A 57671-nucleotide genomic window follows, 5' to 3' on the forward strand; every position below is an offset into this window, starting at 1 on the left:
TTCTTTTGCTATATTTCGCTAAAAGACAGCTTTTAGCGAAATATCATCATGTCTATCATCAAAAAAAAACTTTAAAACTTTTATATAAAAAAAGGAATAGATGCTGACTATTCCTTTTCGTAATTATGTTCTACTGATTGAAATTAAGTGTATTCTACAAAATTAATGATATACTGCGCTGTAAGCTCAGGATATTGATGCTGTGGTCCGTGTCCAGTCGCGGCATACACAATCATTTGGGCATTTGTCATTTGGTTGATATACGGATACCAGTTCTCTACCGCAAAACTGATGTCGTGATCTCCAGATATAATTAAAATTGGTGTTTTTATCTTTTTAAGCTGTTCTCTGAAATTAAGTGCGTCTTCTCTAAAAGTATCTCCTCCGCCAAAATACAATTGAAAAACATCCATTGTAGAAGGGATCTTTCCGCCATCAATTTTTTTATGAATTCGATCATGAGAAGCTTTTGCTGCTAATCGGCTAGATTCTGATTTTGGTTCGAAAAACAAAACAATTTCATCCTCAAAATCGTTTACTGGTTTTAGCGCCGCATCAAAAAATGCCTGTTCTATAGGAATCTCATTTTTCCCCGGCGGATTTGTTCCGACTAAAACAGCGTGTGTCACCAGATTAGGATATAGTAAAGTTGCTGTCTGTGCTACCAAACCGCCATAAGACCATCCTAAAACAATAACTGAATCTAGTTTTAAGAAATCAGCTAGATCTTTGACATCTTTGGCTACAACAGTAATATCAGGAGCCAGACTTCCTGTAGAAGAACCAATTCCAGAATAATCAAATACGATAACGTTGAATTTTTCTGCCATTTTTGCCACAAACAGCGGATCCCACGTATCTAACGTTCCTCTAAAACGGTTTACAAAAATTATTGCCTTTCCTTTTCCATACGAGCGATAAGCAATGGTACGATCGCCTAATTCTGCGAAACTTGTTTCTGTGTCATAAATTTTTTCCATAATTATAATTTAAAGATTGAAACCCATATTGTTTTTTGAGGGAGACAAAGATTAAACCAAAACGCAGAGCCTTTAAAATAAAGGATTTACTAGATTTTTTTTTGCTTGAACTTATGATATTTCAAGAATCAAAACTTGTTTTTAACGATATATAATAATTCTGCCACTAGCTGTTCTAACAATGCTTTTATAATCAATACTTTATAAAAAAGGCATTTCTTTTGTTTTCAAACTGTATTACTTTCTGAAAACTAACCTAATAGCTTCGATATGATGTATTTATCTAATAAAAAAACCATTATGTTTATTACTGGAGCATTTGTAAGCCATATTTGTTGGAAAGAATGGATCGTTTTTTTTGAAAGTAAAGGGTATAAAACTGTAGCACCGCCTTGGCCACACAAAAATGAACTGCCTGCTGCCTTAAGACAAACGCATCCTAATTCAAAAATTGCTTTAAACAGTTTGAATATTGTATTGGATTACTATATCGAAATTATGGACAAACTTCCTGAAAAGCCTATTCTAATAGGCCATTCTTACGGAGGCCTTTTAGCTCAATTACTGATTCAGAAGGAATTGGGTTCTGCTGGAATCTGTATCAACTCAATTCCTCCTTACAATGCATTTCATTTTAATTTTTCTTTCTATAAAACCATTTGGGGCCTATCAGGCATTTTCAGTTCGGCAGCCAAAACTTACTTATTGCCTTTTAAAAAATGGCAACACTATTTTAGCAGCCAAATGACTTTTGAAGAACAAAAAGAAACCTACGAAACATTTTTAATTCCGGAATCAAAATTAATAATGCGTGATATTTTTACGAAAACAGGAAAAATCGATTTTAAAAAGAAACACGAACCTCTTCTATTTATATCCGGTTCAGAAGATGTCTTTACGCCTGCTTCTCTGAATTATGCTAACTTTATAAAATACAAAAATCTGCACTCTATAACTTGTTATAAAGAATTTCGAAATTCAAATCATCTGAGCATAAATCAGGAAAATTGGGAGAATATTGCTGAGTTTATAGCAAATTGGCTGATGAAAGTTACTTAAACATTACTAATCATTTTAAACACATAGAAATATAGTTTAGTCAAACTTAAAAAGGCGTTTCACTAATTGAAAGAATAGGACAAACTATATGAAAGAAATATTTTTCTCTTTGCCATGTTTTACACATAGAACATAAAATCTATGTTTCAATATGTTTATTTTTTTTTAAGATATGAATTAAATAATCCCTTTCTTAATCTCCAGCTTTTTAATTTTAGAATTCAATGTTGACGGATGAATATCCAGAATTTCGGCCGCACCGCCAGATCCAGAAATTTTTCCGTTGCATTTTTTAAGGATGTAAAGAATGTAATCTCTTTCGTTTTCTAATATTGTTTTGATCGAAAATGATTCAGCTGGTTGTTCAGGATGCATTTTGGCAGACATCGAAAGTTCTATTTCCTTAATTGTGTTTCCTTCTGTCAATAAAATTGCGCGTTGGATGACATGTTCAAGTTCACGAATATTTCCCGGCCAATTGTAATTCATAATCTGCTGCAAAGCAAAATCAGACAGCGCTGGTGCTTTTCTGCCCATTTTATCACTGTAAATGGCTATAAAATGATTGGCTAAATCTGGAATATCTTCTTTTCTCTTTTTTAATGGAGGAACCATAATTGGGAAAACATGCAGACGATAATACAAATCCATTCTAAATCTTCCCGCTGCCACTTCTTCTTCGAGATTTTTGTTGGTTGCTGCAATAATCCTAACATCAATTTTCATAGGAGAAGTACCGCCAACGCGCTCAATTTCTCTTTCCTGCAAAACACGCAGCAATTTGACCTGAAGTTCTAGAGACATCTCTCCTACTTCGTCTAGAAAAATAGTTCCACCGTCAGCCAATTCAAATTTACCGATACGTTTATCTAAAGCCCCTGTAAAAGCACCTTTTTCGTGACCAAAAAGCAGTGATTCGGCAAGATTTTCAGGAATTGCTCCACAGTTGATAATAACCAGAGGCTTATCTTTTCTGGGAGATAAAGCATGAATGCTTTGCGCAATTTTTTCCTTTCCTGTTCCGCTTTCGCCAAGAACCAGTACCGAAGTGTCGGAAGGGGCTACTTTTCGAATATAATTAAAAACAGAATTCATTTGCGAGCTATTGCCAATAATCCCTTCAAAACCTTCTTGGGTGCTTACTGGTTTAGCGTTTTTGGCTTCAGCTTTTTTGGGAGCCACACTAAATTCTTCTTTCGAATAGATTTTTGCTATAAACTGCCCGAATATAGGTTCTAGTGAAGTCAAAATTCGCAGATGTTCCTGGGAATACACATTCAGGTTACGGCTGTAAAAAGTAAAATGATAGCTCTGGATTGCAGCAATCGAAAGCGGAAAAACTAAATATGATTTTATTCCGAAATTGTGCGAGATCAAAGCTTTTATTGGCGCTTCCTGAAGGTTGTTTATCAGTGCTTCTTCGCTATAAATGATCGGTTCTCGATCTATTTTTGATTTCTTGTACGTTTCATTTATTTCTCTCTCAGACAATTCTGTTATTTGAACAAGTTTCTGCAGGTTAATAATCTGATACTGATCGATATTTCTGCGGACAATTCCGAGATTATCGTAATGTGTACTGGCCACAAAACCAGTCTCTAAATAATCGAAAGGAATAAAAGTCTGAACTGCTTTTGCAAAAGCCAACAAAGCCTCTTCTTTCTTTACATTTGAATTTATGATCTCTGAAATTGCTTTTTGAAGCTGAAATTGTTGTCTCAACTGGCTTTCTAAACTATATTGCTGACGATAAAAAGCTATTTCGAGAGTCGTGAGAACATCTTGATCTCTAAATGGTTTTACAATAAATCCGTATGGTTGTGTAGTTTTTGCTTCGTCTAAAATACTCTTACTGGAATTGGCCGAAATAAAAATAAAACCAATATGCTTTTCTTTAAGAATATGTGCTAACTCTATGCCGTCACGCTTGCCTTTGAGCATAATGTCCAAAAAAACAAGATCTGGTTTTTCAATCTCAATCTGTTCCAAAGCCTGCTCTACCGATCTTGCAATTCCTGTAACTTCATAATTAGCTTTTTCAAGAATAAGCTGTAAATCGTGCGCTTCAATAAACTGATCTTCAACAATTAAAATTCGCTTTTTTAATGCTGAAACCGCAGCTTCATTTCCGTTGTCGGCAGACTTTTTCATAAGTGGGTAAATTTTGTCCTACATAACACTTAATTCATTGATACAAAAATAGTTAATTATCACAATTAAAATTAAGCGTTTTCAAATTTAGTTAAATAAAAATCACATTTTACCATAATTTTCCCGTTATTTTGCAAGCCAAACTCAATTGTTTCTCTTTATATTTGTTAATCAAAAACTTACTAAATCTAATCCCTTTCAAATTCATGAAGCTGCTGTATACTTTTTGTCTTCTATTCTTGATTGCAATTAATTCTGAAGCGCAAAATCACCCTGCTACAGCGGGCTATGATTTAAAAAAGAAACGTTTGCTTATACAAACCTGTTCTTCTTATCTGTATAATTCAAATCAAGGATCAATAGATCTAGACAGTGCAGTAGTTTTAACCTGTAAAGCCTATAAATTGCCTGTTTCTTTAGCCTATGACGAAGGTTTTTATGATGGTTCTTATTTGATTGGAAAAGATTTAATTGAAAAAGGCAATATCGATGCTGCTAAAAAACTTTTTCAAAAATCAAAAGGTGTAAACAAAGTAAAACTAGCGTTGCAATTGGGAATTTTTTATCTGTTTAAACCCTTTACCAAACCAGATGATATCAAAAATGCGCATCATTTTATAACAGAAGCAGTCAAAATCAGCAATCAGCTAAAAATTCAAAAATGGCAGCATGAGAGTTTGATGCTTCTGGGAAAGTTTTATTTCCAGATCAACAATTATCCTGAAAGCAAAAAATGCTTTTCGCAAGTAGTAAACGAATGCCGAAAACAAAACGACAAAGCTGCTCTAGCAGACGCTTTATTCTATCAGGCAACAAACCAATATGATTTAGATCCCGAAAAAGAAAAAATCCTGAAAGAAGCAGAAGCTTTATACAAAAACCTAGGCTTTGAAGAAAAAAGAATAATCACAAAAGCAAGAATATGTACCATCTATTTCTGGCACGGAAAAATAAACGATGCCAAGAAAATCTTATATCAAAATGCTGCCGATATGCGAAAAATTGGCTTCAGGCAACAGCAATACATTGAAACTACAATTGCTTATATAGAAGGCGTACAATTCAATATTAAAAGCGCTCTTTATTATGCTTTAAAGAGTGTAAAAAGCATGGAGTCTACAAAAGATTACACTTTTGCTGATATTTTCTATATGCGCTTAGGATTGGTGTATTTGCAAATGGGACACACAGATGAAGCCATAAAAATGTCTGAAAAAAGTATTAGATACGGACAAAACATTTTTAGTAGCGGCAGTTGGTACAAAAGTTTTATGACAGCAACTGCATCTTTATCCATGAAAGGAAAAAACAAAGAAGCCATAGAATACATGAATTCTATTACGAGCCACTATCCTCCTCCAAATAAGTTTGACAATATGCTTATGAATTATGGTTACGCCAACTGTTACTGGCGAATCAAAAATTATGGCACAGCCGAAAAGTATTTTATAAAAGCTGGAGAAGCTGCTGATGGTTTAGACTCTCCACAAACTTACAGAGATGTCTGCAACACGTATTCGTCTATTGCTTTATTTTATGCGAATCGAAAAAACCTTCATAAAACAAAATTGTATATCGATAAGATTGATGCTGTATCAAAAAAATATAGCCAGAACTATAATTCTGAAGCGTTGCAAATGTCATTATACAAATTAGATTCGTTAAATGGCAATTTTAAATCGGCATTAGAGCATCATAAATTGTATAAAAAAATGAGCGATTCCGTTTTAGATTATGCTAAAAACAAGCAGATTGAAGAACTTAGATTCCAATACGAAACAGAAAATAAAGAACAGAAAATCAAATCATTAAATCAAGAAACTAGTTTACAGGAAACAGCCTTAAAAAAATCAAAATTATTAAATACAGTTTCTATATCGAGTTTGGTTTTATTGGTTCTTATTATTACCTTATTGTACAACAGATATCGTCTGAAACAGAAAAACAATGCCGAACTTGAATTGAAAGAAAAAGAAATCAATCAGAAGAATATTAATCTAAGACATTTACTGGATGAGAAAGAATGGCTTTTAAAAGAAATCCACCATCGTGTAAAAAACAATCTTCAAACTGTAATAAGTCTGCTCAATTCTCAATCTGCTTATCTGGAAAATGATATGGCGCTGTCGGCAATTAAAAACAGCCAGCACCGTATTCATTCTATGTCGCTCATTCATCAGAAATTATATAGTTCCGAGAATATTTCGACTATCAATATGCCGAATTATATCAAAGAATTGGTCGAATATTTAAGAGAATCTTTTTCGCTTGGACAAAGAATCCGTTTTGAATTAAAAATTGATCCCTTGGAATTGGATGTAGCACAGGCCGTACCAGTTGGACTTATTCTTAACGAATCGATTACAAACTCTATAAAATATGCTTTTCCAGACAACAGAACTGGAATGATTTACGTCACTTTACAGGCTACATCTGAAAACAAATATCTGCTTACCATTGCAGATAACGGTGTTGGTTTTGATGCTAATATCAGCAATAAGAAAATCAATTCATTTGGATTAAGCTTGATAAAAGGTTTAAGCGACGATTTGGATGCCACTTTTTCTATGGAAAACAATAATGGAACGATTCTTAAAATTGAATTTTCAAAAGAATTTCCAATCAATGAAAAAAGAAGGTAAGCTGAATTATTTATAGCGAAATCTCACGAATCTAAATCTGTTTAGCGATATATAGCACTTTATAAATCAACAAGTTGCTACAAAACCCTTACTATTAAAGGAATAACTTGACATGGCATATAAATTGGTTCTCTACGAGGGTTAACCTTTAAAACCATTTATTATGAAAAATATAATGTTATTATCAGTCATTTTCGTCCTGAATTTTAGAGGCGATGCTTGAACAAGAAAAAACTGGATTGATTATAATTGATGTGCAAGGAAAACTTGCCCGAATTGTACATAACAGCGAAAAACTTGCTGTAAATCTGGCAAAACTAATTCGAGGCTGTCAAATACTTTCAATTCCGATAATATGGGCAGAACAAAATCCGAAAGGACTTGGCTCTACAATTCCCGAATTGGAAAAGCTATTAATTCATCAGAAACCCATTGAGAAATATTCATTCAACGCTCTGGATAATGAAGTTTTTAAACAGACGGTTATCGATTCGGGAAGAAAACAATGGCTAATCTGTGGTATAGAATCTCATATCTGCGTTTACCAAACAGCGACGGGATTATTATCTAATAGTTTTGAAGTCGAAATTGTAGCTGATTGCATTTCTTCACGCTCAGCTGAGAGCATTGAAATTGCTTTACAAAAACTGCAGCAAAAAGGAGCTTCTGTAACCAATATTGAAATGTGTCTCTATGAATTGGTAAAAGACTCCAGACGAGATATCTTCAAAGAAATTCTAACATTAATCAAATAAAATCATGTCAAAATCAAAAACAATTGTACTTATACACGGAAATTTTGTCAATGACAAAACTTGGGCCGATTGGAAAAAGCACTATGAACAAAAAGGATATACGGTTTACACTCCTGCAAACCCTGGACACGATGGAAATCCTGCTGATTTAAGAACAAAAGTTCATCCAGATCTGACTAAAACTGGGTTTATTGACATCGTCAACAACATCAGCAGATTAATAGATACTTTACCTGAAAAGCCTTTGGTTATTGGACATTCAATGGCTGGTATGGCAACTTTAAAATTGGTAGAATTGGGCAAAGCCGCTGCGGGAGTAAGTATTGACGGAGCACCACCAAAAAATGTGTTTCCGCCATTTCAAACTTTAAAGACTGTAATTCCTGCTTTTGGCTTTTTTTCTTCTTCTAAATATTTTATGGGAAGCCGAAAATGGTACGATTATGCCTTTTTTAACACCATACCTGAAGCACAAAAAAGTATTGCTTTTGAGAAATTTGCTGTGCCAGAAAGTTATAAAGTAAGCCGAGAATTGGTTTTGAATTCTTTCTCCAATATCAATTTTAAAAAACCGCATGAACCTATTCTCTTTGTTGGCGGCGGAAGTGATCATATTTTTCCACCTAACTTAACGGAAACAATTGCCAGTAGATATAAAGAAAATGCAGGACGAGTGGACCTTAAAATATTTGATGGCAAAAGCCATTTTATCTGTGGAGAACCTGGCTGGGAAAGTGTAGCCGATTATATTTTAAATTGGTACGAAAACCTATAAAAAAATTGTAATTGAAATAAAAGCCCTGTAGCAAAATATGGTACAGGGCTTTTTTAAAATCAAAAAAAAATTTATTCCGTAGGAATATTGATTACTGTTATTTCAGTCAACAACATCTGCTAAATTCTAATTCGTTTATATTGTATTTATTATTAATTTAGAACTTGCTATAAATCAGTTAATTTACTTCTAAATTACAACAAAAAGCGATATGCAGATTTTACCGTCCGCCAGTTTAGCGCCGTTTATAAAAAATTATACTATTGTTACAATCGAAAAAGATCTCGACAACGAAGTTTTTTATCCAAGCGGATATGTCGATTTGATTATAAATATTTCTGGAGGATTTGCAGCTACTATTATTAACGGAAAACAAAAAGATACTCCTGCAATAGAATTATTGGGACATCTTACGCTTCCAACACGTCTTTCTGTAGCAAAAGGAACATCCGTACTAATAGCAAGAATTTATCCGCATGCCAGCGCACTGTTTTTTTCAGATCCTCTATCAGAATTTACCAATTATGCCACCGATATGTATGATGTTGCTTTGGGAGAAAACAGGGATTTGTATGACCAGATTATGGAAAAGGACGATTTATTGTCTAAAATCAGCGCTTTAGAAACGTATTTTCTGCAAAAATTAAAGAAAAATGAAACTCGTCTAAAAAAGGTTTCAATAGTTCAGAATCTGAGTCAGGAGCTTTTTCGACATCATCAGCAATTGGACTTACCTTTCCTTGCCCGAAATTCAGGTTTATCAGAAAGGTATATCCAAAAACTGTATCTGTCTAATATTGGCATAAGCCCTGCGGCTTTTACCTCTGTAGTCCGATTTAATAAAAGTCTGGATTTAGTACTCAACACGACAGAATCGTTGACTACTATAGCTTACGATAATGGCTATTATGACCAAGCTCATTTTATTAAAGAATTTAAGAAGTTTACTGGCATTACGCCATCTGCATCCAGAAATTCGCTACTTAAAAACGATACCAATTTACAGCATGCAGTTAACATTGGTTTTTAGCCTTGTTTTGCAGGATGATTGCTGCTAAACATATCACGATGCATTTTCCAGCCATCTTTGGTTTTCTTCCAGATCACGATTACTTTTCCGTCATCTAGTTTTTTGCCATTCATATCAGTCATTTCATAAAAACTTTCTTCAGTAACGGCTGTTTTTGCGTCTCCATACAGATGCTGGATTGTGAATAAAACATGCACTTGAGGTCCGCCTCTAAAAAAAGAATCAATTTGTTTTGCTCCGCATTTTGGCTCTCCATTTGGCGGAAATAGGCAAGCATTATCCGTATATCTTGCAACAATAGAACCATCGTTCTTGTTGGTAAAGTCGGAGAACGTTTTGTTACTGGCTTCAATAATTTTTTTTACCTCTTTTAAAGCAGGATCTGTGTTTTGGGCATTACACCAAAAAGTAAGCATCATGAATGTGCTTAAAATGATTTTTGTTTTCATGGTTTATATATTTTTTTACAAAGAAAATTATTCTGCTAGCCCAAAAATTGTAAAATAACGAACAACTTTATCATAATTGAAAACAATGCAAAAACCCCGCATCAAAGTTTGATACGGGGCTTTTTTGATGAAATTTATTAAAATTCAGATTTATTTCACATCAAACCATAATTTGGTTGTCAATAAATCTTTTCCTTGATCTGCAACAGCAGCTTGATAACTTGCTCCATTAAGAGATTGTTCTGTACCCGGATAGAAAAGACGTGAAGGAATTTTTCCGTCTAAAACAGTTGCTGGACCAGCAGTTAAGACAGGATAATCCAATCTTCTCCATTCTGTAAATGCATCAAGACCTTGTCCGAAGAAAGCAATCCATTTTTGTGTACCGATTGATTTAGCATAGTTTGAAGCATCATATTTCACGCTTGCCTGATTCAAATACGTTGAAATAGTTGTAGCATTTGTAATTCCAAATTGATTGAAAGACGCTGTAATAGCATTTTTATAATATTGCTCTGCATCTCCAGAAATATATCCTCTTGCCGCAGCTTCTGCCAAGTTAAACAAAGTTTCAGAGTAAGAAGCAATTACAGCAGGCGAAGCCGATGTAAGGAAATAAGTTCCTGGTTTTGATGTTTTTGCAAAACCTTGGCTATTGGCATCACTATTTGATAATCCGTTAGCACCACCAACATATTTTCCTACGCTTGCATCTGATGGCAATTGTGCAAATACTGGCAAACGCGGATCAGATAATGCATACAATTGATCAACCATAGTTTTTGAAATACGGAAATCGTCTCTCGTTTCAAACCAAGCCGAAGCCGGATTCTGCTGTGGCGAACTAGTGTAAGTGAACTTAAATGTTTCACTTTCGCTGCCGATTAGTCCTGCAGCATCGCTTGTTGCCTCAATTGCAGCTTGTTTCGCCAGAACAGGTTCTCTGTATGAAATTCTTAAAGCAATTCTCAAACGAAGCGAATTCACAAATTTTTTCCATTTTGCTATATCGCCTTTATAAACCAAATCTCCTGTTACAGAACCGTTTGCTGAGTTTAATAAAGATTGTGCTTGTCTCAAATCTTCAAGCAATCCTGTATAAACTTCTTTTTGAGTATTATACGCTGGCGTTACTTTTTGACCTGCTTCTTTGTATGGAATGCTTCCGTAAGCATCTGTCAGCAATAAAAATGTCCATGAACGTAGCGATAAGGCAATTCCCTTATAGTTAGAATTCGCCTGTGCATCTGGAAACTTTATAATTGTGTTCAAATCTGTAATTAGAGTTGAATATCCTTTATCCCACAATGAAGTGAAAGAAGTGTTCGAAACATCGTAACGGTCTGGCTCAGTATATTGAATTTTAGCCCAATGCTGTACAAAAAGTAATGTTGAGTTAAAGTTATTTGCATCTCCCCAATACAAATCTGCACCTTGTTTTAAAGTACCAGTCAAAAGGTACGGCGCAAGTGGCGTTTCAGTTGCATTTGGGTTTTTATTTATATCGTCAAGAGTATCACTGCAAGAGCTCAGTGTCAATGCAAACAGTATTGTATATGATAGTTTTTTTAGCATGATTCCGAGTTTTTAAAATTTAACATTAAGGTTAAGACTGAAGTTTCTAGTTGTTGGCAACGCTAAACTTTCCAATCCTTGTGCATTTCCTGTATTGAAAGCTGTTTCAGGGTCAATATTTGGCGCATCTTTATAGATAAAGAATAAGTTACGTCCAGCTGCAGTAATGCTTGCTCCTTCTAATCCTAACTTTTTAACCAATTTTTTATCAACATTATAAGTTAGTTTTATCTCTCTCATTTTTACAAAAGTTGAGCTGTAGATATAAGCCTCGCTAATATTGTATGATGCTTTATAATATTCTTGTGCACTAATCACTTTATTATTTGGCGTTCCGTCTGCAAATACACCGCCGAAAATCATTCCGTCATCATAAACCGTTACACCGCTTGGAGCAGCTCCTCCGCTTACAAGAGTCTTCGGGTTCGCTGTATTATTTCCTGGGTAATAGTAGCTTAATCCGCCGTTTTCAGCGCCACGTCCTGGAAGAGTCTGTGCTAAAACTCCTGTATAGTTTCCTGTTCTGTTAGTTCCAGAGAAAAGTTCACCGCCAACGCTAGCATCAACAAGGAAAGAAAGCTCAAGATTTTTGTAAGTCAAAGTATTCGTAAGACCTGCTAAATAATCTGGCGTATAATGTCCTAGAACCTTTTTTGTCGGATCTGCTTTTGGAAGACCGTTTGCTCCTACTACAATATTGCCGCTTGCATCACGCTGATAAGCTGTTCCGTAAAGTGCTCCGTAAGCTTGCCCAACAGACGCCAATACATCGACACCTCCAGAAGAACCAATTGTATAGTTTTTAATATCTCCAGCGTAATCTAGAATTTCTACTTTACTCTTATTTTTTGAATAATTTACAGCCACATTCCATTTGAAGTTTTCAGTTTGAACTGGATTCCCGTCCAATTGCACCTCAATACCTTGGTTGTTGATTTTACCCGCATTGATTAACTGCGAAGTATAACCGCTTGATGCCGTAGTTTTAATTTCTAAAATTTGGTCGAAACTATTTGTATTATAGTACGCTACATCAAAATGAAGTCTGTTTTTCCAGAAAGAAGCTTCAAGACCTACCTCTGTAGAACGAGTTGTTTCTGGTTTTAGGTTTTCATTTAATTTCTTTTGAGAAGAAGTCTGAATTGGGTTTCCGTCAAATGCTGTTTGGAAATTGTAAACCGTAGACAATTGGTACGGATCTGCATCGTTACCTACTTCAGACCATCCACCTCTAACTTTTAAGAAATCAAGTGTACTGCTCTTAATGTTTAATGCATCTGTTAAAACTACACTTCCGTTAAAAGAAGGATAGAAATAAGAACGGTTGCTGCTTGGCAATGTAGAAGACCAGTCATTACGCGCTGTTACGTTTAAGAAAGCATAGTTTCTAAATCCTACTTGAGCAGATGCGTAAGCACTATACACTCTTAATCTTGACAATGAATTTGATGAAGTTAACGGATCTCTAGAGTTAGTTAAAGTATATAAATCTGGAACCGCTAAACGTGGCGCTTTCTGATAATTGTTGGCATCGCTATGGTTACGAATATTGAAACCTGCAAGCGCATCTAAACTGAAATCATCATTTAGCTGTTTTGTATATTGAAATATACCCTCAGTATTTTGTTCATTTACTGTGTATGCGTCTTCAGCATACGATCCGAAAGGAGTTCCGTTTGTACCATACTTAATAGTATATTTTCTGCGGTCATTATAATAATCAACACCTGTACGGAATCTGAAGTTAAGTCCTTCAGCCAATTTCGCGTCTAAATGCACATCTCCAATTATACGGTTACGCTGTTGGCTTGTTGTATTGTAATAGGCGTTCCAATATGGGTTACTGTAGTAGCTATTGTTCCAGTTCGTATTCCAGTCTTTATCCAATTCATTAATGTCGACCTGACGTCCGAACCAAAGAAACTGAAGCATTACACCCGCAGCACGCCCTCCTGATGGACCTCCTGGCAATTGTGGAGCATTTGTAACAATATAATTTGCATTAACACCAACTTTTACATTTTCAGAAATCTGATAATTAGTATTAATTGTAAAGTTTGTTTTGTTTATTTCACTATTAGGCACAGTTCCAAGCTGTTTCTGATTGTTTACACCTAAACGAAAATCTCCTTTATCATTAGCTTTTGCAATAGAAACACTATTGTCGTAAGTAAGTCCAGTATTAAAGAAATCTTTTACATTGTTTGGATGAGCTACAAAAGGAACGGCTTCACCTTTAGAATAAAACTGAGGTATTAAACGACCGTCCATTCTTGGTCCCCAGCTTTCATCAACTCCATCATTAACTCCTCCTCCTTTTCCGTCTACGTAGCTAAATCTTCCGTTAGAACCTTGACCAAAAGTATTTTGGAAAGAAGGCAAAGTAGCTACTTGAGAAACAGTTATACCTGTATTAAAAGTAACTCCATATCCTGATTTTTGTCCCTTTCCAGATTTTGTAGTAATAAGTACCACACCATGCGCAGCACGCGATCCGTAAAGTGCGGCAGCATTTGGCCCTTTTAAAACAGTCAAAGTTTCAATATCCTGCGGATTTAAATCGGCAATTGCATTTCTGAAATCACGAGTTGCTCCTCCAAAGTTCAATTGTGAGTTATCTACAGGAACTCCATCTACTACAAAAAGCGGCTGGTTGTTTCCTGCAATAGAAGTTTCCCCACGGATAATAATACGTGAAGATCCCATATCTCCTTGTGAATTTGTAATACGAACACCCGCTAATTTACCCGAAAGACCATTCAAAAAGTTCGTTTCTTTCGTAGTAGCCAATTCTTTTCCTTTTAGTGCCTGAGTCGTATATCCTAGAGATTTCTTTTCTTTTGAAATTCCAAGTGCCGTAACCACAACTTCAGACAATGCATTCTGTTCTTCAGTAAGACTGATAGTGATAGCGTTTTTGTTTACTACAACTTCTTCTTTTTTATATCCTAAATAACTAATTAAAAGTGTGTAAGGGAATTTTTGTCCGGTTTGAAAGAAAAATTTTCCATCTGTATCCGTAACAACACCGTGTGTAGTACCTTTAATGGTTACCGAAGCTCCGATAATTGGCTCTTTTGTAATGGCATCAACTACGGTTCCTTCCAGTTTAGACTGAATTAACGGCTTAGTATCTTGAGCTTTAACTCCTATGGAAATCAACAAAATACATAGCCAAGCATATCTTTTTAATTTTATTTTCATTACTTTGTTTTAGTTTAATAAATAAGGCGAGCCTCGAACAGTTTTAGACTATTCATGCTTTCCTTTTAGAGATGACAATTTCTTTAAACTCTGACCATTTCTGCTGCAACAGAAATGGTTTTCTTTTTTATCTGCAGCACATTCGTTTTTTCATTTTTACTTTTTTTTAGATTATTATTTTATTTGGCCTATACAATTTTACCCCTGTTTCAGGATAGTGTTATTAAAAATTTACAAATGAATTTAAAAGAGGAATTTTAACCGTAGTGATGCATAAGGTGCAAATGTGTTATGCTTTTATATTTCTGAAAATGAAATGATAAGGCTTAAATCTCTGTATTTCTAATTAAATTTTAAACTCTACTAATTTGATAGAACAAAAGTATGTTAAAAATTTTAGTTCCCAAATTTTAATTAAACTTTTTGCAAAAAAAATGTTAATCCCTGTAAACAAAAGGCCTTAAGCATCTAAAAATAAAACAGTTATAAAAAATGCGCGTTTTTACAGTTTTATAAGAATTGTACTAATCTTGAAACTCAAAAAATGCTTTTAATAGCATTTTAGCAAAGTTTCGTGCAAAAAAAAAGCTCCAAGATCATAAGACCTTGGAGCTTCTATTTTAAGTATTGAAATATTATAACTCGTTAAACTCGTGCAACGATTTCAATGTAGTTTCATAAAATAAGATGGCCGCGATAAGATTTCCTTTATCAGAATAAGGCATCATTTTTCTTTGGAAATCTACTGTAGTATCTAAGAAAACAGTGGTGCCTTCTGCCTGTCCATCTAAGATTTTTTTATTCTCACTTGTATCTGGAATACCTAAATCTGCCATTGTTACACCAGGTTTAGTAACCAAAGCAATATAAGGAAGTGTTTTTACTAGAACTTTAATACGTTCAATGTACAATTCTAAAAGTTCTCCTTTTTGCATACCACTTAGTTCTTTTTGGTCATGGTATTTACGGATTAATGCAGTTGTACTAATGATACTTCTTGGAGCATTTTTTGCCTGTGCAGAAACGGCAGCAGTCGTCAAGAAGAAAAGGACACATAATAAAATAATCTTGCTCTTCATTTTCTTAATAGATTTGGTTCTTGAATAAAAGCAAAAATATATAAATTATGTTAAAATGCAACTTTTATACTTTCTTTTTCACAATAAAATTATAATTGTAACGTTGCGATAAGGAAAATATTACAGCAAAACAGGAATTTTGGCTATTTCAGCACATTTTTCCCAAAGTTAATTGTATTGCTTTTATGATTTAATTATTCTAAAACGGCTCGGATATTTAATCCATAAACTTTTTTTGTTTCCGTAATAATCCATAAATTCTCCGCAGACAAAAACAGCATGCACTTTTGACCAAGCCACAACGCCGCAATATTCAGTTCCCGATTCTTTTTTCAATTTCTGAATTTGTTTGCCTAATGTGAATCCAAGGTACTTATAAATAGTCGGAGTATAGACTGTACCGTCTTCTAGATCTTCCAACGCTTTGTCAAAAGTGGCTTCCTTGTCAATAATCTGTTTGTATTTTGCCATTACAGCATAAGTCAATTCTGCATAATTGGTAATTTTCTCACTATCGCAGTTGTCCTTAATATAGACAAAACCTGCAGATTCTTTAGCTTTGCTTATTTCTGTAGTGTTCAGGTTGAATGAGGCATTGTTCTTTAAAGTAATTTTATATAAATCGTCGGTCAGCTTTTCGGTTACAAAAAGATTATCTAATCCGTAAACATTTAAAGAAGCTTTAATAAAAGCTATAGATGAACAATTGGTGCGTTCACCTTGCTTAAAACTTTCGAATATTTTATCAGAACTCAATTGAGCGAATGCATTTGAACAGATAAACATTAAAAGTAAAAAAACTGAAGTAACCGATTTCATGCCTTGTATTATATATTGTTTCCCAATTATTATTGAGAGATTGTATTAGATTTTTACAAATCTATAAAAATCATGTCATATTTTTCACTTCTTCACTTTTATCTCTTAAAAAAAGTCTTTTTAAACAGGAAAATGGATTTGTGATGAAAAGAAGAATAAAAAAACGTCCCAAAAAAACTTCAGGACGCATTAGCATTATTTTTTATCTTCATTATTCAATTTATCATCGAGTTCAGGTTCTTCTCCTTTGAACTTTTTAGTGTCAACATCATAATTTTCATCATTTGTCAACACTTCATCATGTTCTTTATATTGATGTTTCCTTGTATCATTTCGATGATCTCCCCCGCCCTGTTGTTTAGGGTTTGGGTTTTTCTGGGTTTGATTATTCTTTTCCATAATTTCTTCTTTTTTAAAATGATTATTAAAATTAAGTCAAATGCAATGGTCTGGCTTATATAATCATTTTTAAAAATTATAAAATGAAACGGCTTTAGTCAATTCACTTTATTTCGATAAATCCGTTAAATATCGCAGTTTCATTTTGCCATATTTTGAAAAACATCAATAAAACTGCATTATAAACAAGTGGCATATTATTAGGATACAAGAACTTAACTTAAAAACTTTCAAATTATGGGCTTGTATCAACTTCAAAAAACCGCACTTGTCATTATTGATCCATTTAATGATTTCCTTTCTGAAGGAGGAAAATTATTTCCTGTAACAAAAGAAACTGTTGAAGGAAATAAAGTAGTCAGCAACATCAAAAAACTATTGACTGCTGCAAGAGCAAAGAAAATTCAGGTAATTTACGCACCGCATCGCAATACCCAGATAAGAGATTATTTGAACTGGAAATTTATGGCGCCTTCGCACCTAGGAAGCAAAAGCATTACTTTGTTTGAAAAAGGTTCTTGGGGAGCCCAATTTCATCCCGATCTCATTATGCAGGAAGGCGACCTTATTGCGCAAAATCATTGGACTGCCAGCGGTTTCGCCAACACCGACTTAGATTTTCTTTTACGTCAACATGATATTGACCAAATTGTTCTTGCCGGCATGAGAGCCAATACCTGTATCGATTCAACTGCGAGATTTGGTGTCGAACTAGGCTATCATGTCACTTTAATCAAAGATGGAATTGGTGCTTTTAATTGGGAAGAAATTAAAGCAACGGTCGAAACTAATTTTCCGAATTACGGGCATGCACTTCTCTCTACTGAAGAATTCATAAATAACATCAACTCCTGAGTTATGGAATCTTTTACAGAAAGCACGACAACAGCTATAATTAATGCTCCTTTGGAAAAAATTGATTTGACAGAATGGCTTTTTACTTTAAAAGATAAAGAGTATCAAGAATGTTCTGAATCGCATATTGCGGCAGGAAACTCAATAGCAGAAGATGGACGTAGAATATCTATTAATGTAGAACAGATTGCAGGAAATCTATTAATTCAGCATTATGTTGAAGATATTTCAGAAAGAAATCATTGCGCTGTAAATTCAGCTTCAGATTCTTTGTCTCCTCTTGGGCGCACTACTTTGATAATTAAATGGGAATTGAAGGTTAAAAAGCTATCCGATTCTTCTTGTGAATTTTCCAATCATGTCGTGATTTCGCTTACCGAACATTTCCTTCAATTGCTCAATGAAGCTGGCGTTTCAGATTTAGAACCCATTCGTATTAATATGAAAGATAATTTGGAAACACATAATAAGGAAGAGACACCATTGTTTGCGGCAAACATTCAGAAAAAAGCTTTGTCTGGCATTTGGAATTAGATTAGCTAATCTAAAAAATACTGATTATCAAAGATTTGACAATTCTTAAACTTCAATATTGAAAATCAGTAGTTTAAACGTAACTTTGCGGCCTCAATAAGTTACAATAGAATATGTGGACTATATGCCATGAATGCCAAGGACAGGGCAAAATAAATCGCGGACTCAGTAAAAAAGCGCAACGTCGTTATCAGACGGAATTGGCAGCATATGAAAGTTCGCAGACTAAAGTCGCTCCGATACGTCCAAAAGCTCATCTGCATTTGTGCACAAATTGTTCAGGATCAGGATTAGTTCAATCTGAAAAGTATCTTGAACCTGATCTCACTAAACCGCATGTTGCCATTATTGGTGCGGGTATAGGCGGAGTTGCCTTAGCAGTCGCCTGTTTACATCGCGGAATTCCTTTTACAATTTATGAAAGAGACGGAGACTTTGATGCCAGATCTCAGGGCTACGGACTTACTTTACAGCAAGCCAGTAAAGCCATGAAAGGTTTGGGAATTATTTCTCTAAACGGTGTAATTTCGACAAAACATATCGTACACAATACCGATGGAAAAATATTGGGCGAATGGGGAACCAGAAAATGGCTGGAAACCGCCATTAAGTCACCTGCAAAACGCACCAACATACATATCGCAAGACAATCGCTTCGATTAGCTCTTTTGGAACAGCTTGGAGGAAACAATACTGTACAATGGGGACATCAATTAGTAAATCTTACAGCATCTGAAGAAAGTGTAGAATTAAACTTTCAGGCAAACGGAGAAATAATAACAGCAAAAGCCGATCTTGTTGTAGGTGCAGATGGCATTAGAAGCGCTATTAGAAGATTTATAATTGGCGAAGAAGCAACACCGCTTCGTTATTTGGATTGTATTGTAATTTTAGGGATTTGTCCTTTAAGTGATCTAGAAGGACTTTCTAGTGATTTGCTAGATAGTGAAACAATATTCCAGACTGCCAATGGAAATGAACGAATTTATGTAATGCCTTATACGGCCGATTCTGTCATGTGGCAACTAAGTTTTCCTATGTCTGAGGAAGAAGCCAAAGAATTAAGTGCCAAAGGACCGCAAGCCTTAAAAGAAGAAGCCTGCCGAAGAACGCAATGGCACGCTCCTATTCCTCAGATTTTGAAAGCCACGCAAGAAAATCTAATTTCTGGATATCCTGTTTATGACCGTGAATTATTAAGTGCATCATTATTAGAAAAAAATCAGAATATCACACTAATTGGCGATGCAGCGCATCCAATGAGTCCGTTTAAAGGACAAGGTGCCAATCAAGCTTTGCTAGATGCTTTAAAATTGGCCAGAAAAATTTCAAAAGGCTGTAATGCAAAGTCAAAATGGAAAGAAAGGGGATTGAGAGAATGCGTATTAAACGAATTTGAAGCTGAAATGCTCGAGCGAAGTGCCGCAAAAGTTAAAGGCTCTGCCGATGCTGCGCAGTTCTTGCATTCTGAAATTATACTTCAAGAAGGCGATGAACCTAGGGGAAGGTGCCATAAGAGGGAGAAAGATTCAGAGAAAAAAGATTCAGAGAAAAAAGATTAAAGATTAAAATTCAAAAAGCTAAACAAAATTTGTTTAGCTTTTTTTATAGTATTAATTCTCAACCCTATACATGTAAATTAAACAATAATTTAATATTATTTTATAACTGAATTACTTCTCATCTTTTTAATTTTATGATCTCATTTACAAACAATATAAAAAAATCACTTCATGAAAAATTTACAAATAAATTTCAGTCCAAACAATGAAACCTGTACAGACCGAACTTTGGTTTGTAAAGGTGACAATAACGAATTAATATTTCGTAAAACTTATGTAGGCGATTGGGGAGATTGGGACGAAAAACCAGAAGATGCTCTACAAAACAAGCCTCTTTATCTGGATCAAAATACAAGTTTTACAAGTACAGTTTAAGCGCAAACTGTTATAAATTTATTTAAGCAATACAATTATGCAATGATTATCCTAAAACACTAATTGTATTGCTTAAATTTTCTTTGTTTATAAAATCCAGAATAAATTCTTTTACTTCGTTGCTTGCTTCTGTTTTGGTTGCAAACGAATTAATATAAAATTCATCATCCTTATCACTAATATGAATAATTTCTGTGTAGCCTTTTGTAATTAAACTGCCTTTTAGTTTGATTACGTTTACCTGCTGCTTCCCATCAAGTTCTTTGCGAACCTGTAATTTTATAGCTCTTTCCATATTCAAATAATTTTAAATAATTAACTATCATTCAGTTACTAAATTTAAAACATTTAATCTATCGAAATCAGATTTTAACACTATACGCAACGTATTATTTATCAACATATTATAAACATTTCTTCTTTTTTTATAATAGAAATGCCAAATACCAGCAAAATCAAGTCTTTCGAGGTTAATTTCCTGTAAATTCTTTGTCGCTAAGAGTTTTCATAAACGCAATAAGGTTTTCTTTTTCGGGTTCTGTCAGCGGAATTTTATTTCCGTTATTTTTAAAAATAGGATCCAAATTTTCTGCTTCCAAAACACCAGTGTCAAAATAATCCAAAACAGATCTTAATGTAGCAAATTGACCAAAACTTCCATAAGGCGCTGTATATTCAACGTTACGCAGACTTGGAACTCTAAAACTCATAAAATCAGATGGGATTCCGGTAACTCTTCCTCTTCCTGCTTCATTAGAATCTGTATTTACTGGAAAACCAATATTTCTAAAACTTTGATCTGTAAACAGTTCTGTGCTATGACAGTTGGCACATTTCTGCTGAAATGTTGCGTAGCCTGCCGCTTCGCTTTCTGTAAACGATTGTCCTTCTTTTCGTTTTACTTTATCATATTTGCTGTTAGCAGAAATTAAAGTATATTCAAACTGAGCAATACTCTTGTAAATTCTGTCAGCAGTAATTTCCTGATCTCCAAATGCTTTTTCAAATAAATCTTTATAAGAAGCATCATCTTTAATTTTTCCGATTACTTCCAAAATAGAAGAATCCATTTCTTCATGCGTAATAATTGGCACTAAAGGCTGCGTTTCCAACTGGAGTCTGCTTCCATCCCAATTAAAGAACTTGAGAAACATCAAATTCTGAAGAGGTGGAGCATTTCTAAGACCAACTCTTCCTTCAATGCCAATTGCTCGCGCATTATGATCTGCAAAAGCATTCGCTTGAATATGACAGCTTGCACACGAAATTGTATTGTCTGCGCTAAATCTTTTGTCAGAGAAAAGTTTTTCACCCAATTCAACTCCATATTTTGTAGGCTTGTTCAAACTTACGTAACTGTTTACTTCTGGAAAATCAGTCGGAATAGGCAATGCAAGTTCAGGATTATCAAAATAAGTTTCATCAGAATCACTACTGCTACAAGAAGCGAAAAAGATTGCGATTATGATAAAGCCAAATATTTTTTTCATTTTAATGAATTTTAAAATAGAGCCGTCCTCTAATTTTCAGACGGCTCCAAAATATATTTAGTTTTCTACACTAGTAACAGAAAACATTCCTGAGATATCATTTGTTCCATTTCCTCCCAAATTATCCACAAATTTTACCATCTGCGCTGCAGTATGAATATTCGGAGTTGCATTATCGGTCATTGTTGTTCCAGTCGATAATGTAATCGTGTTGATTTTTCCGCTCAATAACTTATCAAAATCCGCTTTAATTTTGATTTTTGGAGCTTTGCTTCCTACCACTGCGTTTGCTGTAAGGCTTAATGTAATATCTCTGTAAGCATTTACACCTTGAGTATAAGCGCCTTCTTTTCCTGCTACAGTACTTCCAGTATGAATAGACATAACTTTATTATCAGTATCATAAAAACCTTCTACTTTCGTAAAACGGTATCCTGTACCCCATTCCCACATCATTTGAGTATCATTGGCTCCTGCTGCTGCATAAAATTTAGGAAATCTAGTCTGATCTAGAGTATTCTGCTCTGTTTTAATACCCAAACCAAATTTAATCTGTTTGTATGTTGCTGATGGCACATTGCTCAAAACATAGCTCAATGATTCTGTTTTTGCCTGATCGATTACAGTTGCGCCTTTATCTAAATCATTTACATTGTAAGGCACTTCACTCCCATCATCTTTTATAAGACGAATATTGCTGATTACGTATTTTAACTCAGAAAAATGGTGAATTTGCCCTGCTGCAGAAGTATTTGTTGTTGCTGAAGCTGAAGTTGCATCACCTAAAACAATTGTCTTTTCTTTGAAAGTATTATTGAATTCCAGGGTTAAGTTGTTTGCTGCAGGTGTATCGTCATCGCTTGAACATGATACAAATGCTAAAGTAGCCGCTGATAATAAAAGGTATTTTTTTAAAGTTTCCATTATATGATTTTAATTTTTGTATTGCATTCTATTTTTATTAATTGACAAGGACAATTATAAAATAGGCGGCGGTACAAAAATTTCAAGACAAGGTTCTGGCTGACCAGATTCTTTATATAAATTTACTTTTTTAGAATGAATTGCTTTTGGAACAGAAACCGCAAATTCGATAGTAGCAATCAAAGCAATATCAATCTTTTTGCTGATGCTTCTCAATTCTAAATCTGTATTTTTTTCCGTTTCCTGAAGCTCTTTTTTCAAATGGCATTTACCATGGCATTGCAATTCTGGCTTTGCTTTGTTAACGCAAAATTCTTTCTCTATCGCTTTTTGGTTCAGTTTAAAGTGCACAATGATAAGCGCCTGCTGGAAAGAAACCAGCAGGAACAGAATCGTCATAGTGATACTAAAAACCTTTTTCATTTTACTTGTATAATAATTCTAACACATAGAAACATAGTTTTTAGAAATTTGTAAAAGGTGTTTCACTTTTAATAAAACTCATAGAACTATGTGTTAGAAACTAGTTTCTTTCTTTTTCTTTTCAAGATCACAGAAAAATCTATGTTCCTATGTGTTTAAATTTAATCTTGATGTTTTTCTAATTAGAAATTCAATTTTAAAGACGTGAAAATATTACGCCCCATTCTCGGGATATTTCCCCAGTCAGCATACGTACTGTAATATTCATTTAATACATTCTCTGCACCAATCTGAATTGTGCTTCTCACTTTATTGATTGCAAAAGAATAATCGGCAGAGATGTTCCAAATGGCATAAGCCGCAGTCAAATCTTCTCCGTATTCCGGACTGTAATTAATCTGTTCGAAATCGCCATTTACAGAAGTCTGGATTCCGAAATTTTTGTACATATAGTGCAATGAAGTCAAATAGCTTAACGGACGTATAAATGGCAGATTTCCTCCTTTATTGTCCATTCCGCGAGCATAAGTCAACGTTCCTTTCCAATGCAGATGCTTTAAAATATCGTAGCTTACATTCGCAGACATATTCAAAAGTGTTGCATAATCTAAAGAAGTATAGCCTTTTACCCCAACCGACTGATAATTCATTGGACTTCCTAAACTCAAGATTTTACCAATAATATAATTGTCAATGTAGAAATAGTTGATTTTTCCCTGAATACTTAATCTTTCGTTTGCAAAACCTGCGCTTGCATTTCCTTCATACGAAATTTCATTTTTCAGATTGGGATCTCCGATATAATCGTAGCGGTCAAAACTATTATAAATGTAATATCCGTAACCTTCAGAAACAGAAGGCGCTCTATGACCATAACCCGTTCCAACAGAAAAATTAAACTGATCTATATTTAACTGGTAACTGGCATTTAAACTTGGCAGAAATCTCGTTTTTTCCTGAGGCGCGCCTGGATGAAAAATCCAGTTGAACTCTATATATTTAGAATAATTGTAGTTCACCCCAAAAGAACCGCCAAGATTCACAGTGCTTCTTTCCGAAAGCTCCCAAGAATTATTCATAGAAAGTCCAGCAAAACGTGTTGTTACCCAAGGCCAGCTATAGGCAAACATGGTTCTTTCGCTTCGATCCTGCGGATACATACGCATTTCTGCAATAGACAAATTATCGTAGGCATTCAACTGAATTTCAGATGAATAGTTATTTCTTTTCAAATTGGCTTTAGAAACTAATCCGTACGTTGTGCTCCAACCCGGCATATCCATATGAACCAAATTCTCAGGACGTGTAGTATCATCCATATAATGTTCGATTGCATTAAAATATACTTTCGTATCCACTACTCTAACCAAACCTTCTTCAAACAATTGTTTGTAAGACGCCGAAGTAATGAGTGCGCGAGAAAGCCACAAATCCATTGGCAAAGCAGGATAACCTACGTCTTTTGCCACATCAAAAATCGCGTCTAATCGTAATGATGATAAATCGCTGGTTTTATAAGCGAATCCTAATGAAGTATTGAATTTATTGTATTGCGAATGCTTTACTTCATTGTTGTTTCCGTCATGATAATTATCGGCCGTTCGGTAGGAAATGCTTCCGTCAGCCACAAATTTAGTTCCCGAATAAGAGATATTTCCTAAATTGAAAAACTGCTTATTATTAAACTCAAATCCTGTCTGATACGTTCCATTCCATTTCTTTTGAAGTCCAAACGGCGTGCTTTTTCTTTTTAAATCGATGCTTCCTGCAATTGTTGATCCATGCAGGCTTCCCTCCTGTCCCGATTTAATATCGATTGCCGCAAGATTATTGCTTTCTACATAAGACGTAATCGGATCCATTTTATCGGTACAAGCGCCAAACACATGCATTCCGTCAATGGTAACCGTAGAACGTTCGGTGCTCATATTGTTCAACAAAGGTTCCCATGCGTAAGCTCCACGCTTTATAAAACTGATATTCTCTGACGATGACAAAAATTCATCAACAGAAACCGCCATTTTCATCTCGGTTTCAATTTTCTTTTTTGCGGCGTTTTTTACTGTTACTTCTTCTAAGTTTTTGATGCTGTCGTGATGTGCATGCTGGTTTTGAGCCGTTACAGACATTCCCAAAAAAAGTAGCATTATAATATATTTCATGTTATTAGAATAAAGTATCAATATATAGTTCGCTTTTCACGCCTTCAACCCCCGGCGTATGATCGGTCGGAACTACAGTTCCTTTTACTATTAATCCGTTTTGGTTCATCATAATTAGATTCAATGTCCAGTTTCCTGTCATCGTATAATTAACCACACCGTGATACAAACCATCATTTCCTTGCGTTAAATCTTTATTATTTGGCGAAGAATGATTGCCCATTGAAGGTTCAGGCATTCTAGGATCTAACTTTAAAGTATAGCCCACAACTTCTGTATATGAAAACTGTGTTGGATCAGGGAAAGTTCCCGCAGGCGTGGTTGGTTTGTTGTATTTATAAACCCCTGCCACAAGTGGATTTTCTGAAACCGTAGGTTTTTGAGGCGAAATCAATGCTATAACATATTGTTCTCCATCATTTCCTGCAAAAGCCGTCATGTTTAGATTTTTATTGGGTTGCTGTGCTACCGAAATATCTTTATTAATCTCATATTTTTGGTTATCAGCCGTAAAACTGATGTACAATTTCCAACTTGCCGTCGTTGAGCTTTCGCCAGTAAAAACAGAATAACCGATGTAGTATTTGTTAGTAAGATCGTATGCTAGATTATATTCATGCGGACATGAACTTTTGCTTCCGTCAGCATTGCTCAAAATAGGCAGAAAAGTTACAGCAGAAGAAGTCAGCTCCTGATTGTTTTGAGTGTTCACAATTTTCAAGTGAAGCTCATTATATCCTTTATAAAATATTCCGTTTAAGGCATCTATGGTTATCTTATAGTTCCCGTTAATAAACGAAGCTGCTTCTTTAAATTCGTAGCTTTCAGGAACTTCAGAACCAGTTTCAGCTTCGTAATCTGTTTTATCGATTGTACAGGAAGTAACCGCAAACAATAGTGCGATTATCCAAAAATTAAAAGATTTCATTTGATGATGTTATAAAAAAAGTTCAATATTTAGCACTTGGCCATAAATTTTTGAATACCAAAAAAGCGCCAAAGTGCTGTGAGCAAACCAAAATATTGGCAGTGTAAATGAAAAATGGAAGAGTCTTCCTTTCAATTACAAAAGAAGATCAAAATCAGTTTTAGAAAAATAAATTGAGTAATTTTATCTCAACTAGAATTATAAACACTAGTAAATCGAGCAAAACAAAACTATTCGAAAATTCAAATTTCAGAATTGGAATTTGGAATTTCACAAATTGAATTTTTTTATAAAAACAACAGGATTTTAATCTCTATACTGTATAGAGAGGAGGATGAAAAGTAAGATTAGAAGCCCCGATAGGTTTCTTTTCAAATAAAATTGAAGTATTCTCTTTTGATTCGATAACTGGAATTGTACTAAAATTAATTTCAGCAGTATTTTGAACGTATACAAGCTCTAATTTATCTTTTAGGCTATCCTGCATTTTTCGTTCGTTATCAGAATATTTTTTAATGCTTTTTTGAAGTTCGCAACGACCATTACAGCTATTAAAAGCTTGTTTGCGTTGCACACAGATGGTTTTTGCAATTTCTTTTTGATTGATTTTAAAAGAAGCATAAACGAACAAGCTGCCAAAAGATGGCGACAGTATTAAAATAGAAAGCGCTATGATGATTACTCTTTTCAATGCTTGTTCAATAGTTGCTGGCAAAAGTACATACTATTTTGTATTTATTTTAAAGATTTCTTCATTTTTTATTGGATAATAACTAATCAATTGCATTTGCAAAAAGCGAACTCCTCATCAATTAACGAAATATCGCAAATAAAAAACTTTCTCTTTTCGATAAAGCCTTTAAAATAAAGCCATTGTAAATAAGGCACGTTAATTGGCTACTGTCTGGCATAATTTCCAAATATAAAATGAATAATATGAAAATTAAGCAAACATCCTTCTTTCAGCATGCCCCACCACGTATTCAACACAAAAATTTTCACTTCTTAATCTAGATTAACCGATAGGCCTTTCAATCTGCAATACATTTGCAGTGTAATCATAACAAAACAAAATACAATACCACTTATAAGTTCAAAATTTAAACCTATAAATCAATTTAAATTAAAAATATAAACAAATATTAATCTTAAAATCAAAAACCATGAGCACATTTACAGTAAAAGACGGAACAGAAATTTATTACAAAGATTGGGGAACAGGACAGCCAATTGTTTTTCATCACGGATGGCCTTTATCAAGCGATGATTGGGACGCACAGATGATGTTTTTTCTTCAAAAAGGATACAGAGTTATTGCACACGATCGCCGCGGTCATGGACGTTCAAGCCAGACTTCTATAGGAAATAACATGGAAACTTACGCATCAGACATTGCTCAATTAGTTGAGGCTCTTGACTTAAAAGATGCAATTCACGTTGGTCACTCAACAGGAGGCGGTGAAGTAATTCGTTATGCTGCAAAATACGGAAAAGGGCGTATCTCAAAAGCAGTAATCATTAGCGCTGTACCGCCAATTATGGTTCAAAGCGAATCGAACCCTGAAGGTGTGCCTTTGTCTGTTTTTGATGAAATCAGAAAAGGAACGGGTTTTACCAGATCACAATATTTTTATGATTTCCCTATTCCTTTTTACGGATGGAATCGCGAAGGTCAAACCGTTCAAGAAGGAATTAAGCAAAATTGGTGGCGTCAAGGAATGATGGGCTCTGTATTATCTCATTATGAAGGAATTAAAGCTTTCTCTGAAACTGATTTTACAGAAGATCTTAAAAGTTTGGATATTCCGGTTCTTGTGTTGCACGGAGAAGATGACCAGATCGTTCCTTATCATCAAGCGCCAAAATCAGCAAAACTGCTAAAAAACGGAAAATTGATTTCTTACCCAGGATTTCCTCACGGTATGCCAACCACAGAAGCAGAAACGATCAATAATGATATTCTAGCTTTCATAAAATAACTCTTAAAACCTAACTGTCTGCAAAGAAGTTTTGCAGACAGTTTAAATCTCTCCAAGCTATGAGTTCATTACAACAACCTTATTTTGAAACCGTTACCGAAGCTTTACAATGGCTAAATGTACAAGGTTTTACAGAAAACTTCAATCTTGATGTAGATTGCATCAGATGCAATACAAACACGCTTAGAATGTCTCCAGAAGAGTTCAAAATCGAATATTTATTTCGCTTCGAAGGTGATACTGATCCCGGTGATGAAGATATTGTATACGGCATAATCTCTGACATTTACAATGTAAAAGGTGTTTTAACCAGCGCTTTTGGAATTTATGCAGATTCAGTTTCTGCTGAAATGATTAAAAAACTTTCTACACATTAATATCAAAATAACAGCATATCGTAAGAATAACGATATATCGCTAGTTCTCTCGGAAATTAAATACTCTATTTACTAATTATAAAATCTAAAAAATAAACATCATGAAACCATCATCTAACTTATTGACACCAGACAATCACGCCTTAGTATTAATCGATTTTGAAGGACAAATGGCTTTTGCAACAAGCAATCTTCCTGTACACGAATTGCGTACAAATGTGGCAATCGTTTCTGGAGCATCAAAAATCTTTAATGTGTCAACAGTGGTAACTACAGTTGCAGAAGAAAGCTTCTCGGGTCCTGTTTTCCCTGAAGTTGAAGAATTTTATCCAATCTCTACTTCTGGATATATTGATAGAACAACAATGAATACTTGGGAAGACGAAAATGCCTATAAAGCTATTGTAGCAAAAAATAAAAAGAAAATAGTTCTTGCTGGATTATGGACAAGCGTTTGTATTGTTGGGCCTGCATTGTCGGCTATTGAAGAGGGATACGAGGTTTACATTATTACAGATGCTTGTGGTGACGTAAGCAAAGAAGCTCATGAGCGTGCCGTACAGAGAATGGTACAAGCTGGTGCAATTCCTATAACTTCTATCCAATATTTATTAGAACTTCAAAGAGACTGGGCGCGAGAAGCTACTTATGGTCCTGTAACTTCTTTAATGAAAAAATATGGCGGTTCTTATGGAATAGGCATTCAATATGCACATACTATGTTGAAACACTAATCTAAAGAGTTCATTTAAACCTATATACCTATCCGAGGCTCTACTCTAAATAATTTAATTATGAAAGCAGATTTAATTTTATTCAACGGAAAAATTCATAGTTTCAATCCAGAAACTCCAAATATAACAGCAGTCGCGATTAAAAACGGAAAATTTATTGGCGTTGGAAATGACAGCGATATCATGCAGTTTGCTTCTGAAGAAACCAAAATAATCGACCTTCAGAATAAGAGAGCTGTTCCAGGAATCAACGATTCGCACATTCACCTTATTCGTGGCGGATTAAACTATAATTTAGAATTACGCTGGGATGGAGTTCCGTCTCTAGCCGATGCGCTTCGAATGCTAAAAGAGCAAGTTGATCGCACTCCAAATCCGCAATGGGTACGTGTAGTGGGCGGTTGGTCTGAATTTCAATTTGCTGAACGCAGAATGCCAACTTTAGAAGAAATCAACGCTATTGCGCCAGATACTCCTGTTTTTATTCTGCATTTGTACGATAGAGCGATTATGAACAGAGCGGCACTGAGAGCTGTTGGATATAACAAAAATACGCCTGCGCCTCCAGGCGGACATATTGAGCGTGACTCAAACGGAGAGCCAACAGGACTTATTATTGCAACGCCAAATGCGATGATTTTGTATTCAACTTTGGCTAAAGGCCCTACTCTTTCTTATGAGCATCAGCTTAACTCGACACGTCATTTTATGAAAGAATTAAATCGTTTCGGAATCACCAGTGTGATCGATGCTGGCGGCGGATTTCAGAATTTTCCAGACGATTATAAAGTGGTGAATGAATTGAATGAAAAGAACCAATTGACAGTGCGAATTGCCTACAATCTTTTCACACAAAAGCCAAAACACGAATTTGAAGATTTTTCAGATTGGATTGATACCGTAAAATTATATCAGGGAAATGATATGTACCGCCACAATGGCGCTGGTGAAATGTTGGTTTTTTCTGCTGCTGATTTTGAAGATTTTCTACAGCCAAGACCTGATCTTCCAGAAAACATGGAAGCCGAATTAGAAAAAGTGGTTCGTCTTCTGGTAGAAAACCGCTGGCCGTTTAGACTGCATGCGACTTACAACGAAAGCATTACCAGATTCTTAAATGTATTTGAAAAAATCAACCAAGATATTCCTTTCAACGGACTTCCGTGGATTTTTGACCACGCAGAAACTATTGATGAAAGAAACATCGAACGTGTAAAAGCTTTAGGAGGCGGAATTGCTGTTCAAAGCAGAATGGCTTATCAAGGAGAATATTTCACAGATCGTTACGGAACTAAAGCTGCAGAAAACACACCTCCAATCAAAAAAATGATCGAAATGGAAGTTCCTGTTGGCGCAGGTTCGGACGCCACAAGAGTAAGCAGTTACAATCCGTGGGTTTCCATGTATTGGATGACGGTTGGAAAAACTGTTGGTGGCTTGCAATTGTACAATGAAACCAGATTGAACAGACAAACGGCTTTGGAATTGTACACCAGAGGAAGCGCTTGGTTCTCGCAAGAACAAACAAAAAAAGGAGATATTAAAGTTGGAATGTTTGCCGATTTAGTGGTTTTAGACCGAGATTATTTTACAATTGACGACGAAGACATTAAAAAAATCGAAGCTGACTTGACCATTGTAGACGGAAAAATTGTGTATGCAAACGGAGATTTTTCTTCTTTCTCCCCTCCTCACATTCCGATTCTGCCAGATTGGTCACCAACAAATATTTATAACGGATATCCTGTAAGGAGCGGTTTGCAAAGTGCAATTGAAAAAAATGCAAAAGCCGATGCAAAACCAAAACTAACTTCGCAGATTCATAGCTGCAGCGGAAGTTGCGATGTTCATTTACACAATCACAACGCTGCCCGATTGAGCAATGTTCCTGTTAATAATTATAATGCATTCTGGGGAGCTTTGGGCTGTTCTTGTTTTGCTTTTTAAATCTCAAAAAATGATTGATATTATAAAACAAATCCTGTATTCCGATTTAGGGACATCATTCAACAATGCAGCTCTTTTAGCTTTTAGAGTTCTGCTTGCCATTGAATTATTCAGAGTACACGGAATGAAAAAATTTAGAGTCGAAAACGGACAAAAAGAACATGTTCCAAATCCGCTGCATCTGCCAGAAAAACTAAACGGTTTGGTAGCAACATTTTCAGATACTGTCATCCCGTTTTTCATCATTCTAGGGTTTGGAACAAGGCTCGCGGTCTTACCTACAATTGGTGTCACTGCAATTGGCTATTTTGTGGTTCACCGAAACGATTCGCTAGAAGTGCGCGATGTGCCTTTTATGTACACTTTATCTTTATTACTGCTTCTTGCCCTTGGCGCAGGAACGTATTCACTAGATTACTATTTAGTAACATTATTAAACAATTGATTTAAGCACAAATATTTTAACACATAGAAACATAGATTTTTTGGGAGCAAATAAAAGGCGTTTCTCTTTGCATTAATACACATAGCATATTTTATTCTCTCGCAGATTAAACAGATTGGGCAGATATTTTCCATTACAAACTTTGTCAAAGTTTAAAACTTTGACAAAGTTCTCACAAAGCGTTAATAAATCTATGTGTTAGAAACTAGTTTCTTTCCTCTCCTTTTCAAAACAAAGAGAAAAACTATGTTTCTATGTGTTTATTGATTTAGATTCCTCCACAACTCAAAACTCATAACTCATAATTAATAACTTATTAAAACCCAATTCAAAATGAAAGCAAACATCGGAATCAAACAAGAAAACATTTCAAAAATCGTAGAGATTTTAACTAAAGTTCTTGCAGACGAATTTATACTTTACACCAAAACAAAAAGAGCACATTGGAACGTTGAAGGTCCAGATTTTTACAACAAGCACATTTTCTTCGAACAGCAATATGATGCCATCGATGAAATTGTGGATACTGTTGCAGAAAGAATTCGTTCTTTAGGCCATTACACTCCAGCTACTTTAAAAGATTTCTTAGCGTTAACACATCTTAGCGAAGAATTACAAGAGAAAAATGACAGTAATGGTTTTATTAAAGAATTGCTTCTCGATCATGAAAGCATCATTATATATCTGCGAGAAAACATCAATCTTATTGCGAATGATCTCCAAGATGCAGGGACAAGCGATTTTATTACAGGTCTTGTAGAAAATCACGAAAAAATGGCGTGGATGCTTCGCGCACATTTAAACTAAAAAGAATTATGGAAATAAAACAAAACAATATTTGGTACGTAACCCTGCTTCTAACCATAATAGCAGGGTATTGCGATACCGTAACCTTTGTCGCAGCCGATTCGATATTTTCGGCGCATGTTACAGGAAACTTTATCGTATTTGCCTACCAGATTATCAAAGGTTCAGACTTGCATGCTTGGATAAAACTGCTAACTTTTCCCGTTTTTATTATCGCAGTAATTACAGGGGGAAGAATTGCTTTAAAAGCCAGAAATCGCTACACTATTTTATGTTGGGAAGGGATAATACTGGTTTTAAGCGGCATTGCATCGTACGCCTTTGGTTATCTGCAAAATTTCGAAGAATGGACGATGTATACCATCGCCATGACAACTGTATTTGCCATGGGACTTCAGAATGCTTTTGGAAAACTTTACGCTAAAGAAACGCACGGCCCGACAACTATGATGACAGGAAATGTCACTCAGGCTTCGCTTGACCTGGGAAATCTATTAAAAAACGGATTTAAAGATGCCGAAGTACTTTTAAGTTTTAAAAAACAATTAGTTACAATAATTGGATTTCTTATCGGTTGTTTTCTTGGTGCCGTTGCAGGAAAGTTTTTCGGATTAGGAACTTTAATCCTACCGGGAGCTGCTATGATTATTTGCTATTTATACCACCGAGACAGCCAGTAAACACTCATTTTTGAATTGCAGTTTGCCAATAATATAGTATCTTTAAAGAATGGTTTTTATCTCTTTTCCTAAAAAAGAAATTGCTGATATAGGAATAAAACAAAATACAACCCAAGAATATGGAAACAATAAAATTAGAATTAGACGAAAAAAAACATGGTGCTTTTAATCTCTATGTCGACGATAAAAAACTAGGCGAAATGACAGTAAGCATTAAACCAGATTTGTTGACGGTTTATCATACTGGAGTTGAACCAGAAGCAGAAGGAAAAGGTTATGCAAAGAAACTTTTAGAAGAAATGGTAGCATACGTTCGCGCCAATAATTTAAAAGTTTTACCGCTTTGCCCTTATGTTCACGCGCAATTCAAAAGACATCCAGATGAATACGAAGATATTTGGAAGAAGTAACGTTGAAAAGATTAAAGATGAAAGACAAAAGACTGGAGATGAAAGACTGGAGATGAAAGACTCTTGTCTCTAGGCTTAAAAATTAAAGATTAAAAAACTATGAATACAGATATATTAACAGATGGCGTTCCTTTAAATGAAGCCAAAAAAGCCCTCATCATGATTCACGGTCGTGGTGCAAGCGCGCATGATATTCTTTCTATCACCAAACATCTTAAAGTAGAAGATTTTGCATTGGTTGCGCCTCAGGCAGAAAACAGAACTTGGTATCCGTATTCTTTTTTGGCACCCCTAAACGAAAATGAACCTTCATTTTCAAAATCATTAGAAGCTATCCACCAGGTTGTTGTTGCAATTCAGCAAAACGGAATCGAAAAAGAGAATATTTATTTCTTGGGCTTTTCTCAAGGAGCTTGTCTTGCTTTGGAATTTACAACCCGAAATGCCGCAAAATATGGCGGAATCGTAGCTTTTACAGGTGGGCTAATTGGTGATAAGGTGTATGAAAATCATTATTCAGGAAATTTTGAAAATACTCCTGTTTTTATAGGAACAAGCGATCCTGATTTCCACGTTCCTGTAGAAAGAGTGAATGATACAGAAGCGCTTATGGAAAAAATGGGTGCTGACGTTACTAAAAAAATCTATCCAAATATGGGACACACCATCAGTCAGGACGAAGTAAATTGTGCAAATGCATTGATTTTCAATAAAAAATAATGTTTACTATAACTCGTGTTTACAGCGATGCTAACGGAGAAAGCCATTTTGAAGACTTTCAAGTTCCGTTGAAGAACAATGGAGATATCGGATTTTTATCTGATGATGAGCCTGTCAAATCTATTGTTTTTAGAGAAGTAAGTCCTTCTTACGATTACGATTTTCATAATGCGCCAGACCGCCAATATATAGTATTACTGGAAGGAGGCGTAGAAATCGAAACTTCACTGGGAGAAAAAAGAACATTCTCGACGGGTTCAATTTTATTGGTGGAAGACACTACTGGAAAAGGCCACAAAACTAAAAATATCGAACCAAAGCTTCGAAAATCAATATTTATAAAATTGTAATTTAAAAAAGTGCCACTCCCGATAGCTATCGCAATAAAGAATTAAATTGATTTTTTTTGCCTCGAAGGCGCTAAGACACAAAGTTTTTTTGCAAATACTAAAAAAGAATCTCGCAAAGACGCAGAGTCGCAAAGTTTTACTTTAAGTAATTTAATCTGCATAAATCTTTTAATCCTGATAGCTATTGGGAGCGTGAAAAAAAATCAAAAGTAAGCGCGAGAAACTATGTGCATTTAAATAAGTGAAACGCCTTTTATACATATAAAAAGCTATGTTTCTATGTGTTTAAAAAAAGTATAAACCTTTAATCTGCTTATCTTTTAATCTCGATAGCTATCGAAAGCGTGAAAAATTTTCAATCTTAAAAATTTTTCTTTTTTATTGATTCTCTAAATATACATTTTCCATTATCAAAATCACGATATATCGTGTAATATCAAATTGGGCTCTTTCTTTAAAAACCTTAATAATAAAGCACTTACTCAAATGGAACAGGTTTTGGTTATTCTTTAAAAAACATCAAAAACGTGCCGTATTTCATTTCTTAATCTAGGTTAATCGATCCAGAAGCATAACGGACGTAAATTTGTAAAAGAAAAATCAATAACAATTTAATATAACAAATACCATGGAAAATAAAATATTAGGCTTACACCATATTACTGCAATCGCAGGTGACGCTAAACGTAATTTTGACTTTTATTCAAAAGTTTTAGGACTAAGATTCATCAAAAAAACGGTAAACTTTGACGATCCTGGAACATACCATTTTTACTTTGGCGACGAAGTAGGAAGCGCTGGAACAATACTAACTTTTTTCCCTTGGGGAGAAGGAATCCAACAAGGAAGAAAAGGTTCTGGAATGGCAACAGAAATTGGTTATTCTGTTCCAAAAGGAAGTTTGGATTTCTGGCAGAAACGTTTTGAGAAATACAATGTAATTTACAATAAACCAGCTGAAAAGTTTGGAGAAAAATATTTGACTTTTTTAGATCCAGACGGACTAAAATTAGAGTTAATCGAATCTAAAACAGAAGATAACCGAAAAGCTTGGGAAACAGATGAAGTAAGAGCAGATGTAGCAACAAAAGGTTTCCATAACATTACTTTGACTTTAAACAGCATCAAAGCAACTGCTGCCATCTTAACTGACATTTTCGGTTATAAATTAATCGATCAAGAAGTAAACCGCTACCGTTATGCAACAGATGCTGTAGAAAATGCTGCCATTGTTGACTTGGTGGAATTACCAGAGGAAAAACGTGGTTTAAATGCAAACGGAACTATTCATCACGTAGCATTCCGTGTTCCAAATGATGAAATTTTGATGAAATTCAGAGAGAAAATCGAAGATTACGGATTGTCTATTACACCGCAAATTGACAGACAGTATTTCCACTCTCTATATTTTAGAGAACCAGGAGGAGTTTTGTTTGAAATTGCAACTGATAATCCTGGTTTCACTGTAGATGAAAGCTTAGAAGAATTGGGTCAGAACCTAAAACTTCCTGCTCAATACGAACCTCAAAGAGCTGCTATCGAAGCTCATTTGGTTAAAATCAATTAATTAAAAACTAAGCCGGTTTGTCTTAAACCGCGACACAACTATTTGAAAAGAGGTTTTCCTAGAGAAAGCCTCTTTTTTTTTATAACTTCAGAGAATCGCAGTTTTTTATAGCAAAGAATAGCCGTTTACAATACAAAAACTTAGAATCTCAGCCTCTCAGTCCCGAAGACTTGGGATGGCATCTCAAAATCAGCGATCCATCCACTGTTTAAAGAAAGGCGTTTTTTCGCGACTTATGATTACCTCGCGTTCTGGATCAAGTTTTAATTGGATTTTTAGTTTTGCGTTGAAGTAGTTGGCAATAGATTTAATGCTTTCTGCACGAATGAAAAACTGGCGGTTGGCACGGAAGAAAATATTTGGATCTAATTCTTGTTCCAGTTCTTCCATAGTTTGCGGAATAGAAATAATTACACCCGATTTTAGGAATAAATTACTCGTTTTAAATTCAGAATATATAAAATCAATATCGGCGACATCTACGCTTTTGTAACCGTCGCGATAGGTTACTAAAAAACGCATTCTGAATACAGGTTTCTCAATCAGTTCTTTTAGAATTCCAGCTATATTGGTAACGTTGGCTTCGTTTTTATTTAAAGATTTAAATTTGTTTAAGGCAAACTCCAATTCGTTCTTTTCTATAGGTTTCATCAAATAATCGATGCTGTTAACCTTAAAAGCGCGAATCGCATATTCGTTATACGCTGTCGTAAAAATAACAGGGCAAGTGATTTCGATTTCGTCAAAAATAGCAAAGCTTAGTCCGTCAGCTAAGCGGATGTCCATTGTAATGAGATCTGGAGGTGGATTCAATTTTAGCCATGCAACAGTATCTACAACTGTATCAATAATGCCAAGAATTTCGCAGTTGGGTTCGAGCTCTTCCAATAGCCTTTTTAAACGGCTGGCGTTAATGCTTTCATCTTCTACAATTAAAATTTTCATAACTCTTACATTAATGGCAGACGTACGTCATAATAACCGTTTGATTCAGTGAAAATCGGCATTCTCTGAGATAAAATTTTATAGCGGAATTCGATATTTTTATTTCCAATGCCTGTCGAAACCAACGTTTTTCCAGCGGTTCTTTGCAAATTATTTCGAACGACAATATCGCCAGAATCAGAAAAAACAGAAATAGCAAGCGGATTCGCTAAAGTTGCCATATTATGTTTTACAGCATTCTCTACCAATAACTGTAAGGTTAAAGGCGGCAAATGAAGAGCGAAAGCAGACGAATCAACCTCAATTTTTAAGTCGATTTTTTCTCCCAATCTTTTCTTCAACAAATAAAAATAGGCATTCAGAAATTCAATCTCCTCTTTTACAGTAATCGTGTCTTTATTTGAGTTTGAAATCATATAACGATATACTCTCGTTATATTTTCTAAAAACGAAGCGGCTTCTTTCTGATCTTCATAAATCAATTCTGTCAAAGTGCTGAAATTATTGAACACAAAATGCGGATCTAACTGCATTTTTAAAGATTCTAATTTTGAACGTGTTACCGCTTCTTGAAGTTCAGAAGCTCTAACTTTTAATTCAGCAGTTTCTATAGCTTTTAAACGCCACCTGTTTAGAAGAAATATTCCAGTATGAATGGCACTTATGAAAAGCGAAATAATCGCAGCCATAATTTTAGACTGCCAAATGGTAACCAGATCATTTTCTTCTAAGGCTGTACATGGATAGAAATAATCCCAGACACTGGAAAAAATAAAATTTAAGAGACTATTTCCGGCAATTAAACAAATAAACTGTGCTATTGCCCTAAATGCCGGATTTTGTTCCCATCTTATATAATAATTCAATCTTCGGCCCACAAAAAGTGTGAGCTCTGTCAAAATTGCGCAATAGACTAAAATAATGAAAATATCGAAGGTCTGGTCTAAATCAAGCAGGCTTTCTTGTTCGAAATCTCGGTACGGATTGAGCCAATAATAAGAAGAAAGATAAACCAAAAAAACGGCTGGAATTACTATAACTCTGTAATATTTATAGAAAAAATTCTTGCCTGATTTTTTATTTTGGTTCTTTCTACTCATTAATTCATTCAAAAAATCCTATCTCATTAGTGTTCTACCAGAACAGCTTCTGCCTTAGTGGTTGCTGTAATAGTTTCAGCTGATTTTCTCTCGCGCATAACTCCCCATTTTAAGCAAGTTGCTCCCCATGAAAATCCTGCTCCAAATGTAGTTATCAATACATTCTGTCCTTCTTTAAAATCATCTTTAAAATCCCATAAACACAACGGAACTGTTGCAGAGGTTGTATTTCCGTAACGGTCAATATTTACTTTTACTTTTTCGAAATCAATTCCTAAACTTTCGCCAACAGCAGTAATAATTCTCAAATTAGCCTGATGTGGAACCACCCAGTCAATTTGGTCTGCTTCTAATTCATTTTTTGCCAAAGCATCTTGCGAAACCTGGCTCATGGCCGCAACGGCTCTTTTAAATACAAAAGCACCATCTTGTTTTAAATAGTGTGTTCTATGTAAAAGACTCTGCATAGACGTTGGATTTCTAGAACCTCCAGCTGGCACAGCCAAAGAAGAAACTCCACTTCCGTCCGTTTTCAGGATTGTTTTCATTAGACCAGCATCAGATTCACTTTTTTCTAATAAAATGGCTCCTGCTCCATCTCCGAAAAGAATACACGTATTACGGTCTTCGTAATCTACGATTGAGCTCATTTTATCTGCTCCAACGATGATTAATTTTTTATAACGCCCGCTTTCGATCATGTTTGCCCCCATTTCCAGCGCATACAAAAACCCGCTGCAGGCTGCATTCATGTCAATTCCAAAAGCATTTGTAAGTCCGCTTTTATCGCAAACAATACTTGCTGTTGGTGCCAAAATGTGATCCGGAGTAGCTGTTGCTACTAACAAAGCTTCTATTTCTTCGCGGTCTACATTATAATTTTCGATAAGGTTTTCAATCGCAGCTGCGGCAAGATCAGATGTTGCCGTATCGTCATCTGCGATTCTGCGTTCTCTAATTCCAGTTCTTTTGATGATCCATTCTTCCGATGTATCAACTGTTTCTGAAATTTTTTTGTTGGTTAAAATTGATGATGGTACGTAACCACCTATAGCTGTAATTACTGCGCTCATTGTTTTTTATTTTTTTTAAGCTTTGTACTCTTAGAACCCAACGCTTAACACTTTTTTTCTTTTTTTGGACTGCTCATGATAGGAATAGAATCTTTGAGGTACCACAGGAAACCAATATAGTATTCCTTAAAAACCGATTAAATCTGTTGGCAATAACTTTTCTTGAGAAATAATGTTTAAAAACTTAACAAACTATTAACATTATACAAAATCCAATTAAAATAAATTAAAAACCTATACAAAGTGTTCTCTCGGTATAACTCTGTATAGAACCTTTAATTTACCTTATTTTTAAAATCATACTATGCGGTTTCAGTTTGCAGATAATTCCCAATTTTAGCTGTTGCTGTACTGATAAAAAAACCTTTCTGCATTACGTTTTTAGAGTGCCACAAAATTAATTTAAAAATATCTTAAACCAGCAGGTTATTAAGAATAATTAACAAAACTGGCTGAAATGTTAAAATATAATTTTGAAATTCGACAATTAGCTCCAAAAATTACAGAATCTCTAAAATCAAAAAATATCTGTTAAATTTTATTTTGATACTATTTCCTCAAAAAAACTTTATAATTTTTATATCATTAATTTTAAATCAAATCAATCGTTAATAATTCGGAAATGACAATAATGGGATATCTAGACCCGCTGCCAGAATCCTAGTTTTGCTTCTGTGAACCAAAGAATCCCAAAAACCGTATTTTTGAGGCACCATAATCAGCAGATCGGCCTCATAATTTTTAATTTCTTTCCTGATTTCGTTAATAACAGCATTCGATCTTACCGTTTTATACAAATATTTTACGTCTTCAAATTCTTTTTCAATATTTGAATTCATCAAAATTCTCTGCTGCTCTTCTTTCAAATCATCCAATTTATCATCGACAGTAAAAAACTCAATTTCTGCACCAAAACCTCCTAAAGTATTTTTGATCCAGCTGAATTTCTTAATAGCCGAAAAACTTAAGCTGTCACAAGCATATAATACCTTTTTTATGTTCACAAAACGGGCAGCCTGAGGAACAGCCAAAACCGGAATCTGTAAGTTTTTAATCGCTGTTGTCGTTGAATTTCCTAATAATTCCTGCTCAAAAGAACGCTCAGCCATTCCCATTACGACAGCATCGGCGTTGGTTTCCTTAATGATTCTCGGAAGCTCATCTTCTAAAAAAGAATAAGTACAAATTGCTGCTGTTTCTATTTGAAATGAATCGGCTATTTCTTTCGCTACATTTTCAAGCTTAGAAATTGCTCGGTCAATCTGCTTCTGCATTGCATCTGCAGTTATATGCGAGTTGGCACTATGCACACTCAGAGAAAATGAATTAAATAAAACCAATTTTGCGCCAGTAGCTTTGGCTAAACCAGCAGCATACGCAACGGCGTTATTTGCAATGTCAGAAAAATTTGTCGCGGCGATTATAGTAAGAGGTGAAATCATAAATTATGTAATTAAGCTTTCTGCAAAATTGCCCAAATAAACGCTTTACACCTTTTTTATATCACCGAATAATCATTTTTTACGACCCAACCGTAAAATTTCATCCCCGAAAAAACAGGCTTTCTTTTTTGGTTTCTTACTTTAAAAACAAGAAAAATCAAGTCTGTCAGTTTTTATATTTATTACTTTTACTTTTTATTAAAACTTAGCGAATGGACGCCAAATCTCTCTTAAAAGAACATGTTTCTAAAATTGTTTCACTGACCGACGAACAATTCGAGTATTTCTTTTCGCATTTTAAAACAGAAACTTATAAGAAAGGGCAAACTGTTATTAGCGAAGGCCAGAATGTTGACAAAGAATATTTTGTTATTTCGGGCTGTTTAAAATCTTTTTATGTTAATGATGAAGTAAAAATGTATATTCTGCAGTTTGCCATGCCTACTTGGTGGGCGTCAGATTATGCGGCGCTTTACAACAAAACCAAAGCAACAATTAATGTTGATTGCATTTCAGATGTTGAAATTCTCTCTCTTTCAAATGACGACCGAGAAAAACTCTGCAGAGAAATACACGAAGTGGAGCATTTCTTTAGATGGAGAACCAATCGCGGTTATGTGGCTTCTCAGAAAAGATTGCTTTCTTTTATGAATAATGATACGAAAACGAGATACGAAGAACTGCTGGCTCTCTATCCTGCCCTATACAATGCTGTTCCTAAACATTTAATTGCTGCTTATCTCGGTGTTTCAAGAGAAACTTTAAGCCGATTGTACAACGCTTCTAAACCACACTAACGAATGTGATCTACATCACGTAATCAATTTTAAATACCGCCATTACTTTGTATCATAAATTAATAACAATTTAAAATACAGAATAATGGAAACTAAAAATTTTAAAATTTCGAATACTGAAAGTCAAGTAAACTGGATCGGAAAAAAAGTTACTGGACAGCACAATGGAACAATTAATATTCAAGAAGGCACTTTTACTTTTTCTAATGACGAACTGACTGGAGGAAATGTTGTAATTGACACCACTTCTATCGTAATTCTTGACGTCACAGATCCTGCAACAAATCAGCAATTTGCCGGACATTTGGCTTCAGATGATTTCTTTTCTACGGATAAATTCCAAATTGCTACTTTAGATATTACAGCGGTTTCGAAACAAACTGAATCAGATTATTTTATTGAAGGCAATCTTACGATTAAAGCTATTACACATCCAATTGGTTTTAATTTGGAAGTAAAAAGAAACGAGAGGGATTTGAAAGCTTCAGGTAAAATCATCATTGACCGTACCAAATATGACATGAAATTCCGTTCTGGAAACTTCTTCACTAATCTTGGCGACACTTTAATCTACAACGATTTTGAATTGGATGTTAACCTAACAGCAAAACTTGCTTAATACCTAGAAATCATGCCATATGTAAAAATTGAACTAACTCGTGAAGGCGTTACAAGAGAACAAAAGCAAAAGCTAATATCTGGAATTACACAATTAATAACAGATGTTTTGGACAAAGACCCTAGCCTTACACACATCGTAATTCAGGAAATAGAATTGGATGATTGGGGATTTGCAGGCGAACAAGTTTCAGTATTGCGAGAAAAAGGCATTACGGCACAAAAGAAATAATCTCTTTAAAATTAGAAAAAATGAAAACAATTATCATAACCGGTGCTTCTACAGGCATTGGTAAAGCAACAGCACAATTATTTTTAGAAAAAGGGTATAATGTGGTGATCAACTCTGCAAATTTACAGAACCTTGAAAACACGTATCAAGAATTAGGTCATACGAACCGATTAGCGATGGTGCATGGCGATGTAAGCCTTATTGCTACTGGGAAAAAATTAGTCGAAACGGCCTTAGAACGCTTTGGAAGCGTTGACGTTTTAATCAATAATGCGGGAATTTTTCAGCCACAATCTTTCTTAGATGTAGAAGAAAAGGACTTGGATCGTTTTTTAAAAATTAATTTAAAAGGAACTTATTTTACAAGTCAGGCAGCTGTTAGACAAATGCTGCAACAAGGAGAAGGATCTATTATTAATATCGGAACCGTTTTGGTTGACCATGCTATTGATGGATTTCCTGCTACAGCACCAATTTCAAGCAAAGGCGGCATTCATGCTTTTACCAGACAGCTCGCTGCTGAATTCGGAAAAAACAATATTCGCGTAAATGCCATTGCCCCAGGAATAATTAGAAGTCCGCTTCAGGCTAAAACTGGCGTAGACAATGCTGATAGTTTGGCTGGGCTGCATTTATTAAACCGCATTGGAGAAACCGATGATGTGGCGCAATTGGCTCTTTATTTGGCTGAAAGCAATTTTGTAACGGGAGAAATCATTAATTTAGATGGCGGTCATGTTGCTGGCCATAGCATTTGATAACTTCAAAAGTTAAAATCATGGAAAATTTTAGCACAAATGCAGCTCTAATTACGGCTGTACTTATGAATTATTTTAACGGAATTTATAATGGTGATGTCCCTCTACTTCAAAGTGTATTTCATCAAGAAGCGATTATTGGCTTTGATCTTAATGGAGAAACTCATTTTAAAACCGTAAATCAATATTTGGAAGGTGTAAAAAAACGTAAAAGTCCACAGGAATTGGGAGAAGAATTCAAAATGAAAATCCTATCTTTAGAAATTATCAATAATACCGCTGTCGCGAAAGTTCAGGTTCCGATATTCGAGTATAATTATTATGACTTCTTAAGCCTTATCGTTGTTGATGGCAAATGGGTTATCAGTAATAAATTAGCAACTAAAGTAAATTAAAATACAATGTGGAATTCAACCAAAATAACACAGTTACTAGGCATTGAGTATCCAATTTTACAAGGTCCAATGGGCGGTGGTTTTTCAACTGCCGCTCTTTTGGCTTCTGTAAGCAATGCGGGAGGATTGGGCAGTTACGGTGCTTATACGCTCACGCCAGAAGAAATTCGTGAAGCTGGAAAAGAAATCAAACTCGCTACTTCTAAACCTTATAATATCAATTTATGGGTTAATGATGTCGATAAAAGCCTTTTAAATTATCCTTCAGAAAAACTAGAAAAGATAAAACTGCTTTTTAAACCTTATTTTGATGAATTAGGGATTCCGCTTCCCGATTTATCTTCTGATATTCCTTCTAAATTTGAAAAACAAGTTGAAGTTTTATTCGAACTCAAACCAGCCGTCTTTAGTTTCATTTTCGGAATTCCGTCGAAAGAAATACTTCTAGAAAGCCGAAAGTTGGGAATAAAAACTATTGGCGCTGCAACCACTTTAGAAGAAGCACTTGCACTAGAAGATGCCGAAGTCGATGCTATTATTGCCGCAGGATTTGAAGCTGGCGGCCATAGACCATCTTTCCTAAAACCTGCACAAGATTCTTTTACAGGATTATTTACCCTTGTACAACAATTAAAAGCTAAAACCAAAACGCCAATTATTGCTGCAGGCGGAATTATTGATGCAAAAGGCATAAAAGCTGCTATGGCTTTAGGTGCCGATGCTGTGCAATTGGGAACTGCTTTTATGGTTACCGATGAATCTGGCGCGGCTCCCATTCACAAAGAAATGCTTTTTTCAAACCCAAACACTCCAACAACAGTTTCGAAATCACTAACAGGAAGAATGGGCAGAATGATAAGTAATACCATTTCTGATGCTGTTCCTTTTGAAACTGAAGTATTGCCTTTTCCGCTTCAGACCAAATTAATTGCACCTTTAAAAGTAGCCGCGCTCGCGCAAGGAAGAACTGATATGGTTAGTTTTTGGTCTGGACAAAATACAAGTAATTTAAAACATCATAAAGCAAGCGAGTTAATGCAGGCTTTAATTGCTGAAATATCTGCCTTGCTGTAGTTTTTTACCGCAATCCCGATAGCAATCGGGAGCTAAGTTTTTTTGCTTTAGATTATGTTTTTAAGTTCGCAAAGCATTGTATTTATAATCTCGCAAAGTCGCAGAGTAGCAAAGGATTTTATTTTTAAGCCACAGATTATTGTGATTAAAGGAATTTGTCTCTCGCAGATTTAGCAGATTTAACAGATTTTTTTCATATTTAAAAATATAATCTGCTCAATCTGCCAAATCTGCGAGAAATAAAGAAAACTTTGCGACTCTGCTACTTTGCGAGATTAAAAATCATAATATTTTCACACAAAGCTTTGCGAACTTAAAATCTCTAAGCATTTATATAAAAAAGATCCTTGCGCTCTTTGCGGTTAAAAAACACCACCCAACATCCCGTCCATTTCACCCCGAAGTTTGTCCGCTTCAACATATTTTCGATTTCGATTTTAAGGCTTTCAACGCACCTTTGTACCGTTAAATAACTTTAAATATCAAAATCATGAACTCAAAAACAACAAAAATTATCTATTGGACAGGCGCAGTATTAACTTCTTTATGGTTTGGCGCAAGCGGTTTCTTCGAACTAACAAATAATCCATTAGTTTGGGGAATTACACAGCAATTGGGTTATCCAGCACATTTTATTTATATCCTTGGCGTTTTTAAAGTAGCCGGAGTAATTACACTTTTAATTCCGAACAAATTATTGCGATTGAAAGAATGGGTTTTCGCAGGCGTATTTTTCGACATCATTTTTGCTTTCTTTTCAAAAATAGCCGTTTTAGGTTTTGGTGCTGCGACTGATGCAATTGTAGCCTTTATAATGGTAAGCGTAACTTATGCAATGTATAGAAAATTATATACAGCAACTTACGTTCCTTCAGAAATCAATTAATACAAATTACATTAAAATAAAAATGCCTAATTAAGCATTAGGCATTTTATTATTTTCTATCTAATCTTTCTTTAATTAATTATCATGAAAAAGATCATCTTAATTCTCTGTTTTATACTTTCAGCTTTGTTCTTTATAAGCTGCTTTATGTTTCCTGGATTGTAAAATCAAACCAATTAGTTTATCTGAAAAAATGATGAATTAATTGGTTTTATCGATTTTCCAGCCAGCTTAAAAATGCCGTTGCTTTTTCTTTTCCAACCAATAATTTTTCTTCTGTTGGCACACTTAATTTCACAATTATTTTACGAGAAAAATAATGTTCTGCTTCGCGAATCGCCGAAAAATTAACCAAATATTGTCTATTGATTCTAAAAAACTGAATTGGCGATAAAAGCTTATGAATTTCATCTAACGACTGCGTTAACGGGTATTCGTTTTTATCTAAGGTCATAATTGTCGGCATTTCGTTTTTGATATAAAAAAACGCAATATTCTCCGTTAAAACCGTTTGGTATTTATTGTTTTTGAAAACCAAAAAACTGCTTTTCCCTTTGTTTTCTCCATTTCGCGTTAGCAAATAATCAAAATCGGGCATTGCTTTTTTATTTCTTTGGAAGAAGTTTTTCAGTTCTCCTGCTTTCTTTAAGGCTTGCGAAATGCTTTCTCTGGAAAATGGCTTTAGAACATAATCAATTCCGTTTGATTTAAAGGCTTCAATCGCATAATCATCAAAAGCAGTGCAGAAAATAACAGGCGACAAAACCTCAACATTTTTAAAAATCTCAAAACATTGGCCGTCTGCGAGCTGTATATCCATAAAAATCAAATCGGGCTGATCGTTTTCTGAAAGATAATCCACCGCCCCGTCAATGCTTTGTATATAAGACAAAATCTGAACATCAAGTCTGATGCTCAGAATAAGTTGGCCAAGAGCTTTGGCAGTTTTTACTTCATCTTCAATTATTATGATAGTCATAATCAAGTGGTATTTTTACTTTAAAGGTAGTTTCGTCTTTGTCAATTTCAATTTCTTTATGAATCAGGTGCATAAAACGCTGGTTGATATTATCTAAACCAACACCTGTAGACACAGCGCCTCTTTTGAGCTGAATCTTATTTTCGACCACTAAAAACTCATTTTCTGTATAGAGTTTTATTTTCAACGGCTTATCTAAAGAAACGACATTGTGTTTGATGCAGTTTTCAATTAACAATTGCAATGTGAAAGGCGGAATCGCCGAATCGTACTGTTTTGGATTTACTTGATTTTCTAAAACAAATCCGTCTTCAAAACGCGCTTTCAGCAGATAAACATACGAATCTAAAATTTGTAGTTCTTCGCTTAGCGGAATCAAATCCATTTTTCGGCTTTCGAGAGTAAAACGGTAAAAATCAGATAGTTTCAAAATAAAATCAGAACTCTGCGGATCTTGAATATCAACCATAGATTTTAGCGTATTCAAACTATTGAACAAAAAATGCGGATTGACCTGCTGTTTCAATAATTCGTATTGAGCTCCTAGATTTACTGCTTTGGTACGTTCTAGTTCGACTCCCATTTGCTGGGTTTGATAGTTCTGAAAAAGCAGATGCAAGAACATATACACAATCAGATTGATCAAAACTCCGCGAAGTTCGAACATAATCGGCGCATCCATTTTTGAAACCTGAAACAATTCTTGATGTGCAATTACCAGAATCACCATCAAGACAATCCCAAGAATAACACTCAATAAAAGTTTCCAGTTAAACAGACTTTTATTGGCATGATTAGCAGAAAATTTGGGTAAACTGTAGATGTTGTAATACCATATAAAAAGAGAAAACAACAGCGTAATCGAAGAATTTATAATAAGATCTCCAGGTGTAGAATCGGCATCAAATAATTTGGGTATCGAAGCCATAACTGCCAAGGCAATCGAGCTTCCCCAAATGACTTTGAGCGAAACCTGAAAACGTTTTTGTTTTTCCATAATTGAAGTTTGTTTTTTTGATCTTACTCTGTCAAAGATAGGTTTATTTTGAAAAATTAAATTAGATTTTTACTCTCGCAGATTTTGCAGATTTAGGAGTTTTTTTTTTGGAAAACCAACGTTACACATTTAGTTTGTCATTTCGACGAAGGAGAAATCTCCACAAGTAACTCCATACAGAATGTCGCCTATCTTTGTAGAGCTTCTTACGGAGATTTCTCCTTCTTCGAAATGACAACTAAGGTGACCCTAAGCACGTTTCACCCCAAGAATAGCACCCGATTTTATATCTTGAACAAAGCCAATAATTTCAAAATCTTGCGTATTAAAATTCTTAGGCAAAGTGATTGTCGAGTTTCCTTTTGCTACTTTCAAATCGATAGTTTGCAAACGCTGTACAATTTGGTAATGTGATAAAACGCGATGCGCATTTTCTCCTCGCTTTACATTGCTTTTAGCCGATTTTTGAACTACTGCAATAAGCAAATGACTGTTTTTAAAAGTACCATTAATACTGTAATTCAGCGACAATTTATCATTTTGCTGTTTGGTTTCTAAAGACAAATCAACCGCAGCGGGTTTAGAAAGCGCCAATTTTATTCCGTTTCTAAGACTTGTTTCCTGAGAACCTATATAATCTGTTTTTCCGTTAATGATTACTTGAGGAGTATAAATCGGTTCTTTTCCTAGAAATTGAGCGTAATCGTATTGTCTTTTGGTGAAATCAGCATTACTGAAAATATCTTTCCAACCCTGTTTATCCCAATAATCAACATGATACGCCAATACATAAACATTCTTATCCTTGTATTCATTTTGAATTTTCCCCAGCAATTCATCCGCTGGCGGACAGCTTGAACATCCTTCTGAAGTATATAATTCTAAAAGTGCAAAACCTTTTGAATTGTTTTGGCTGAATATGCTATTTCCAATCAGAAGAAACAGCATTATAAAGCCACTTAATAATTTTATCTTTTTCATAATTCTCATTTGTTAAACCTGACAGGTTTTTAAAACCCGTCAGGTTTGTTAAGAGTAGAGTTTTCAGGTCAACTCATAACTCATAATTCATAATTTAAAACTCTTTTTAAAGAATATTAATCTCAACGTTTATATTTCCTCTAGTTGCTTTAGAATACGGACAAGTCTGATGCGCTTGAGCAGCCAAAGCTTCTGCAGTCTGAATATCAATTCCTGGAAGGCTGATATTTAATCTTGCCTGAAGAGAATATTCACCATTTGTTACACATAAATCAACCTCAGCGTCTACCGCAGTTTCAGCCGGAAGTCTAACTCCCAGTTTAGAAGCAGCAATTCCAAGTGCTCCAATAAAACAAGCCGACCATCCCGCTGCAAATAACTGTTCTGGATTTGTTCCAGGACGTGAAGATCCCGGTGTGCTTAATTTGATATTCAATTGTTCATCTGAACTTTGAGAAGCTCCTTCTCTACCCCCTGTTGTGTGTGTTTTTCCTGTGTATAAAACTTTTGTTTCCATGATAATTTTAGATTTTAGATTGTTGATTTTAGATTATTTAAAAATTAATATTTATTGATTCTTGATATTGATATTGGAATTTGGAAATTTAAAAATTGGAATTTATTTCAGGTTCGCTACATCAATTATCGCCTGAGCAAACGCTTTTGGATCTTCTTGCGGAACGTTATGTCCGATGCCTTTTAAAATTCTGTGTTCGTATTTTCCCGTGAATTTGTTTGCGTAGGCTTTTCCATCGGCGAAAGCGCCATCAAAATCACTTCCTATTGTAATAGTCGGAACTTTAATTTCTGGTTTTGCTGCCAAACGTTTTTCTAGATTATCGTATTTTGCTTCTCCTGCTTCAAGAGATTGTCTCCATCTGTAATTGTGAATCACGATAGCCACATGATCTGGATTATCAAAAGACTGAGCCGTTTGATCGTAAGTAGCTTTGTCGAAGTTCCATAACGGAGAAGCGATTTTCCAGATCAGTTTATTAAAATCATAAGTGTTTTGTGTGTAACCTTGTTTTCCTCTTTCGGTTGCGAAATAATATTGGTACCACCATCCTAACTCAGCTGTTGGAGGAAGCGGTTTTAAATTTGCTTCTAAATTCACCACCAAATAACCACTTACAGAAACCAAACCTTTTACGCGCTCTGGCCAAAGTGCTGACATTACAACTGCTGTTCTTGCTCCCCAATCAAAACCTCCAATTACAGCTTTATCTATTTTTAGCGCATCCATAAAAGCGATAATATCACTTGCTAAAGCTGCCTGCTGACCGTTTCTGAAAGTATCTTTGGAAAGGAAAGTTGTAGTTCCAAATCCTCTTAAATACGGGGTAAAAACGTGATATCCTTTTGAAACCAAAATCGGAACGACTTCGTTATAACTATGAATATCGTATGGCCAACCATGAAGTAAAATTACTGGCGTTCCGTTTGACGGACCTGCTTCAGTGTAACCCACGTTTAATAATCCGGCGTTGATTTGTTTTAATGTTCCTAAAGAACTACTTACTTCGATTGTTTTTTTCTGTGAAGTCTGTGCTTGAGTGAAAGCTGCATTCATAAAAAAAATAGCGATTAGAATATTGGATAGTGTTTTCATAATTTTTATTTTTTGATTAGTTGATTATCAGTTAATTTCTTCGTCAAAGGTATTTTGACAATGCTTGTTTTAAAAGGTAAAAAAAGGTGAAGTGGACAAAGTTGAGGGTGAAATGGACAGGATTCGGGGTCGTGTTTTTTTACCGCAAAGCACGCAAAAGTTTTTTGTCTAGATTGCGTTTTAAGTTCGCAAAGCTTTGCAAATAATACGATGTGAAATTCTCGCAAAGTCGCTAAGTCGCAAAGTTTTAAAAACAAAAGCTTTGTGAACTTAAGGTCTTTAGACATTTATCTCAAACAAAACTTAGCGACCTTTGCGAAAAACCTTTGCGCCCTTTGCGTTAAAACTATACGCATTTCAACCTGAAACTATTTTTTCATTACAAGTATGGGTTTGCCTTTTTCCACTATGTAAGTTGCCAGTTCCGAAGCCTTAAAATTGGTATTATTTTTAGCCGAGTGCACCACACCTGCTGGAATAAAAAGTACTTCTCCTGCTTTTAGTGTCACTGGTTTTTCTCCTTCAATCTGATATTCCAACGAACCTTCAACAACGTAAATGACTTCTTCGCCTGGGTGAGAGTGTTTTCCGAAAGCTGAATGCGCTTCAAAATCGATTCGCGCTTGAACCATTTCTTTTCCTGGAGTACTTAGATCATGTTTTTGCAAATCGATGCGTTTTACTCCTTGTGCTGCAATCTGATTCGGAACCAAAAAGGCAATGATTCCTAAAACAATAATTGCGATTATAACCCATGTTTTTTGTTTTTTCGTTTCCATGATTTTTTATGTTTTTTAGTCTAGTGTATATTTCATTTATTTCACGCAGATTTCAAAAAGATTTGCGCTGATCTGGCAGATTTTTTTTAATTTATATCTGCGTTAATCTGTAAAATCTGCGTGAAACAACTTTTATTTTTTTCCCTATTTTCTTAATTAATGTTTTCCTCTTAAACTTCTGAAAGCATCACGAAGTTCAACCGTAAAAATTTGTGGCTCTTCCCATGAGGCAAAATGACCTCCTTTATTTACTTCATTGTAATAAGACAAGTTTTTGTATGCTTTTTCAGCCCAGCTTTTTGGAGCCTGATAAATCTCTCCAGGAAAAACCGTGATTGCTACTGGAATTTTAATATCAGCAGTTTTCTGTTCGAAAGCATTAAAATTGTTATTGTTATTTTCCCAATATAATTGAGCCGAAGAATTAGCGGTATTAGTCAGCCAATACAATGAAATATCGTCTAACATTTCGTCTTTAGTAAGTGATTTTTCGGCATTTCCTCCGCTATATGTCCATTCGTTGAATTTATCCAAGAAAAATGAAGCCAATCCTACAGGAGAATCTGTCAATCCGTAACCTAAAGTCTGCGGGCGTGTTACCATCATTCCGGCATAACCACCGCCTTTTGTATACAATTTGTTTAGCGAATTAAAAGCTGCTTTTTCCTTAACCGATAATCCTGCAGGAGCTGGATCGCCATTTTTTAATGCCTTAGCAACATCAGCAGGAACAGTTGCGGGCATATTCACATGAATACCCAATAAACCTTCTGGAGCTTGGCGTGCCATAGCATCTGCAATTACAGAACCCCAATCACCACCTTGCGAAACATAGTGTTTATAGCCTAAACGTTTCATTAAAACGTCCCAAGCATTTCCAATTTTCTCTGGCCCCCAGCCTGCTGTTTTTGGTTTTTCAGAAAAACCGTAACCTGGCATCGACGGAATTACCAAATCGAAAGCATCTTCTGCCTTTCCTCCGTAAGAAGTCGGATCTGTAAGCGGTCCAACCACTTTTAAAAGTTCAAAAACCGAACCTGGCCAACCGTGTGTAATAATCAGCGGCATTGCATTTTTGTATTTCGATTTTACATGAACAAACTGAATATCCAATCCGTCTATATTGGTTACAAACTGAGGCAAAGCGTTTAGTTTGTCTTCGGCTTTATGCCAATCATAGTCCGTTCCCCAATATTTTACAAGACTCTGAATCTGATTCAGTTTTACCCCTTGCGACTGATCATTTACCGTTTCCTGATCTGGCCATCTTGTAGCATTGATGCGATTGCGAAGATCTGTAATCGCTTCCTGTGAAACACTGATATGATAAGGGCGAATTAGACTTGCATCATTTTTATTTTGTTTGTCCTTATTCTGTGCAAAAGAAGCCGATGCCAACAACATAAAAGTTCCAGTTGCAATTGTTTGTATAAATGAATGTCTGTTTCTCTGAAGTGTTTTCATTTTTTTTGATTTTTAAATTAGTGTTATTCGTTAATTTCTTTGTCAAAAGTATTTCGATAACCCTTCTTACGAAATCAGAAAATAGGTGAAGCGGACAAACTTCAAGGTGAAATGGACAGGCTGTAAGTTGTGAATTATGAGAGGTAAAATGAGAGGGATTTTTACCGCAATCCCGATAGCTATCGGGATTGCGAACTTTGCGGTTAAATAAGCAGTTAGCAAAAAAAATCAGGTATAGTATGTTATCACTATCCTGATTTATATAATTCTTCTATGGCTAATTCTAATTCTCTAATTTCAAATAATTACCATCAAAACTAATCACGACTTTTTCAAATTGGCCGAGAACATCCTGACCGATATTCCCATAGTTTACTTCGCCATAAACGCCATAATCCTTTGGAGCAATTTCCATTTTTGGAAGCTGAATTGTTTTATTTCCGAGTGATATTGGCTGATCTTTTAAAACCAAAACTTCAGTCGAAACAACTTCTGCACCAGCACTGGAAGATTTTGTCGTTTCTAAAGTGCCTATAGAATCCAGATCCGTTTTGAATGTTTCGTAAAATGCTTTGTTAAACAAACTTACTTTTGCACCGCTGTCAAAGTTAAACGGCAAGGTTTTGTTTTTATACTTCAACATTACAATCGCTCTGAGTTCGTCGACAAACAAGTTTTTTTCGTTTGCACTTGATTCTGATTCTTTAGAAAACGTCAATTTATCTTTTTCAAAAGTGATTGTTCCTAATTCTTTTATTATCGGAAAACCAATAATTCCGTTAATCACATACGCTCCATCTGCAAAAGTAAAAGCCTTATCTGGATATACTAAAAACACTGCGTTATGAATTTTCAGTTCTCCTAAATTAATCTCCGACGCAACACCAATACGAACTTTATTCTTCTGTCCTGTAAAACTCTCCACCGAAATATTATGGTCTGGAAGAATTTTAATTCCCATTTTTTTCGCTATGCTTTCTGTAATACAGCTAATTCCTGCCCCCGTATCAAAAACAAAATGAGAGACAGTGTCCTTTGCTTTAACCTCTGTTGTAATCAAACCCGCTTTGTCTTTTACAGCAGCAACAGTAATTTTAGTAAATTTATCTATAGATTGTGGCCTAGTACCTCTAAGCGTCTTCCAAATTTGCTGCGTGTTTATTTCATCCTGAAGTTCTTCTTTGGTAAAATGCTGCTGAAATTTCATCGTTAAAACCTTAGAAGCCATATAAGCCGAATTGTAACTAAAGAGTTTGATATAATTATCATCTTTCAATTTGGCAAATTCATACGTATTTATAAGTTCATTGTTTTTCAAACTGTCCAAATACTGATTTGATAACTTTGGCTTGTTACACACATTGGCATATAATCCTTTATAGAAATAATAATCTTTACCCTTTTCTTTGCTGTTAAGACTGTCCATTTTAGCAAACTGATGCTGTTTACTCAGCTGTTTTAAAATAGAATCCGATTTTGTCTGCCCCAATAGTATTTGCACCGCAAACAAAAGGCCAAGTAAAAATTTATTAGAATTCATTTATCTGATTTTTTGAATGTTAAATATAAGGAAAATCCGAAAAAAAATTAGAGTTTAAAATTCCTATTCTTTGTATTAAAATTAGAATTAAAAAAAAATCAGGTCTAACATTTCTGTCCTTCCTGATTTTTTTTTGAATTAATTAACCTTTACACTTATTTATCTTCTTCCTCTAAAACCTCCGCCGCCTCTAAAACCGCCACCGCCGAAGCCGCCTCCATTAAATCCGCCACCACTTCTTTGGATATTCTGAAAGTTTCGAGTTTGCATTTCGCCGCGATCTCTTGAAAAAGCGGATCGGTCTAGATCACGTGTAACATCAGGATGACCTGCCTCTCCAAGCGGTTTATTTGGTTGTCCAAGCGTTTGATCTGCTTTAGGGAAATTATCCCTCTGAATTCCGTCTCCCATTCGAGTTTCACCTCCTAGGTTTTGGTTGTCGCGCTGCATACGTTCTCCAGCTCCATTTGCACCAAGTCCTTGATTATCGCGTTGAATTCTCTCTCCTGCACCATTGGCACCAAGTCCTTGATTAGGTCTGTCACGCTGAATCCTCTCTCCAGCTCCGTTTGCGCCAAGCCTTTGGTTAGCTCTATTCTGAATTCCTTCACCCGCTTTTTTAGACGAACCCAAAGTTCCTGCTTGCGTCCAGCCGCCGTTTCCGTTATTATAATGGCTCCAGTTTCCGTTGGCATCTCTTTTATAGACATGTCCATCGTGACCAGCATACACATTATTATTAGTGTGAATTGTTGTTCCTCCGCCTCTTCTATGCGTAATTACACCTTTTTTTCCGCTCGAAGTTTCATAACCAATTGCCGTTCCGCGTCGCGTTGTAATGTGTCCTGTTTGCGCCCACTGATTTCCGTTTGTAGCTGCAGAATGTCCCCATTGTGCATACGCATTATGCCCTTGATTGGTTCTCGCATAATTTCCAGTCCACGGATTATACGTGCTTGCAGCCGTGCGTCCGCCATACCAGCCTTGCACACTTGCAGAACGCCCATATCTTCCCGTTGCAGGATTATACCAAGCCGAAGTTCCAGCTGCACCATAAGGCCCATAAACACGTCTTCCAGCGGCATAACCTCCCGTCCACGGATTATAAACGGCTCCTCCTCCATACGCATAAGGCCACGGACGATAAATCGGATACAGTCCGCCGTAATACACATAAGGCGGATAATACCATCCAGTTCCATAAGTCAAGATAGCGCCAAAAGTTGCGCCAATAATAAAAGCACCCAAATAACCTGCTGTTGCACTGCTTTCAACCGTTGTGTCGGTTGTGGTTTGCGTTACATACGTAACATTATACACTGGTGAACTTGGCGGAATCGTATAAATTTCTTTCGGAACCGAATCGCATGTTTTCCAAGGTCCGTTCGGACTTGTCGACATAAACCAAACCGCTTGAAAACACAAATAATACAAATCGCCCACTTTTATAATCTTCTCTTGCGTGTTGCTTGCATATTGCATTTTCGTTCCATCGATAGGTTTAAACTGAGGTGTTCCGCCATCATACGATACTTTTACTTTTGACTCAGCATCCGATTTCTTTAAAATAGCTGTTGTCGGAACTTGCGATAACATAACAGCATCATTCGCTTCCTGAGTTCCTGGAACCGACGATAATACATTGGCACGCGGAGAATCTTTCGGAATTTTAGCAAAATCGGCCGGAAGACTATTACTGGCATAACTCCACGGTCCTGTTAGTTCTTTAGACTTAAACCATCTTCCAGACAATAATACATAGTACTGACCTTTATTTTCGTCAGCAAAAATATCATTCTCGGTATTGTCAATGTATAACAATTTAGTTCCTGGAATTTTAACAAACTTCGGGCTTCCGTTTATGGCAATCAATTCGGCTGGTTTATTGCTGTAGAAAACCTCGGGAGCTCCTCCAGAAGACGGAGGCGGAATCATTTTCTTAACATCATCAAAATTCTGTCCCGAAGGCAGATTGCTTAAACCTGAAGGCAGTTTGGTTGTTTTAGTCCATTTACCTGCGAGATTTTTCGAAGTTAGCCAGATATTCTCCACCAATACATAATAATCTTTTGTGGTTTTATCAAAAAACAAGTCCCAATTGGTATTTACCACATACTGAATATCCGTTTTTTCTACAGGCACCAAAACCGGTTCACCTTGCACAATAAGCAAAATGGACGGATTCGTACTGTAAAAAATTGTCGGAGGATCATTTTTAGCCGCGATTCCTTTTGGCGGACTTTTGGTATGACTTAAATCTGCCAAAATACGATCTACCGAAATAGGATCTCCGCTCTGAGGCAACGTTTCCTTAAACAGCTTTTCCATTTTAGGCACTTTCTTCTCGTCCAAAGCAGGAAATCGCACATCGGTTACCTGAAGATTTTTAATAAAAGCGCTTCGGTTGTCTTTGTCTACCAATGTTTCCGCTTTTAAAGAAGCCACGCCCAAAACCTGTTTTCCGTCTTTTGGAGTCAGCGAAAAAGCCACTCGTGCTGTCAATTCTTTAAAATCTTTCCAGTCATCTATCTGAGGCTGATAATAAACCAATTTTGTACCGTTGTTCTCCGCTTCGCGAGGCCAGCCACGATCGGCAATTAATGTAGAGTCGGCAGTTTCAGACTTTCCAGTTTCAGAACTTGACTGCTCCGTATCTTTATCTTTTTTGCAGGAGAACAAAATCGTACTCAAACAAACTGCAAGTAGTAGAAAAGCATTTCTCATAAATTTTAAGGTTAGATTATTCATTGAAAACTTTTTTCGATCGTCTTATCAAATTGATTCGTATAAAATTAAATTCACCGCATAAATAAAACTACAAATCAGCCTCTTACTTTGTTTCACATTATAATTTGAAACCAAATAAGTGCCTAAATGATTCTTCTTTTCTTGATTTAAGATTGTATTCTGCCACAATTAAAGTGAGCTAAAATGTCACATTGATATTGATTAGGAGCTATTTCCCGCTATCCGTTGCAATCTTTTGTGCTGAACCCCAGCACAAAAGGATTTCCACTTCTATCGGGGCTAGGGCACTCGGTTTCAAACGAAAGTTGTTGCAAAATAAACAAAACAAATAAATGCCCTATTCTATTATTTTTTTGTCTTTTAGAGATCATCGTTATTATTTCTCCCTATCTATATTTACCATAATACCGCACTAAAAATACTGCGCATATACCAGCAGTAAATCCAACTACATTTTAGAAATCCCACTATTCCCCTCTATATCAAAATAAAGGATCGCAAAATTATTGCATCAAATTAACCTTAAAACAAAGAGAATGAGTTTTCTAGCAAACTACAAATCAACGAAGAAAAATGTAACAGCATGAGCAAATTCCAATGCTCCTAATCAATAGAACTTACTGCCAAACAATCGGCTTTTGACGATGTCAAATTCTTAAAAAATAGATTTCAATTTAACCAATCAATACCTTATTTAAATTTCTAAAAAATGTCAAAATTCACAGAACAAGTACATATCACTATAGAAGGCTTTACCCAAAATGTTATCTATTACAATCTTGAGCTTTCTCAAAAAATGGCAGACCATCACCATTTTTCTTTCTTTTGGCAATACACAGGAAAACCTATTATTGCCTCACAAGATCAGGAGAAAGCTTTTAGCAATTACATTGGCAGCGAGGTAATTTTCACCTTTAAAGTAAACGGAATACGCTTAATGTCTAAAGGCAGAATTACAAAATTAGGTTCTATCGATCTGCACGGAAGCCCAGCTGGACTGCACGTAACAGGAACAAGCCATACAATTGCTCTTGATGATATGCCAAAATCCAGAATCTTTCGCGA

Annotated in this window: 56 protein-coding genes (1 of these 56 only partly in view); 28 read left to right on the plus strand and 28 right to left on the minus strand. The window is 35.3% G+C overall.

Annotated features, from left to right (window positions below; genetic code table 11):
* Positions 1 to 143 precede the first annotated feature (143 nt).
* Positions 144 to 980 (minus strand): alpha/beta fold hydrolase, encoded by an 837-nt coding sequence (locus tag BLP44_RS09650; protein ID WP_091132226.1) that lies wholly within the window; start codon positions 978 to 980, stop codon positions 144 to 146.
* 270 nt (positions 981 to 1250) lie between these two features.
* Between BLP44_RS09650 and BLP44_RS09655 the strand changes: the two genes are divergently transcribed.
* Positions 1251 to 2039 carry an alpha/beta fold hydrolase gene (locus tag BLP44_RS09655; RefSeq protein WP_244511725.1) on the plus strand — a complete coding sequence of 263 codons (789 nt, stop codon included), beginning with the start codon at positions 1251 to 1253 and terminating at the stop codon, positions 2037 to 2039.
* 177 nt (positions 2040 to 2216) lie between these two features.
* Here BLP44_RS09655 and BLP44_RS09660 read toward each other — a convergent pair whose 3' ends face one another.
* Positions 2217 to 4190: a sigma 54-interacting response regulator gene (locus BLP44_RS09660; protein ID WP_091132229.1), complete on the minus strand. Its 1974-nt coding sequence runs from the start codon at positions 4188 to 4190 to the stop codon at positions 2217 to 2219.
* Between the two features lie 206 nt (positions 4191 to 4396).
* Between BLP44_RS09660 and BLP44_RS09665 the strand changes: the two genes are divergently transcribed.
* The 4 genes from BLP44_RS09665 (at position 4397) to BLP44_RS09680 (ending at position 9392) form a co-directional block, all read left to right on the plus strand.
* Entirely contained in the window at positions 4397 to 6832 is a 2436-nt protein-coding gene (locus BLP44_RS09665; protein ID WP_091132232.1) for a sensor histidine kinase, read from the plus strand.
* A gap of 215 nt (positions 6833 to 7047) precedes the next feature.
* A complete protein-coding gene (locus BLP44_RS09670; protein ID WP_091132235.1) occupies positions 7048 to 7587 on the plus strand; it encodes a hydrolase in 540 nt (179 codons plus the stop codon).
* Between the two features lie 4 nt (positions 7588 to 7591).
* The gene (locus BLP44_RS09675) at positions 7592 to 8362 is read left to right on the plus strand and encodes an alpha/beta hydrolase (protein ID WP_091132238.1); all 771 of its coding nucleotides are present in this window, start codon (positions 7592 to 7594) and stop codon (positions 8360 to 8362) included.
* Between the two features lie 211 nt (positions 8363 to 8573).
* Positions 8574 to 9392 (plus strand): helix-turn-helix transcriptional regulator, encoded by an 819-nt coding sequence (locus BLP44_RS09680; RefSeq protein ID WP_091132242.1) that lies wholly within the window; start codon positions 8574 to 8576, stop codon positions 9390 to 9392.
* Here BLP44_RS09680 and BLP44_RS09685 read toward each other — a convergent pair.
* The 6 genes from BLP44_RS09685 to BLP44_RS09710 all read right to left on the minus strand — a co-directional run bounded on the left by BLP44_RS09685 (position 9389) and on the right by BLP44_RS09710 (position 16917).
* Complete coding sequence (locus BLP44_RS09685) at positions 9389 to 9841, minus strand: YybH family protein (RefSeq protein ID WP_244511726.1); 453 nt, start codon at positions 9839 to 9841, stop codon at positions 9389 to 9391. The two genes, BLP44_RS09680 and BLP44_RS09685, sit on opposite strands and share 4 nt — an antisense overlap.
* Positions 9842 to 9991: 150 nt before the next feature.
* The gene (locus BLP44_RS09690; RefSeq protein WP_091132245.1) at positions 9992 to 11416 is read right to left on the minus strand and encodes a SusD/RagB family nutrient-binding outer membrane lipoprotein; all 1425 of its coding nucleotides are present in this window, start codon (positions 11414 to 11416) and stop codon (positions 9992 to 9994) included.
* 12 nt (positions 11417 to 11428) lie between these two features.
* Positions 11429 to 14620 (minus strand): SusC/RagA family TonB-linked outer membrane protein, encoded by a 3192-nt coding sequence (locus BLP44_RS09695; RefSeq protein WP_008463515.1) that lies wholly within the window; start codon positions 14618 to 14620, stop codon positions 11429 to 11431.
* A 635-nt stretch (positions 14621 to 15255) separates the two neighbouring features.
* Positions 15256 to 15699, minus strand: coding sequence for a hypothetical protein (locus BLP44_RS09700; protein ID WP_008463513.1), 444 nt, complete (start codon positions 15697 to 15699; stop codon positions 15256 to 15258).
* A 183-nt stretch (positions 15700 to 15882) separates the two neighbouring features.
* Positions 15883 to 16518, minus strand: a complete 636-nt coding sequence (locus BLP44_RS09705) for a hypothetical protein (RefSeq protein WP_008463511.1) — start codon at positions 16516 to 16518, stop codon at positions 15883 to 15885.
* A 195-nt stretch (positions 16519 to 16713) separates the two neighbouring features.
* Positions 16714 to 16917: a hypothetical protein gene (locus BLP44_RS09710; protein WP_008463510.1), complete on the minus strand. Its 204-nt coding sequence runs from the start codon at positions 16915 to 16917 to the stop codon at positions 16714 to 16716.
* A gap of 237 nt (positions 16918 to 17154) precedes the next feature.
* On the opposite strand from BLP44_RS09710, the gene BLP44_RS09715 reads away from it, so the two are divergent.
* The 4 genes from BLP44_RS09715 (at position 17155) to BLP44_RS09730 (ending at position 20243) form a co-directional block, all read left to right on the plus strand.
* On the plus strand, positions 17155 to 17772 hold the full coding sequence (locus BLP44_RS09715; protein WP_091132249.1) for a cysteine hydrolase family protein: 618 nt from the start codon (positions 17155 to 17157) through the stop codon (positions 17770 to 17772).
* A 3-nt stretch (positions 17773 to 17775) separates the two neighbouring features.
* Positions 17776 to 18306 carry a hypothetical protein gene (locus BLP44_RS09720; protein ID WP_091132252.1) on the plus strand — a complete coding sequence of 177 codons (531 nt, stop codon included), beginning with the start codon at positions 17776 to 17778 and terminating at the stop codon, positions 18304 to 18306.
* Between the two features lie 113 nt (positions 18307 to 18419).
* A complete protein-coding gene (locus BLP44_RS09725; RefSeq protein ID WP_091132255.1) occupies positions 18420 to 19868 on the plus strand; it encodes an FAD-dependent oxidoreductase in 1449 nt (482 codons plus the stop codon).
* A 171-nt stretch (positions 19869 to 20039) separates the two neighbouring features.
* Positions 20040 to 20243, plus strand: coding sequence for a KH domain-containing protein (locus tag BLP44_RS09730; protein WP_091132259.1), 204 nt, complete (start codon positions 20040 to 20042; stop codon positions 20241 to 20243).
* A gap of 46 nt (positions 20244 to 20289) precedes the next feature.
* Here BLP44_RS09730 and BLP44_RS09735 read toward each other — a convergent pair whose 3' ends face one another.
* From BLP44_RS09735 to BLP44_RS09765, 7 genes are all read right to left on the minus strand, one after another.
* Complete coding sequence (locus tag BLP44_RS09735) at positions 20290 to 20538, minus strand: hypothetical protein (protein WP_035690839.1); 249 nt, start codon at positions 20536 to 20538, stop codon at positions 20290 to 20292.
* 175 nt (positions 20539 to 20713) lie between these two features.
* On the minus strand, positions 20714 to 21733 hold the full coding sequence (locus tag BLP44_RS09740; protein WP_091132263.1) for a cytochrome-c peroxidase: 1020 nt from the start codon (positions 21731 to 21733) through the stop codon (positions 20714 to 20716).
* A 57-nt stretch (positions 21734 to 21790) separates the two neighbouring features.
* A complete protein-coding gene (locus BLP44_RS09745; protein ID WP_008463498.1) occupies positions 21791 to 22657 on the minus strand; it encodes an MbnP family protein in 867 nt (288 codons plus the stop codon).
* 54 nt (positions 22658 to 22711) lie between these two features.
* Positions 22712 to 23080: a hypothetical protein gene (locus tag BLP44_RS09750; RefSeq protein WP_139159192.1), complete on the minus strand. Its 369-nt coding sequence runs from the start codon at positions 23078 to 23080 to the stop codon at positions 22712 to 22714.
* Positions 23081 to 23262: 182 nt separating this feature from the next.
* Positions 23263 to 25242 carry a TonB-dependent receptor plug domain-containing protein gene (locus BLP44_RS09755; RefSeq protein ID WP_091132269.1) on the minus strand — a complete coding sequence of 660 codons (1980 nt, stop codon included), beginning with the start codon at positions 25240 to 25242 and terminating at the stop codon, positions 23263 to 23265.
* Positions 25243 to 25246: 4 nt separating this feature from the next.
* Positions 25247 to 26170, minus strand: a complete 924-nt coding sequence (locus BLP44_RS09760; RefSeq protein ID WP_091132272.1) for a hypothetical protein — start codon at positions 26168 to 26170, stop codon at positions 25247 to 25249.
* A 313-nt stretch (positions 26171 to 26483) separates the two neighbouring features.
* Positions 26484 to 26885 (minus strand): hypothetical protein, encoded by a 402-nt coding sequence (locus BLP44_RS09765; RefSeq protein ID WP_008463490.1) that lies wholly within the window; start codon positions 26883 to 26885, stop codon positions 26484 to 26486.
* A gap of 448 nt (positions 26886 to 27333) precedes the next feature.
* On the opposite strand from BLP44_RS09765, the gene BLP44_RS09770 reads away from it, so the two are divergent.
* From BLP44_RS09770 to BLP44_RS09820, 11 genes are all read left to right on the plus strand, one after another.
* Positions 27334 to 28149, plus strand: coding sequence for an alpha/beta fold hydrolase (locus BLP44_RS09770; RefSeq protein ID WP_008463488.1), 816 nt, complete (start codon positions 27334 to 27336; stop codon positions 28147 to 28149).
* Between the two features lie 59 nt (positions 28150 to 28208).
* The gene (locus BLP44_RS09775; protein WP_066034855.1) at positions 28209 to 28526 is read left to right on the plus strand and encodes a phosphoribosylpyrophosphate synthetase; all 318 of its coding nucleotides are present in this window, start codon (positions 28209 to 28211) and stop codon (positions 28524 to 28526) included.
* A gap of 101 nt (positions 28527 to 28627) precedes the next feature.
* The gene (locus BLP44_RS09780) at positions 28628 to 29260 is read left to right on the plus strand and encodes a hydrolase (protein WP_091132275.1); all 633 of its coding nucleotides are present in this window, start codon (positions 28628 to 28630) and stop codon (positions 29258 to 29260) included.
* Positions 29261 to 29320: 60 nt separating this feature from the next.
* Entirely contained in the window at positions 29321 to 31207 is a 1887-nt protein-coding gene (locus BLP44_RS09785) for an amidohydrolase (RefSeq protein WP_091132279.1), read from the plus strand.
* 10 nt (positions 31208 to 31217) lie between these two features.
* Entirely contained in the window at positions 31218 to 31652 is a 435-nt protein-coding gene (locus tag BLP44_RS09790; RefSeq protein ID WP_066034857.1) for a DoxX family protein, read from the plus strand.
* 333 nt (positions 31653 to 31985) lie between these two features.
* On the plus strand, positions 31986 to 32459 hold the full coding sequence (locus tag BLP44_RS09795; RefSeq protein ID WP_008463478.1) for a Dps family protein: 474 nt from the start codon (positions 31986 to 31988) through the stop codon (positions 32457 to 32459).
* Positions 32460 to 32467: 8 nt separating this feature from the next.
* Positions 32468 to 33139 (plus strand): YoaK family protein, encoded by a 672-nt coding sequence (locus BLP44_RS09800; RefSeq protein WP_091132282.1) that lies wholly within the window; start codon positions 32468 to 32470, stop codon positions 33137 to 33139.
* 119 nt (positions 33140 to 33258) lie between these two features.
* The gene (locus BLP44_RS09805; RefSeq protein WP_066034859.1) at positions 33259 to 33549 is read left to right on the plus strand and encodes a GNAT family N-acetyltransferase; all 291 of its coding nucleotides are present in this window, start codon (positions 33259 to 33261) and stop codon (positions 33547 to 33549) included.
* A gap of 99 nt (positions 33550 to 33648) precedes the next feature.
* Positions 33649 to 34269, plus strand: a complete 621-nt coding sequence (locus BLP44_RS09810; RefSeq protein WP_091132284.1) for an alpha/beta hydrolase — start codon at positions 33649 to 33651, stop codon at positions 34267 to 34269.
* Positions 34269 to 34619, plus strand: a complete 351-nt coding sequence (locus BLP44_RS09815; protein ID WP_091132287.1) for a cupin domain-containing protein — start codon at positions 34269 to 34271, stop codon at positions 34617 to 34619. Before BLP44_RS09810 ends, BLP44_RS09815 begins: the two co-directional genes overlap by 1 nt.
* A 628-nt stretch (positions 34620 to 35247) precedes the next feature.
* Positions 35248 to 36186 carry a ring-cleaving dioxygenase gene (locus tag BLP44_RS09820; protein ID WP_091132290.1) on the plus strand — a complete coding sequence of 313 codons (939 nt, stop codon included), beginning with the start codon at positions 35248 to 35250 and terminating at the stop codon, positions 36184 to 36186.
* A gap of 189 nt (positions 36187 to 36375) precedes the next feature.
* Here the strand turns inward: BLP44_RS09820 and BLP44_RS09825 are convergent, their stop codons facing one another.
* From BLP44_RS09825 to BLP44_RS09840, 4 genes are all read right to left on the minus strand, one after another.
* Entirely contained in the window at positions 36376 to 37131 is a 756-nt protein-coding gene (locus BLP44_RS09825; protein ID WP_091132292.1) for a LytR/AlgR family response regulator transcription factor, read from the minus strand.
* 5 nt (positions 37132 to 37136) lie between these two features.
* Positions 37137 to 38231: a sensor histidine kinase gene (locus BLP44_RS09830; protein WP_091132296.1), complete on the minus strand. Its 1095-nt coding sequence runs from the start codon at positions 38229 to 38231 to the stop codon at positions 37137 to 37139.
* A gap of 26 nt (positions 38232 to 38257) precedes the next feature.
* Entirely contained in the window at positions 38258 to 39304 is a 1047-nt protein-coding gene (locus BLP44_RS09835) for a beta-ketoacyl-ACP synthase III (protein ID WP_008463462.1), read from the minus strand.
* Between the two features lie 608 nt (positions 39305 to 39912).
* Entirely contained in the window at positions 39913 to 40746 is an 834-nt protein-coding gene (locus BLP44_RS09840) for a universal stress protein (RefSeq protein WP_008463460.1), read from the minus strand.
* Between the two features lie 212 nt (positions 40747 to 40958).
* Between BLP44_RS09840 and BLP44_RS09845 the strand changes: the two genes are divergently transcribed.
* The 7 genes from BLP44_RS09845 (at position 40959) to BLP44_RS09875 (ending at position 45506) form a co-directional block, all read left to right on the plus strand.
* Complete coding sequence (locus tag BLP44_RS09845; RefSeq protein WP_008463458.1) at positions 40959 to 41543, plus strand: Crp/Fnr family transcriptional regulator; 585 nt, start codon at positions 40959 to 40961, stop codon at positions 41541 to 41543.
* 85 nt (positions 41544 to 41628) lie between these two features.
* Positions 41629 to 42162, plus strand: coding sequence for a YceI family protein (locus BLP44_RS09850; protein WP_091132299.1), 534 nt, complete (start codon positions 41629 to 41631; stop codon positions 42160 to 42162).
* 12 nt (positions 42163 to 42174) lie between these two features.
* Positions 42175 to 42393, plus strand: coding sequence for a tautomerase family protein (locus tag BLP44_RS09855; protein ID WP_091132301.1), 219 nt, complete (start codon positions 42175 to 42177; stop codon positions 42391 to 42393).
* A gap of 20 nt (positions 42394 to 42413) precedes the next feature.
* The gene (locus BLP44_RS09860; RefSeq protein ID WP_091132304.1) at positions 42414 to 43151 is read left to right on the plus strand and encodes an SDR family NAD(P)-dependent oxidoreductase; all 738 of its coding nucleotides are present in this window, start codon (positions 42414 to 42416) and stop codon (positions 43149 to 43151) included.
* A gap of 20 nt (positions 43152 to 43171) precedes the next feature.
* Positions 43172 to 43546: a nuclear transport factor 2 family protein gene (locus BLP44_RS09865; RefSeq protein WP_091132310.1), complete on the plus strand. Its 375-nt coding sequence runs from the start codon at positions 43172 to 43174 to the stop codon at positions 43544 to 43546.
* A gap of 6 nt (positions 43547 to 43552) precedes the next feature.
* Positions 43553 to 44620 (plus strand): NAD(P)H-dependent flavin oxidoreductase, encoded by a 1068-nt coding sequence (locus BLP44_RS09870; protein WP_091132314.1) that lies wholly within the window; start codon positions 43553 to 43555, stop codon positions 44618 to 44620.
* Positions 44621 to 45110: 490 nt separating this feature from the next.
* Positions 45111 to 45506: a DoxX family protein gene (locus BLP44_RS09875; RefSeq protein WP_008463447.1), complete on the plus strand. Its 396-nt coding sequence runs from the start codon at positions 45111 to 45113 to the stop codon at positions 45504 to 45506.
* Positions 45507 to 45717: 211 nt separating this feature from the next.
* On the opposite strand, the gene BLP44_RS09880 is transcribed toward BLP44_RS09875, so the two are convergent.
* The 9 genes from BLP44_RS09880 to BLP44_RS09925 form a co-directional block, all read right to left on the minus strand.
* On the minus strand, positions 45718 to 46485 hold the full coding sequence (locus tag BLP44_RS09880; RefSeq protein WP_091132318.1) for a LytR/AlgR family response regulator transcription factor: 768 nt from the start codon (positions 46483 to 46485) through the stop codon (positions 45718 to 45720).
* The gene (locus tag BLP44_RS09885; protein WP_091132322.1) at positions 46466 to 47482 is read right to left on the minus strand and encodes a sensor histidine kinase; all 1017 of its coding nucleotides are present in this window, start codon (positions 47480 to 47482) and stop codon (positions 46466 to 46468) included. Before BLP44_RS09885 ends, BLP44_RS09880 begins: the two co-directional genes overlap by 20 nt.
* A gap of 249 nt (positions 47483 to 47731) precedes the next feature.
* A complete protein-coding gene (locus BLP44_RS09890) occupies positions 47732 to 48463 on the minus strand; it encodes a DUF1223 domain-containing protein (RefSeq protein WP_091132898.1) in 732 nt (243 codons plus the stop codon).
* Between the two features lie 106 nt (positions 48464 to 48569).
* Entirely contained in the window at positions 48570 to 48980 is a 411-nt protein-coding gene (locus tag BLP44_RS09895) for an organic hydroperoxide resistance protein (protein ID WP_091132326.1), read from the minus strand.
* A gap of 102 nt (positions 48981 to 49082) precedes the next feature.
* Positions 49083 to 50075: an alpha/beta fold hydrolase gene (locus BLP44_RS09900; protein WP_091132330.1), complete on the minus strand. Its 993-nt coding sequence runs from the start codon at positions 50073 to 50075 to the stop codon at positions 49083 to 49085.
* Between the two features lie 368 nt (positions 50076 to 50443).
* Entirely contained in the window at positions 50444 to 50854 is a 411-nt protein-coding gene (locus tag BLP44_RS09910) for a cupin domain-containing protein (RefSeq protein WP_091132339.1), read from the minus strand.
* A 156-nt stretch (positions 50855 to 51010) separates the two neighbouring features.
* Entirely contained in the window at positions 51011 to 52318 is a 1308-nt protein-coding gene (locus BLP44_RS09915; RefSeq protein WP_091132341.1) for an epoxide hydrolase family protein, read from the minus strand.
* Positions 52319 to 52601: 283 nt separating this feature from the next.
* Positions 52602 to 53858 carry a retropepsin-like aspartic protease gene (locus BLP44_RS09920; protein ID WP_091132344.1) on the minus strand — a complete coding sequence of 419 codons (1257 nt, stop codon included), beginning with the start codon at positions 53856 to 53858 and terminating at the stop codon, positions 52602 to 52604.
* A 159-nt stretch (positions 53859 to 54017) separates the two neighbouring features.
* Positions 54018 to 56606, minus strand: coding sequence for a dermokine domain-containing protein (locus BLP44_RS09925; protein WP_091132347.1), 2589 nt, complete (start codon positions 56604 to 56606; stop codon positions 54018 to 54020).
* A 709-nt stretch (positions 56607 to 57315) separates the two neighbouring features.
* On the opposite strand from BLP44_RS09925, the gene BLP44_RS09930 reads away from it, so the two are divergent.
* On the plus strand, positions 57316 to 57671 hold the start of the coding sequence (locus tag BLP44_RS09930) for a type VI secretion system Vgr family protein (RefSeq protein WP_091132351.1). Its footprint extends 1453 nt past the window's final position; the window shows 356 of its 1809 coding nt (coding positions 1-356); it begins with the start codon at positions 57316 to 57318; its stop codon lies off the right edge, out of view.

This window comes from Flavobacterium anhuiense (genome assembly GCF_900101855.1).
Lineage (GTDB): Bacteria > Bacteroidota > Bacteroidia > Flavobacteriales > Flavobacteriaceae > Flavobacterium > Flavobacterium anhuiense.

Bases quoted from the DNA above. Each gene is read 5' to 3' on its own strand.
- BLP44_RS09650 (WP_091132226.1), bottom strand. From the start codon at position 980: ATGGAAAAAATTTATGACACAGAAACAAGTTTCGCAGAATTAGGCGAT.
- BLP44_RS09655 (WP_244511725.1), top strand. From the start codon at position 1,251: ATGATGTATTTATCTAATAAAAAAACCATTATGTTTATTACTGGAGCA.
- BLP44_RS09660 (WP_091132229.1), bottom strand. From the start codon at position 4,190: ATGAAAAAGTCTGCCGACAACGGAAATGAAGCTGCGGTTTCAGCATTA.
- BLP44_RS09665 (WP_091132232.1), top strand. From the start codon at position 4,397: ATGAAGCTGCTGTATACTTTTTGTCTTCTATTCTTGATTGCAATTAAT.
- BLP44_RS09670 (WP_091132235.1), top strand. From the start codon at position 7,048: ATGCTTGAACAAGAAAAAACTGGATTGATTATAATTGATGTGCAAGGA.
- BLP44_RS09675 (WP_091132238.1), top strand. From the start codon at position 7,592: ATGTCAAAATCAAAAACAATTGTACTTATACACGGAAATTTTGTCAAT.
- BLP44_RS09680 (WP_091132242.1), top strand. From the start codon at position 8,574: ATGCAGATTTTACCGTCCGCCAGTTTAGCGCCGTTTATAAAAAATTAT.
- BLP44_RS09685 (WP_244511726.1), bottom strand. From the start codon at position 9,841: ATGAAAACAAAAATCATTTTAAGCACATTCATGATGCTTACTTTTTGG.
- BLP44_RS09690 (WP_091132245.1), bottom strand. From the start codon at position 11,416: ATGCTAAAAAAACTATCATATACAATACTGTTTGCATTGACACTGAGC.
- BLP44_RS09695 (WP_008463515.1), bottom strand. From the start codon at position 14,620: ATGAAAATAAAATTAAAAAGATATGCTTGGCTATGTATTTTGTTGATT.
- BLP44_RS09700 (WP_008463513.1), bottom strand. From the start codon at position 15,699: ATGAAGAGCAAGATTATTTTATTATGTGTCCTTTTCTTCTTGACGACT.
- BLP44_RS09705 (WP_008463511.1), bottom strand. From the start codon at position 16,518: ATGAAATCGGTTACTTCAGTTTTTTTACTTTTAATGTTTATCTGTTCA.
- BLP44_RS09710 (WP_008463510.1), bottom strand. From the start codon at position 16,917: ATGGAAAAGAATAATCAAACCCAGAAAAACCCAAACCCTAAACAACAG.
- BLP44_RS09715 (WP_091132249.1), top strand. From the start codon at position 17,155: ATGGGCTTGTATCAACTTCAAAAAACCGCACTTGTCATTATTGATCCA.
- BLP44_RS09720 (WP_091132252.1), top strand. From the start codon at position 17,776: ATGGAATCTTTTACAGAAAGCACGACAACAGCTATAATTAATGCTCCT.
- BLP44_RS09725 (WP_091132255.1), top strand. From the start codon at position 18,420: ATGTGGACTATATGCCATGAATGCCAAGGACAGGGCAAAATAAATCGC.
- BLP44_RS09730 (WP_091132259.1), top strand. From the start codon at position 20,040: ATGAAAAATTTACAAATAAATTTCAGTCCAAACAATGAAACCTGTACA.
- BLP44_RS09735 (WP_035690839.1), bottom strand. From the start codon at position 20,538: ATGGAAAGAGCTATAAAATTACAGGTTCGCAAAGAACTTGATGGGAAG.
- BLP44_RS09740 (WP_091132263.1), bottom strand. From the start codon at position 21,733: ATGAAAAAAATATTTGGCTTTATCATAATCGCAATCTTTTTCGCTTCT.
- BLP44_RS09745 (WP_008463498.1), bottom strand. From the start codon at position 22,657: ATGGAAACTTTAAAAAAATACCTTTTATTATCAGCGGCTACTTTAGCA.
- BLP44_RS09750 (WP_139159192.1), bottom strand. From the start codon at position 23,080: ATGAAAAAGGTTTTTAGTATCACTATGACGATTCTGTTCCTGCTGGTT.
- BLP44_RS09755 (WP_091132269.1), bottom strand. From the start codon at position 25,242: ATGAAATATATTATAATGCTACTTTTTTTGGGAATGTCTGTAACGGCT.
- BLP44_RS09760 (WP_091132272.1), bottom strand. From the start codon at position 26,170: ATGAAATCTTTTAATTTTTGGATAATCGCACTATTGTTTGCGGTTACT.
- BLP44_RS09770 (WP_008463488.1), top strand. From the start codon at position 27,334: ATGAGCACATTTACAGTAAAAGACGGAACAGAAATTTATTACAAAGAT.
- BLP44_RS09775 (WP_066034855.1), top strand. From the start codon at position 28,209: ATGAGTTCATTACAACAACCTTATTTTGAAACCGTTACCGAAGCTTTA.
- BLP44_RS09780 (WP_091132275.1), top strand. From the start codon at position 28,628: ATGAAACCATCATCTAACTTATTGACACCAGACAATCACGCCTTAGTA.
- BLP44_RS09785 (WP_091132279.1), top strand. From the start codon at position 29,321: ATGAAAGCAGATTTAATTTTATTCAACGGAAAAATTCATAGTTTCAAT.
- BLP44_RS09790 (WP_066034857.1), top strand. From the start codon at position 31,218: ATGATTGATATTATAAAACAAATCCTGTATTCCGATTTAGGGACATCA.
- BLP44_RS09795 (WP_008463478.1), top strand. From the start codon at position 31,986: ATGAAAGCAAACATCGGAATCAAACAAGAAAACATTTCAAAAATCGTA.
- BLP44_RS09800 (WP_091132282.1), top strand. From the start codon at position 32,468: ATGGAAATAAAACAAAACAATATTTGGTACGTAACCCTGCTTCTAACC.
- BLP44_RS09805 (WP_066034859.1), top strand. From the start codon at position 33,259: ATGGAAACAATAAAATTAGAATTAGACGAAAAAAAACATGGTGCTTTT.
- BLP44_RS09810 (WP_091132284.1), top strand. From the start codon at position 33,649: ATGAATACAGATATATTAACAGATGGCGTTCCTTTAAATGAAGCCAAA.
- BLP44_RS09815 (WP_091132287.1), top strand. From the start codon at position 34,269: ATGTTTACTATAACTCGTGTTTACAGCGATGCTAACGGAGAAAGCCAT.
- BLP44_RS09820 (WP_091132290.1), top strand. From the start codon at position 35,248: ATGGAAAATAAAATATTAGGCTTACACCATATTACTGCAATCGCAGGT.
- BLP44_RS09825 (WP_091132292.1), bottom strand. From the start codon at position 37,131: ATGAAAATTTTAATTGTAGAAGATGAAAGCATTAACGCCAGCCGTTTA.
- BLP44_RS09830 (WP_091132296.1), bottom strand. From the start codon at position 38,231: ATGAGTAGAAAGAACCAAAATAAAAAATCAGGCAAGAATTTTTTCTAT.
- BLP44_RS09835 (WP_008463462.1), bottom strand. From the start codon at position 39,304: ATGAGCGCAGTAATTACAGCTATAGGTGGTTACGTACCATCATCAATT.
- BLP44_RS09840 (WP_008463460.1), bottom strand. From the start codon at position 40,746: ATGATTTCACCTCTTACTATAATCGCCGCGACAAATTTTTCTGACATT.
- BLP44_RS09845 (WP_008463458.1), top strand. From the start codon at position 40,959: ATGGACGCCAAATCTCTCTTAAAAGAACATGTTTCTAAAATTGTTTCA.
- BLP44_RS09850 (WP_091132299.1), top strand. From the start codon at position 41,629: ATGGAAACTAAAAATTTTAAAATTTCGAATACTGAAAGTCAAGTAAAC.
- BLP44_RS09855 (WP_091132301.1), top strand. From the start codon at position 42,175: ATGCCATATGTAAAAATTGAACTAACTCGTGAAGGCGTTACAAGAGAA.
- BLP44_RS09860 (WP_091132304.1), top strand. From the start codon at position 42,414: ATGAAAACAATTATCATAACCGGTGCTTCTACAGGCATTGGTAAAGCA.
- BLP44_RS09865 (WP_091132310.1), top strand. From the start codon at position 43,172: ATGGAAAATTTTAGCACAAATGCAGCTCTAATTACGGCTGTACTTATG.
- BLP44_RS09870 (WP_091132314.1), top strand. From the start codon at position 43,553: ATGTGGAATTCAACCAAAATAACACAGTTACTAGGCATTGAGTATCCA.
- BLP44_RS09875 (WP_008463447.1), top strand. From the start codon at position 45,111: ATGAACTCAAAAACAACAAAAATTATCTATTGGACAGGCGCAGTATTA.
- BLP44_RS09880 (WP_091132318.1), bottom strand. From the start codon at position 46,485: ATGACTATCATAATAATTGAAGATGAAGTAAAAACTGCCAAAGCTCTT.
- BLP44_RS09885 (WP_091132322.1), bottom strand. From the start codon at position 47,482: ATGGAAAAACAAAAACGTTTTCAGGTTTCGCTCAAAGTCATTTGGGGA.
- BLP44_RS09890 (WP_091132898.1), bottom strand. From the start codon at position 48,463: ATGAAAAAGATAAAATTATTAAGTGGCTTTATAATGCTGTTTCTTCTG.
- BLP44_RS09895 (WP_091132326.1), bottom strand. From the start codon at position 48,980: ATGGAAACAAAAGTTTTATACACAGGAAAAACACACACAACAGGGGGT.
- BLP44_RS09900 (WP_091132330.1), bottom strand. From the start codon at position 50,075: ATGAAAACACTATCCAATATTCTAATCGCTATTTTTTTTATGAATGCA.
- BLP44_RS09910 (WP_091132339.1), bottom strand. From the start codon at position 50,854: ATGGAAACGAAAAAACAAAAAACATGGGTTATAATCGCAATTATTGTT.
- BLP44_RS09915 (WP_091132341.1), bottom strand. From the start codon at position 52,318: ATGAAAACACTTCAGAGAAACAGACATTCATTTATACAAACAATTGCA.
- BLP44_RS09920 (WP_091132344.1), bottom strand. From the start codon at position 53,858: ATGAATTCTAATAAATTTTTACTTGGCCTTTTGTTTGCGGTGCAAATA.
- BLP44_RS09925 (WP_091132347.1), bottom strand. From the start codon at position 56,606: ATGAATAATCTAACCTTAAAATTTATGAGAAATGCTTTTCTACTACTT.